Origin of the sequence: Arhodomonas aquaeolei DSM 8974 (genome assembly GCF_000374645.1) — a bacterium.
Classification (GTDB): Bacteria; Pseudomonadota; Gammaproteobacteria; order Nitrococcales; family Nitrococcaceae; genus Arhodomonas; species Arhodomonas aquaeolei.
On record NZ_KB894816.1, the window covers coordinates 1 to 55,576 of the forward strand.

Annotated in this window: 56 protein-coding genes and 1 tRNA gene (1 of these 57 cut by a window edge); 18 read left to right on the top strand and 39 right to left on the bottom strand. The window is 69.9% G+C overall.

Going from position 1 to position 55,576, the window contains the following annotated elements; translation table 11 throughout:
- Positions 1-276: transposase (locus C516_RS19700; protein ID WP_018719166.1), on the top strand; the 276-nt coding region annotated here is incomplete at its 5' end.
- Between the two features lie 516 nt (positions 277-792).
- On the opposite strand, the gene C516_RS0114670 is transcribed toward C516_RS19700, so the two are convergent.
- The 12 genes from C516_RS0114670 to C516_RS0114725 all read right to left on the bottom strand — a co-directional run bounded on the left by C516_RS0114670 (position 793) and on the right by C516_RS0114725 (position 13,914).
- On the bottom strand, positions 793-1,029 hold the full coding sequence (locus C516_RS0114670) for a hypothetical protein (protein WP_018719167.1): 237 nt from the start codon (positions 1,027-1,029) through the stop codon (positions 793-795).
- Positions 1,030-1,400: 371 nt separating this feature from the next.
- Positions 1,401-2,471, bottom strand: coding sequence for an EAL domain-containing protein (locus C516_RS0114675; protein ID WP_018719168.1), 1,071 nt, complete (start codon positions 2,469-2,471; stop codon positions 1,401-1,403).
- A 146-nt stretch (positions 2,472-2,617) separates the two neighbouring features.
- On the bottom strand, positions 2,618-3,562 hold the full coding sequence (locus C516_RS0114680; protein ID WP_018719169.1) for an electron transfer flavoprotein subunit alpha/FixB family protein: 945 nt from the start codon (positions 3,560-3,562) through the stop codon (positions 2,618-2,620).
- A gap of 2 nt (positions 3,563-3,564) precedes the next feature.
- Positions 3,565-4,314, bottom strand: a complete 750-nt coding sequence (locus tag C516_RS0114685; RefSeq protein WP_018719170.1) for an electron transfer flavoprotein subunit beta/FixA family protein — start codon at positions 4,312-4,314, stop codon at positions 3,565-3,567.
- A 214-nt stretch (positions 4,315-4,528) separates the two neighbouring features.
- Complete coding sequence (locus C516_RS0114690) at positions 4,529-5,770, bottom strand: phenylacetate--CoA ligase family protein (RefSeq protein WP_018719171.1); 1,242 nt, start codon at positions 5,768-5,770, stop codon at positions 4,529-4,531.
- Positions 5,771-5,783: 13 nt separating this feature from the next.
- Entirely contained in the window at positions 5,784-6,605 is an 822-nt protein-coding gene (locus C516_RS0114695) for an ABC transporter ATP-binding protein (RefSeq protein WP_018719172.1), read from the bottom strand.
- Between the two features lie 61 nt (positions 6,606-6,666).
- Positions 6,667-7,905, bottom strand: a complete 1,239-nt coding sequence (locus C516_RS0114700) for an ABC transporter substrate-binding protein (RefSeq protein ID WP_018719173.1) — start codon at positions 7,903-7,905, stop codon at positions 6,667-6,669.
- A gap of 89 nt (positions 7,906-7,994) precedes the next feature.
- Complete coding sequence (locus C516_RS0114705; RefSeq protein ID WP_018719174.1) at positions 7,995-9,059, bottom strand: branched-chain amino acid ABC transporter permease; 1,065 nt, start codon at positions 9,057-9,059, stop codon at positions 7,995-7,997.
- A 61-nt stretch (positions 9,060-9,120) separates the two neighbouring features.
- Positions 9,121-10,014, bottom strand: coding sequence for a branched-chain amino acid ABC transporter permease (locus tag C516_RS0114710; RefSeq protein ID WP_018719175.1), 894 nt, complete (start codon positions 10,012-10,014; stop codon positions 9,121-9,123).
- A gap of 21 nt (positions 10,015-10,035) precedes the next feature.
- A complete protein-coding gene (locus C516_RS0114715) occupies positions 10,036-12,000 on the bottom strand; it encodes a long-chain fatty acid--CoA ligase (RefSeq protein ID WP_018719176.1) in 1,965 nt (654 codons plus the stop codon).
- A complete protein-coding gene (locus C516_RS0114720) occupies positions 12,000-12,803 on the bottom strand; it encodes an ABC transporter ATP-binding protein (protein WP_018719177.1) in 804 nt (267 codons plus the stop codon). Before C516_RS0114720 ends, C516_RS0114715 begins: the two co-directional genes overlap by 1 nt.
- 340 nt (positions 12,804-13,143) lie before the next feature.
- The gene (locus tag C516_RS0114725) at positions 13,144-13,914 is read right to left on the bottom strand and encodes a 3-hydroxyacyl-CoA dehydrogenase (protein ID WP_018719178.1); all 771 of its coding nucleotides are present in this window, start codon (positions 13,912-13,914) and stop codon (positions 13,144-13,146) included.
- A gap of 254 nt (positions 13,915-14,168) precedes the next feature.
- Between C516_RS0114725 and C516_RS0114730 the strand changes: the two genes are divergently transcribed.
- The 6 genes from C516_RS0114730 to lhpI all read left to right on the top strand — a co-directional run bounded on the left by C516_RS0114730 (position 14,169) and on the right by lhpI (position 20,809).
- Entirely contained in the window at positions 14,169-15,671 is a 1,503-nt protein-coding gene (locus C516_RS0114730; RefSeq protein ID WP_018719179.1) for a CoA-acylating methylmalonate-semialdehyde dehydrogenase, read from the top strand.
- A gap of 13 nt (positions 15,672-15,684) precedes the next feature.
- On the top strand, positions 15,685-16,845 hold the full coding sequence (locus C516_RS0114735) for an acyl-CoA dehydrogenase family protein (RefSeq protein WP_018719180.1): 1,161 nt from the start codon (positions 15,685-15,687) through the stop codon (positions 16,843-16,845).
- A complete protein-coding gene (locus C516_RS0114740; protein ID WP_018719181.1) occupies positions 16,842-17,624 on the top strand; it encodes an enoyl-CoA hydratase in 783 nt (260 codons plus the stop codon). Before C516_RS0114735 ends, C516_RS0114740 begins: the two co-directional genes overlap by 4 nt.
- Before the next feature lie 190 nt (positions 17,625-17,814).
- A complete protein-coding gene (locus tag C516_RS0114745; RefSeq protein WP_018719182.1) occupies positions 17,815-18,942 on the top strand; it encodes an enoyl-CoA hydratase/isomerase family protein in 1,128 nt (375 codons plus the stop codon).
- A 139-nt stretch (positions 18,943-19,081) separates the two neighbouring features.
- The gene (pgeF, locus tag C516_RS0114750; RefSeq protein ID WP_018719183.1) at positions 19,082-19,822 is read left to right on the top strand and encodes a peptidoglycan editing factor PgeF; all 741 of its coding nucleotides are present in this window, start codon (positions 19,082-19,084) and stop codon (positions 19,820-19,822) included.
- A gap of 39 nt (positions 19,823-19,861) precedes the next feature.
- Positions 19,862-20,809, top strand: a complete 948-nt coding sequence (lhpI, locus tag C516_RS0114755; protein WP_018719184.1) for a bifunctional Delta(1)-pyrroline-2-carboxylate/Delta(1)-piperideine-2-carboxylate reductase — start codon at positions 19,862-19,864, stop codon at positions 20,807-20,809.
- Positions 20,810-20,815: 6 nt separating this feature from the next.
- Here lhpI and C516_RS0114760 read toward each other — a convergent pair whose 3' ends face one another.
- Genes C516_RS0114760 through C516_RS0114770 form a run of 3 tightly spaced genes read right to left on the bottom strand, consistent with a single transcriptional unit; the run spans position 20,816 to position 24,976 of the window.
- A complete protein-coding gene (locus C516_RS0114760; RefSeq protein ID WP_040409612.1) occupies positions 20,816-22,111 on the bottom strand; it encodes a glycosyltransferase in 1,296 nt (431 codons plus the stop codon).
- Entirely contained in the window at positions 22,108-24,363 is a 2,256-nt protein-coding gene (locus tag C516_RS0114765) for a glycoside hydrolase family 15 protein (protein WP_018719186.1), read from the bottom strand. Before C516_RS0114765 ends, C516_RS0114760 begins: the two co-directional genes overlap by 4 nt.
- A 13-nt stretch (positions 24,364-24,376) precedes the next feature.
- Positions 24,377-24,976, bottom strand: a complete 600-nt coding sequence (locus C516_RS0114770; RefSeq protein WP_018719187.1) for a nitroreductase family protein — start codon at positions 24,974-24,976, stop codon at positions 24,377-24,379.
- Positions 24,977-25,114: 138 nt separating this feature from the next.
- Between C516_RS0114770 and C516_RS0114775 the strand changes: the two genes are divergently transcribed.
- The 3 genes from C516_RS0114775 (at position 25,115) to folX (ending at position 26,614) form a co-directional block, all read left to right on the top strand.
- Positions 25,115-25,594: a hypothetical protein gene (locus tag C516_RS0114775; RefSeq protein WP_018719188.1), complete on the top strand. Its 480-nt coding sequence runs from the start codon at positions 25,115-25,117 to the stop codon at positions 25,592-25,594.
- Positions 25,595-25,672: 78 nt separating this feature from the next.
- Positions 25,673-26,230 (top strand): GTP cyclohydrolase I FolE, encoded by a 558-nt coding sequence (gene folE, locus C516_RS0114780; protein ID WP_018719189.1) that lies wholly within the window; start codon positions 25,673-25,675, stop codon positions 26,228-26,230.
- Positions 26,231-26,236: 6 nt separating this feature from the next.
- Positions 26,237-26,614 (top strand): dihydroneopterin triphosphate 2'-epimerase, encoded by a 378-nt coding sequence (gene folX / locus C516_RS0114785; RefSeq protein WP_018719190.1) that lies wholly within the window; start codon positions 26,237-26,239, stop codon positions 26,612-26,614.
- On the opposite strand, the gene C516_RS0114790 is transcribed toward folX, so the two are convergent.
- The 7 genes from C516_RS0114790 to C516_RS19710 form a co-directional block, all read right to left on the bottom strand.
- Positions 26,611-27,189, bottom strand: coding sequence for a peroxidase-related enzyme (locus C516_RS0114790; protein WP_018719191.1), 579 nt, complete (start codon positions 27,187-27,189; stop codon positions 26,611-26,613). The genes folX and C516_RS0114790 overlap by 4 nt on opposite strands.
- 44 nt (positions 27,190-27,233) lie before the next feature.
- Positions 27,234-28,136, bottom strand: a complete 903-nt coding sequence (locus tag C516_RS0114795; protein WP_018719192.1) for a DMT family transporter — start codon at positions 28,134-28,136, stop codon at positions 27,234-27,236.
- Complete coding sequence (locus C516_RS0114800; protein WP_018719193.1) at positions 28,133-28,756, bottom strand: LysE family translocator; 624 nt, start codon at positions 28,754-28,756, stop codon at positions 28,133-28,135. The genes C516_RS0114795 and C516_RS0114800 overlap by 4 nt, the downstream gene beginning before the upstream one ends.
- Positions 28,753-29,247: a DUF192 domain-containing protein gene (locus C516_RS20610; protein WP_018719194.1), complete on the bottom strand. Its 495-nt coding sequence runs from the start codon at positions 29,245-29,247 to the stop codon at positions 28,753-28,755. Before C516_RS20610 ends, C516_RS0114800 begins: the two co-directional genes overlap by 4 nt.
- A gap of 51 nt (positions 29,248-29,298) precedes the next feature.
- A complete protein-coding gene (locus C516_RS0114810; protein ID WP_018719195.1) occupies positions 29,299-30,882 on the bottom strand; it encodes a methyl-accepting chemotaxis protein in 1,584 nt (527 codons plus the stop codon).
- A 113-nt stretch (positions 30,883-30,995) separates the two neighbouring features.
- A complete protein-coding gene (aspS, locus tag C516_RS0114815) occupies positions 30,996-32,780 on the bottom strand; it encodes an aspartate--tRNA ligase (protein ID WP_018719196.1) in 1,785 nt (594 codons plus the stop codon).
- A gap of 123 nt (positions 32,781-32,903) precedes the next feature.
- Complete coding sequence (locus tag C516_RS19710) at positions 32,904-33,197, bottom strand: FmdB family zinc ribbon protein (RefSeq protein ID WP_018719197.1); 294 nt, start codon at positions 33,195-33,197, stop codon at positions 32,904-32,906.
- A 165-nt stretch (positions 33,198-33,362) separates the two neighbouring features.
- Between C516_RS19710 and C516_RS0114825 the strand changes: the two genes are divergently transcribed.
- The gene (locus C516_RS0114825; protein ID WP_018719198.1) at positions 33,363-34,019 is read left to right on the top strand and encodes a DUF1614 domain-containing protein; all 657 of its coding nucleotides are present in this window, start codon (positions 33,363-33,365) and stop codon (positions 34,017-34,019) included.
- Between the two features lie 23 nt (positions 34,020-34,042).
- Here C516_RS0114825 and rluD read toward each other — a convergent pair whose 3' ends face one another.
- A complete protein-coding gene (gene rluD / locus C516_RS0114830; RefSeq protein ID WP_018719199.1) occupies positions 34,043-35,011 on the bottom strand; it encodes a 23S rRNA pseudouridine(1911/1915/1917) synthase RluD in 969 nt (322 codons plus the stop codon).
- A 118-nt stretch (positions 35,012-35,129) separates the two neighbouring features.
- Here rluD and C516_RS0114835 point away from each other — a divergent pair, with 118 nt between their 5' ends.
- Positions 35,130-35,873, top strand: coding sequence for an outer membrane protein assembly factor BamD (locus C516_RS0114835; protein WP_018719200.1), 744 nt, complete (start codon positions 35,130-35,132; stop codon positions 35,871-35,873).
- Between the two features lie 22 nt (positions 35,874-35,895).
- Here C516_RS0114835 and glnB read toward each other — a convergent pair whose 3' ends face one another.
- Positions 35,896-36,234 (bottom strand): nitrogen regulatory protein P-II, encoded by a 339-nt coding sequence (gene glnB, locus C516_RS0114840; RefSeq protein WP_018719201.1) that lies wholly within the window; start codon positions 36,232-36,234, stop codon positions 35,896-35,898.
- A 171-nt stretch (positions 36,235-36,405) separates the two neighbouring features.
- On the opposite strand from glnB, the gene C516_RS0114845 reads away from it, so the two are divergent.
- The gene (locus C516_RS0114845) at positions 36,406-38,049 is read left to right on the top strand and encodes an NAD+ synthase (RefSeq protein ID WP_018719202.1); all 1,644 of its coding nucleotides are present in this window, start codon (positions 36,406-36,408) and stop codon (positions 38,047-38,049) included.
- A gap of 33 nt (positions 38,050-38,082) precedes the next feature.
- On the opposite strand, the gene ychF is transcribed toward C516_RS0114845, so the two are convergent.
- The 8 genes from ychF to C516_RS19715 form a co-directional block, all read right to left on the bottom strand.
- A complete protein-coding gene (ychF, locus tag C516_RS0114850) occupies positions 38,083-39,174 on the bottom strand; it encodes a redox-regulated ATPase YchF (protein ID WP_018719203.1) in 1,092 nt (363 codons plus the stop codon).
- Positions 39,175-39,220: 46 nt separating this feature from the next.
- Complete coding sequence (gene pth, locus C516_RS0114855) at positions 39,221-39,811, bottom strand: aminoacyl-tRNA hydrolase (protein WP_018719204.1); 591 nt, start codon at positions 39,809-39,811, stop codon at positions 39,221-39,223.
- Positions 39,812-39,850: 39 nt separating this feature from the next.
- Complete coding sequence (locus C516_RS0114860; protein WP_018719205.1) at positions 39,851-40,534, bottom strand: 50S ribosomal protein L25/general stress protein Ctc; 684 nt, start codon at positions 40,532-40,534, stop codon at positions 39,851-39,853.
- A 75-nt stretch (positions 40,535-40,609) separates the two neighbouring features.
- Entirely contained in the window at positions 40,610-41,548 is a 939-nt protein-coding gene (locus tag C516_RS0114865; protein ID WP_026321216.1) for a ribose-phosphate diphosphokinase, read from the bottom strand.
- Between the two features lie 57 nt (positions 41,549-41,605).
- Positions 41,606-41,680: transfer RNA gene (locus C516_RS0114870), tRNA-Gln, on the bottom strand.
- Entirely contained in the window at positions 41,660-42,562 is a 903-nt protein-coding gene (gene ispE / locus C516_RS20615; RefSeq protein ID WP_051088252.1) for a 4-(cytidine 5'-diphospho)-2-C-methyl-D-erythritol kinase, read from the bottom strand. Before ispE ends, C516_RS0114870 begins: the two co-directional genes overlap by 21 nt.
- Positions 42,559-43,176 carry a lipoprotein insertase outer membrane protein LolB gene (gene lolB / locus C516_RS0114880; protein ID WP_018719207.1) on the bottom strand — a complete coding sequence of 206 codons (618 nt, stop codon included), beginning with the start codon at positions 43,174-43,176 and terminating at the stop codon, positions 42,559-42,561. Before lolB ends, ispE begins: the two co-directional genes overlap by 4 nt.
- Positions 43,173-44,870, bottom strand: a complete 1,698-nt coding sequence (locus tag C516_RS19715) for a tetratricopeptide repeat protein (RefSeq protein WP_018719208.1) — start codon at positions 44,868-44,870, stop codon at positions 43,173-43,175. Before C516_RS19715 ends, lolB begins: the two co-directional genes overlap by 4 nt.
- Before the next feature lie 160 nt (positions 44,871-45,030).
- On the opposite strand from C516_RS19715, the gene hemA reads away from it, so the two are divergent.
- Together hemA and prfA are read left to right on the top strand one after the other, a co-directional pair.
- Complete coding sequence (gene hemA / locus C516_RS0114890) at positions 45,031-46,305, top strand: glutamyl-tRNA reductase (protein ID WP_040409614.1); 1,275 nt, start codon at positions 45,031-45,033, stop codon at positions 46,303-46,305.
- Complete coding sequence (gene prfA, locus C516_RS0114895) at positions 46,302-47,393, top strand: peptide chain release factor 1 (protein ID WP_018719210.1); 1,092 nt, start codon at positions 46,302-46,304, stop codon at positions 47,391-47,393. The genes hemA and prfA overlap by 4 nt, the downstream gene beginning before the upstream one ends.
- 298 nt (positions 47,394-47,691) lie before the next feature.
- Here the strand turns inward: prfA and dksA are convergent, their stop codons facing one another.
- The 3 genes from dksA to clpX form a co-directional block, all read right to left on the bottom strand.
- Complete coding sequence (gene dksA, locus C516_RS0114900) at positions 47,692-48,126, bottom strand: RNA polymerase-binding protein DksA (RefSeq protein WP_018719211.1); 435 nt, start codon at positions 48,124-48,126, stop codon at positions 47,692-47,694.
- Positions 48,127-48,300: 174 nt separating this feature from the next.
- Complete coding sequence (locus C516_RS0114905; RefSeq protein WP_018719212.1) at positions 48,301-49,371, bottom strand: 3-deoxy-7-phosphoheptulonate synthase; 1,071 nt, start codon at positions 49,369-49,371, stop codon at positions 48,301-48,303.
- Between the two features lie 128 nt (positions 49,372-49,499).
- Positions 49,500-50,732, bottom strand: a complete 1,233-nt coding sequence (clpX, locus tag C516_RS0114910) for an ATP-dependent Clp protease ATP-binding subunit ClpX (protein WP_018719213.1) — start codon at positions 50,730-50,732, stop codon at positions 49,500-49,502.
- A gap of 240 nt (positions 50,733-50,972) precedes the next feature.
- On the opposite strand from clpX, the gene C516_RS0114915 reads away from it, so the two are divergent.
- The 3 genes from C516_RS0114915 to C516_RS0114925 are packed head-to-tail and all read left to right on the top strand — an operon-like array spanning position 50,973 to position 52,873.
- Positions 50,973-51,242, top strand: a complete 270-nt coding sequence (locus C516_RS0114915) for a Trm112 family protein (protein WP_018719214.1) — start codon at positions 50,973-50,975, stop codon at positions 51,240-51,242.
- On the top strand, positions 51,235-52,098 hold the full coding sequence (gene prmC, locus C516_RS0114920) for a peptide chain release factor N(5)-glutamine methyltransferase (protein ID WP_018719215.1): 864 nt from the start codon (positions 51,235-51,237) through the stop codon (positions 52,096-52,098). Before C516_RS0114915 ends, prmC begins: the two co-directional genes overlap by 8 nt.
- Positions 52,099-52,120: 22 nt before the next feature.
- Positions 52,121-52,873: a HesA/MoeB/ThiF family protein gene (locus C516_RS0114925; RefSeq protein ID WP_018719216.1), complete on the top strand. Its 753-nt coding sequence runs from the start codon at positions 52,121-52,123 to the stop codon at positions 52,871-52,873.
- A gap of 17 nt (positions 52,874-52,890) precedes the next feature.
- Here C516_RS0114925 and lipB read toward each other — a convergent pair whose 3' ends face one another.
- From lipB to C516_RS0114945, 4 genes are all read right to left on the bottom strand, one after another.
- Positions 52,891-53,529 (bottom strand): lipoyl(octanoyl) transferase LipB, encoded by a 639-nt coding sequence (lipB, locus tag C516_RS0114930; protein ID WP_018719217.1) that lies wholly within the window; start codon positions 53,527-53,529, stop codon positions 52,891-52,893.
- Positions 53,526-53,795 carry a YbeD family protein gene (locus C516_RS0114935; RefSeq protein WP_018719218.1) on the bottom strand — a complete coding sequence of 90 codons (270 nt, stop codon included), beginning with the start codon at positions 53,793-53,795 and terminating at the stop codon, positions 53,526-53,528. The genes lipB and C516_RS0114935 overlap by 4 nt, the downstream gene beginning before the upstream one ends.
- A complete protein-coding gene (locus C516_RS0114940) occupies positions 53,792-54,595 on the bottom strand; it encodes an aminotransferase class IV (protein ID WP_084594238.1) in 804 nt (267 codons plus the stop codon). Before C516_RS0114940 ends, C516_RS0114935 begins: the two co-directional genes overlap by 4 nt.
- A gap of 68 nt (positions 54,596-54,663) precedes the next feature.
- Positions 54,664-55,576, bottom strand: the 3' portion of a protein-coding gene (locus C516_RS0114945; RefSeq protein WP_018719220.1) for a D-alanyl-D-alanine carboxypeptidase family protein. It continues 248 nt past the right edge of the window; the window shows 913 of its 1,161 coding nt (coding positions 249-1,161); its start codon lies off the right edge, out of view; the stop codon is at positions 54,664-54,666.

Here is a 55,576-nt window from a genome sequence, read left to right on the forward strand (position 1 = left end):
CCCAGGCCCTACGAGTCAGGCACCAGCGTGCGTGCCCCGCGCCGGATCTCCAAATGCGGCGACGCCGCCCTGCGCAAGGCGCTGTACTTCCCCACCCTGTGCGCGATGAAACACAACCCCGTGATCCGCGCCTATGTCGAGCGGCTCAAACAGCGTGGCGTAAGAGGCAAGTCCCTCGTGTGCGCCGCCGCCAGAAAGCTCCTCCACCTCATCCACGGCGTGCTCAAGTCCGGCAAATCCTTCGATCCCAACATCCCCTTGCAAGCACAGGGGTAAGACGGTATCTACGGGAACTCGCGTAGGTCGTGCGCCGCAGGCGTGCGACATTCCGGCGCGGTCATTGAAGATGTCGCACACGGCACGCGGCCGTGCACGACCTACCGGTCTGTCTGGAGCGGCCAACCCGCGCGGCCTGTCACCGCCCGGGATTCCTGCCGTAGATCGGTTGCTCGAAGGCAACCGACAATCACCGGAAGAGGGGCGAGCAGAGGGCGTGGCCCCCCGGCGGATACGCCGTGGCGTGTCGGGCCCCGCCATGTGGGTATCGCTGAACCGCGGTGAACCCGGGTGGTCCGTGCGCCTCAGGCGTGCGATGTTCCGCGCGAATGCCGGTGCAATCACTGCCATGAACAGGCCTATGGCCGTCGGGAGGCGGGACGGCGCCGGCTTGCCGGTCACCGTCGGCAACCCTTTCCCGGCAAAATGCGATAAACCAAAAAAAATGACCGGACCCGATTGGGTCCGGTCAAAGGGCCTCGCCGAAGGCGACGCCCGTCCCCGTGGTCGTTGCCGTTATGCGCGCCGCCTCATGGCCTCTTCGAGGGGCGGCGCCGCCCGGAACAGAAATGCAATGCTCGTGCCATGGTGTCGGAGTTCGTCGTCCGCGTGCTCATCGATCACACAGGAGTGCTCATCGAAGCCCAGCGGACGGCAGCGCCCCAGCGCCTCGTCACGGCTGTCCGCACGGACCTTGACCATCTGCGGGGCGTGCTCGTTGCGCGAGCTGCTGACGAGATACCAGTGGGCCATGATTCCGGCCTCCTTTCGTCCGTTTCGACACGGCCCTAACCATAACCCACTTTGTTGCGTCGCAGCATACAAGGTGCTGTGATTGCAAGTCACTGAATGTTCTAAACACGTGCAAGACCGCGGTGCAATCGCACCAAAAGACGACACGGCATGGGCCGCCCTGCCCCCGCTTTTTCGGCCAGGGAAGGAGGGAACACCGCAGCAGCGACACCGGCAGTCACGGGACGGGGCCAGCCTACGGCCGGTGTCCGTACCCGTGAATAACCTTCTCAGGGGGGATCGTGTTTCAGCGGCCGGAGAGATTCGGCGCAGGGCGTGTTCGTACTGGCTGGCCCACACCGAGGCAAGGCCCCGGGAACCAACGGGTATGGCTACCCGCTGCCCGGGAAGACAGGATCGGGGCCCGGGCGGGCGAAGAGGAAGCCCTGTAGATAGTCCACACCGTGCTCTACGAGCCAGTCCCGCTCGCCGGGCGTCTCGATGCCCTCGGCGATCACCTCGATGCCAAGCCCGGCGGCGATGTCGATAAGACCGCGGAGGATGGCCTGACGGCTCGGGTCCCCGTCGACCCCCTGGACCAGCTCCATGTCGAGCTTCACGAAGTCCGGGTGCAGTCGCTGGAGGAGGTTGAGTGAGCTGTAGCCCGCGCCAAGGTCGTCCAGGGCGACCCGGAAGCCCGCGTCACGGTAGACCTCGAGGATACTCAGCAGTCGCTGCGAGTCCTCGACGTGGTCGCTCTCCACCACTTCGAAAACGAACGTCTCCGGCGCACGCTCGATACGCCGGGTCGCCTCGATGGTGCTCCGCAGGCAGTAGGCCGGGTCATAGATGGCGGTCGGATTGAAGTTGATGAACAGCGGCGTATCCCGGGACAGCCGGGCGGAGGCCTCGACCGCCGCCAGCCGGGCCGCCCGGTCCAGCTGGAACATCAGCTGGGCGGTACGCGCCGTGCCGAACATCCGTCCCGGGGAGATGGTCTCACCGTCGGCGCCCCGCCCGCGCGCGAGCGCCTCGAAGGCGAATACCGACAGTCCGGCACCGTGGTTGCGCATGATGGGCTGGAAATGGCTCGCCAGCCGGCCGTCGTCGATGAGATCGAGCAGCCAGCTTCCAGCGGCAAGCGCGCACAGGACCTGCAGTGAACGTGCCCGGGCGAGTCCGGCGGCATCAAGGGTCTCGCCCCGGCCCTGGAACACCGCAAGGCAATCCCGCTGCTCCGCCGCGGACAGCGCCTGCTGGAAGCCATCGAGTAGCCCGGCGAGGCCGTCCGCGGGTACCTGGAAGGCGACCACGTCGCGCTCGCGGCGGGCCCCCTCGACACCGTGCTCCCGCGCCGCACCCTCCAGCTTGCCCCGGGTATGGGGCATGGGCACGGCGACGAAAAGCTCGCCGTCGCCCGCCGGCAGCGGCGCCGGGACGCCATCACAGAAACTGCAGCTCATGATGATCGATCAAATCCGCATCGGGCCGGCCACCCGGCCGCACAACCCGAAAAGACGATAACGGGCACGGCCCGTTACTCCCGGTGCCTTTATGCCGGCCACCGGCGGGTACGTCAACCGCATACCCGCCGGCGGCCGCGGCGGGGTCAGCCGGTCTTGTCCAGCTCCGACTCCAGCTCCGGCAGCGCCTCGAAGAGGTCGGCGACGAGGCCATAGTCGGCGATCTCGAAGATCGGCGCCTCCTCGTCCTTGTTGATCGCCACCACCACCTTCGAGTCCTTCATGCCGGCGAGGTGCTGGATCGCCCCGCTGATGCCCACCGCGATATAGAGCTTGGGCGCGACAATCTTGCCGGTCTGACCGACCTGGTAGTCGTTGGGCACGAAACCGGCGTCCACCGCCGCCCGCGAGGCACCGACGGCGGCGCCGAGGCGGTCCGCGATGCGTTCGATGAGCTGGAAGTTCTCGCCGGAACCCAGCCCCCGTCCGCCGGAGACAACGATCTCGGCGGCGGTGAGCTCGGGGCGGTCGGAGCTGGTAAGCGACTCGTCGACGAATTCCGCGATGTCGGCGTGGGGCATCGCCTCGAGGGACTCCACCGCGGCACTGCCGCCTTCGGTGGCCGCCGGGTCGAAGCCGGTGGCTCGCACGCTCACCACCTTGATCGCGTCCTGGCTCTGTACGGTGGCAATGGCGTTACCGGCGTAGATGGGACGGCGGAAGGTATCCGCCGACTCGACGCCGACGATGTCCGAGACCATGGCCACGTCCAGCCCGGCGGCCACCCGCGGCAGGAAATTCTTGCCGAAGGTGCTTGCGGGGGCGAGCACGTGGGAGTACCCCCGGGCCAGCTCGGTGACCAGCGCGGCCATGTCCTCCGCGGTGGGGTGCTCGTAGTGCGGCGCCTCGCTGTGCAGCACCCGCGCGACGCCGGGCAGCGCGGCGGCCGCGTCGGCGACGCTGCGGCAGTCGTGGCCGGCGACGAGCACGTCCACGTCGCCACCGATCTCGGCGGCGGCGGTGACGGTGGAGAGGGTGCCCTGCCCGAGGGCGGCGTTGTCGTGTTCGGCGATGATCAGCACGTTGGCCATGGTCAGATCACCTTCGCTTCATTGCGGAGTTTCTCCACCAGCTCGGCGACGCTGGCGACCTTGACGCCGCCCTGGCGCTTGGGCGGCTCGGCGACGTTGAGCGTGGTCAGCCGCGGGGCGAGATCCACGCCCAGCTCGCCGGCATCGATGACGTCGAGCTGCTTCTTTTTGGCCTTCATGATGTTGGGCAGCTTCACGTACCGCGGCTCGTTCAGGCGCAGGTCCGTGCTCACCACCGCCGGGAGCTTCAGGCGCACGGTCTGCGTGCCGCCGTCCACCTCGCGGCTCACGGTCACGGCGTCGTCGCCGAGCTCCACGCCGCAGGCGAAGGTGCCCTGCCCCCAGCCGAGCAGCGCGGCGAGCATCTGCGCGGTCTGGTTGGCATCGTCGTCGATGGCCTGCTTGCCCGCGATCACCAGGCCGGGCTGCTCGCGCTCGACCAGCGCCGCCAGCGCCTTGGCCACGGCCAGCGGCTGCAGCGCTTCATCGGTGGCGACCAGGATGGCGCGGTCGGCGCCCATCGCGAGCGCCGTGCGCAGGGTCTCCTGACTGCTCTGCTCGCCCAGAGAGACGGCGACGATCTCCTCGACCCTGCCGGCCTCCTTGAGCCGCACCGCCTCCTCGACGGCGATCTCGTCGAAGGGGTTCATGGAATGCTTGACATTGGCGGTCTCCACCCCGGAGCCGTCTGCCTTGACGCGGACCTTGACGTTGTAGTCCACCACCCGTTTGACCGGGACCAGTACCTTCATGATCGCTCCCGTCCCAATGGTTTTTCCGCTTGCTTCGCCGGCGTGGCATCCACCGGCCTCTCGTCCTCGGGGGTAAGAATAACCCCTTATGGCACCCGCCTACCGAGAGCGGATTCCTCTGGCTATAAGCAGTGCCGGTTCTACCCCCCTGCTTACACCCGCCGGGGGTGCGGACACCTGCCCGGGAACGACACCGCGTGTGGCGCGCACGCCATCAGGCGTAATCGCGCTGGTCGTCGATGACCTTGCCATCATTCGCCAACTCGCCCGGTGCGACCAGTGCCACCTCGCCACGCAGTTTACACAACTCGCGGATGCTCTCGCCCACGGCGCCGGCCAGCGCCGTGTCCTCGGGCTGAGCCGTCTCGCAGTAGAGGGTCATCACGTCGCGGTGGTCCTCGCGGGTGACGACCAGGCGGGTGCGCCCGAGCGCCGGGTGACGGCGGGCGACGGCATCCACCTGGGAGGGGTGCACGAACATCCCGCGCACCTTCGCGGTCTGGTCGGCGCGACCCATCCAGCCGCGGATCCGGCGGTTAGTACGTCCGGTGGGGCACGCCCCGGGCATCACCGCGGAGAGGTCGCCGGTGGCGAAGCGGATCAGCGGATAGTCGGGATTGAGGGTGGTCACCACCACCTCCCCGACCTCGCCCTCCTGCACCGGTTCGCCGGTGCCGGGACGCACGATCTCGACGATCACGTCCTCATCGACCACCAGCCCCTCCCGCGCGGCGGTCTCGTAGGCGATGAGCCCGAGGTCCGCAGTGCCGTAGCACTGGTGCACCTCGATGCCCCGCTCGCGGAAGCGCTCCACCAGCGACGGCGGCAGCGGCTCGGCGGTCACCAGGCCGTGGCTGAGCGAATCCACCCGTTCGCCGAGCTCGTCCGCCTTCTCCAGCAGGATGTTCAGGAACGACGGCGTGCCGGTGTAGTAACGCGGACGCAGCTGGGCCATGGCCCGGACCTGCAGCTCTGTCTGCCCCGTGCCCGCCGGGAAGACGGGGCAGCCGAGCGCGGCGGCGGCGCTGTCGAACATCGAGCCCGCGGGCGTGAAGTGATAGGCAAAGGTGTTGTGTACCAGCCCGCCACCGCGGCGGAAGCCGGCGGCCGTCATCGCCCGGCCGAAGCGCCAGAAGTCCTCGCGCCGGGTCTGGGGCTCGTAGATCGGGCCCGGCGACTGGAAGACCCGCAGTGTGGCCTCGTGGCCGACCGCCGTAAGGCCGCCGAACGGGGGCTCGGCCTGCTGGCGCTCGATGAGCTCGGACTTGCGCAGCACCGGCAGCCGGGCCAGCGCCGCCGCGTCGGTGATGTCGCCGGCGTCGATGCCGGCCAGGCTCTCGGTGTAGTGCGCGGCATTCGCCTGGGCATTGCGGATCTGGGCCGGCAGGGCCTCGGCGATGGCCGCCGCCCGCGCCCCGGCGGTACGCGTCTCGCGCTCGTCGTAGTGCTCGCTCATCGCGCCTCCCGGTTCACAGCCAGCGCTTGCGGCGCTTGTAGCTCTTGAGGTTCTTGAACGACCGCCGCTCCTCGCCGCCACCGAGGTAGGACTCCTTGACGTCCTCGTTGTTCATCAGCGCCTCGCGGCTACCATCGAGCACGATCTTGCCGTTCTCCATGATGTAGCCGTAGTCGCACATGCGCAGCGCGAAGTTGGCGTTCTGCTCGACCAGCAGCATGGTCAGGCCCTGTTCGCGGTTGATACGCCCGATGATGGCGAACACCTCCTTGACCAGCAGCGGCGACAGCCCCATTGAGGGCTCGTCGAGCAGCAGCATCTTCGGCCTCGCCATGAGGGCACGGCCGATGGCGAGCATCTGCTGCTCACCGCCGGAGAGATAGCCGGCCAGTCCGCCGGAGCGCTCGCGCAGGCGCGGGAAGTACTCGAAGACCATCTCCATGTCGGCGCGGATGCCCTCCTTGTCCCGGCGCGTGAACGCGCCCAGACGGAGATTCTCGACCACGGTCATGTCCTCGACGATGCGCCGGCCTTCCATCACCTGGAAGATGCCCCGGCGCACGATCTCCTCGGGCGGACGGTTGCTGATGGTCTCGCCCTCGAACTCCACGCTGCCGCGGGTGACCTCGCCGTCCTCGGTCCGCAGCAGCCCGGAGATGGCCTTGAGGGTGGTGGACTTGCCCGCCCCGTTCGCCCCGAGCAGCGCCACGATCTGCCCCTTGGGGACCTCCAGCGAGACCCCGCGCAGGACCAGGATGACGTCGTCGTAGACGACCTCGACGTTGTTCACCGCCAGCACCGGTGCCGCAGTGGCCGCCCCCGCCGGTTGTGACATGACGCTTCCCCCTCGCTGTTGATGGGTGCCGCCGGGGCGAACGCCCCGGCGGCGGTGCGGCTTACCAGCCGAGCCAGTCCTCGCGGCGCGGCAGATCGACGGTGGTGAGCTTCTCCAGCGAGAAGTCGCCGTCACCCTTCCAGTGGTTCTGGTAGACCATGACCTGGGTGGTGCCGCGATGGTTCTCCGGGGTCCAGGTGTGGGGCAGGCACACGCCCTCCATCCCCTCGGGAACGTGGTCGCTCATGCTCTCCAGCGCCGCCTTCACGTTCGGCCCGGTGATCTCGCCGTCCTCGGCGGCCATCTCCATGGCGTCGCGCATGAAGTACACCGAGCACACGCCGCGCATGTAGTGCAGGGCGCGCTCGCCGCCGCCGGACATCTCCGAGATCGCCTCGATCGTCTTCATGCCCGGGACATCGGCACCCCACTGGGCGGCGCCCACCGGGAAGACGATGCCGTCACCAGCCTTGCCCGCGGCGGGCGCGGCCAGCTCGTCGAAGCCCCAGACGTTGGAGACGAACTGCACGTCGGTACCCACGGTGTCGCAGGCCTTGAGCAGCGAGATGTTGGAGCCGGAGGTGTTGGCCAGGTAGGCGTAATCCGCCCCGGACTCCTTCAGCGACAGGCACTGCGCCTTGAAGTCACCGGGCGAGAGCGAGTAGACGATCGGATTGAGCACCTCGAAGCCCTGGTTCTTGGCATACTCGGTGCAGGCCGCCTTGGGGGCGTTCGGGTACGGGTGATTGTCCCCCATATGCACCCACTTGGGCTTGCCCTCGCCCCCCTTGCTCTCCCAGTCGTCCTTCGCCCAGGACACCATGGCGCGGCAGCCGTCGGTGTAGGACGGGCCGTAGAAGAAGTTGTACGGCGCCGCCGACTTGGTGTGCTCCGACTTGCCGGTGGGGTCGGTGAGGTGGCCGGAGTAGGAGGCGGACATGTACACGATCTTGTCCCGGGCGACGAAGCGCACCAGCGCCTCGGTGTCCGCGGTGCCCCAGCCCTGGATCACCGGCGGATCGTAGGAGCTGGTCCACTGCTTGTAGGCGGCGATAGCCCGTGGTGCCTCGTAGGAGTAGTCCACGGTGTGCCGCTCGAGGGTCCGCCCGTCGATACCCCCCTGCTCGTTGATGTAGGCCATGGCGTCCTCGATGCCCTGGCCGTAAACCTTGCCCACCGCCGAGGTCGGGCCGGTGTAGGCGGCGAGATGGCCGACGTGGATGGGCTCGGCGGCGGCGACGCCGCTCGCCAGCCCCACGGCCGCGGCCGCCGTGATCGCGAGGGTCATGCTGCGCATCATGCTTCTCTCTCCTCCAGTGCCTTGTTGGCGCTTTTATGGCGGGGCCGGGGCCCCTTGTGGCCCCGGCGAGCCGCCGGGACCGCTTCCTGCTAGTAGGAAAACGGGTAGAGCTTCCAGTACGCCTTGATCAGCTTCCAGCGGTGCGCGAGCCCGTCCGGCTCGAAGATCAGGAACAGCACGATCGCCAGGCCCACAGCCATCTCCTTGAGATAGGCCAGCCCCTGGCTGAAGCCCGGGAAGAACTGGCTGACCACGCCGGCGGTGCCGTCCATGACCTCCGGCAGCAGCACCATGAAGGCGGTGCCCATCAGGGTGCCCATCACCGAGCCCAGCCCGCCGATGATGATCATCCCGAGGAACTGGATGGACAGCAGGATGGTGAAGCCCTCCGCGGAGACGAAGCCCAGATAGTGGGCGAACAGCGCCCCGCCGATGCCGGCGTAGAACGAGGACACGCCGAAGGCGAGGATCCGGTACTTGGTCAGGTTGATCCCCATGATCTCGGCGGAGAGATAGTGATCGCGCACCGCCACGAAGGCGCGGCCGTCACGGCTGCGCAGCAGGTTCGCGCCCAGCAGGTACATCACCACCACGAACGCCAGCACCAGGTAGAAATAGCTCTGATCCGTGCTGAAGGTATAGCCGAACAGCGACATCGGGTCGGCCAGCGCCCCCGACGAGCCGCCGGTGAACCACGCCGCGCGGTTGAAAAAGTCCTCCAGGATGAACTGCGCGGCGAGCGTCGCGATGGCGAGGTACAGCCCCTTGATGCGCGCGGCGGGCACGCCGACGATCATCCCCACCGCGGTGGTCATCACCCCCGCCAGCGGGATGCACAGGATCACCGGCAGTCCGGTGGTATTGTTCAGCCACGCCGAGGCGAAGGCACCGAAGCCGAAGAACGCGGCATGCCCCAGCGAGATCTGGCCGGAGAAGCCCACCAGGATGTTCAGCCCCAGCGCGGCGATGCCGTAGTAGCCGATCTGGATGAGCAGGTTGAGGTAATAGGCGTTCAGGAACAGCGGCGCCAGCACCAGGACCAGCACCCCGGCGATGGCGAAGTTCCGCGACATCGGGGTTGGGAAGATGGTGGTATCCGCCCGGTAGCTGGTCCGGAACTCGCCGCAGCGCATGCTGTCCGCGCTCAAAGCCATGCCGACTCTCCTCCTCGGCCCCGGCGTCCATGGTGCCGGGGCGTTTTACTGTGGCGCGCGCCTACACGCGCTCGATGTCGCGGGTACCGAACAGCCCGTAGGGCTTGATCATCAGGATCGCCACGAGCACGTAGAAGGGCACGATCTCGTAGAGATTGCCCCACTCCAGCCACTGGCTGTCCACGAACTGCGCGACGTTCTCCAGGATGCCGATGATCAGCCCGCCGGCGATGCCGCCGACGATAGAGTCCAGCCCGCCGACGATGGCGGCGGGGAAGACCTTGATGCCGTAGAACGACAGCGCCGAGGACACGCCGTTGACCATGCCGATGACCACGCCCGCGAGCGAGGAGACCATCGCCGAGATCGCCCAGGACAGGGCGAAGACGTGCTTCACCGAGATCCCGAGGCTCTGCGCGACCTGCTGGTCGAAGGCGGTGGCCCGCATCGCCAGGCCCATGCGCGAGTATTTGAAGAACCAGAAGAAGCCCACCATGATCGCCAGCGAGATCACCAGGCTCATGATGTAGGCGGGCTGGACGTTGAGCCCGAGGATGGTCACCGAGTCGACGGAGAACACCTCCGGGAACGGCTTCACGAACTCGCCGAAGATCCACGACAGCAGTGCCTGGAAGAAGATCGACAGCCCGATGGTGAGCATGATCACCGAGATGATCGGCTCGCCGATCATCGGCCTGAGCACCACCACCTGGAGCAGCACGCCGAAGGCGAACATGAACGCCAGCGTCACCAGAAAGCCCAGCCAGAACGGCAGCCCGAACTTCACCAGCAGCGCCCAGCACACCCACGCGCCGATCAGCAGGAACTCGCCCTGGGCGAAGTTCACCACCTGCGTGGACTTGTAGATGAGCACGAAGCACATCGCGACCACGCCGTAGAGCGTGCCGACGATGACCCCGTTGACGAGCAGCTGACCGAGCAGTTCCCAGTTCATCCCTCTCTCCTCCTGTCGGGGTCAGGCCGCGCCGGCGGCGCGATTCTCGCCGGCGGCGGACGGCACGCCATCGTCCGGTGCCAGGTCGACGAGGCGCAGGTCCGTGCGGATCCGCGAGGTGGTACCGTCCTGGAAGGTAATGACGGTATCCACGTGCACCTGATCGTCACCGCCGTAGACCGCCTCGATGATGTCGCTGTACTTCTCCTGGATCACACCCCGGCGGACCTTGCGGGTGCGCGTGAGCTCGCCGTCATCCGGGTCCAGCTCCTTGTAGAGCAGCAGGAACTTGCGGATGCGCTGCCACTCCGGGAGCGTCGCGTTGACCTGCTCCACCTCCGAGCGGATGAGGTCGTAGACCTCCGGCTGCGCCGACAGATTGGTGTAGTTGGTGAACGCGACCCCGCGCTGCTCGGCCCACTTGGCCATGATCCCGTAGCGGATGCAGATCATCGCGGCGAGATAGGGCCGCTCGTGACCGAGGATCACCGCCTCGGCGATGAACGGCGAGAACTTGAGCTTGTTCTCGATGAACATCGGCGAGTAGCGATCGCCCCGGGAGGTGGTGGCCAGGTCCTTGACCCGGTCGATTACCACCAGGTGGCCGTTGCTCTTCTTGAAGTAGCCGGCGTCGCCGGTGTACATCCAGCCGTCCTCGATGTCCTCGGCGGTGGCCTTCTCGTTCTTGTAGTAGCCGAGGAACATGCCGCTGTTGCGGGCCACGATCTCCCCGACCCCGTTCTCGTCGGCGTTGTCGATACGCACGTCGGCGTTGTCGAAGGGCACGCCCACCGTGTCGTAATCGATGTCGTCTCCGCGGTGGATGGTGTAGGCACCGGCGAGCTCGGTCTGGCCGTAGAGCTGGCGCAGCGGCACGCCCATGGCCAGGAAGAACTTGAACGTGTCCGGACCCAGCGCCGCACCGCCGGTGGCCGCCGAGCGCAGGTAGGTGAAGCCGAGACGGTCCTTGAGCGCACGGAAGAGGATCCAGTGGGCGAGCCGCGAGTGCTCGCCGCGCTCCACCGCCTCCATGCCGAGTCGCATGCCGGCGTCGTACATCCGGCGTTTGAACGGCGAGGCCTCCATCATCCGCGCCTTCACGTCGGCGGCGATGGTCTCCCAGACCCGGGGCGCGAGGAGCACGAAGTTCGGGCCGATCTCGCGCAGGTCGGCCATCATGGTCTCGGTGGCCTCGACGAAGTTCACCGTGATCCGGCTGAGCAGCGACTGCGCCACGGCGTAGACCTGCTCCATGATCCACGGCAACGGCAGCACCGAGACGTAGTTGTCGTCGGGAAATTTCGGGTCGGCGCGGAGATAGGCCAGGCAGTGATCCAGGAAGGGCCCCGCCTGCATCATCGAGAGCTTGGGCTTGGAGGTCGTGCCCGATGTGGTGATCAGCATGGCCACGTCCTCGCCCCGGCCGGCGGCGAGCATCTCCTTGTACAGGCCAGGCCGCTCACGCTCCAGCGCCTCGGCGCGTTCGAAGAGCTCGTCCTGGCTGATCAGCCGCGGGTCGTCGTACTTACGCATGCCGCGGGGATCGTGGTAGACGATATGGCGCACGCAGGGGCATTGCTCGGTGATCTCCAGCGCCTTGTCCACCTGCTCCTCGTCCTCGCACATCACCAGCGGCGCCTCGGCGTAGTTGATGAGGTAGGCCACCTCGTCGTTGAGGCTGTCCTGGTACATGCCGAGACTCATCGCGCCGATGGCGTGGGCGCCGACCTCGCAGTGCACCCACTCCGGGCGATTGCCGCCGATGATGCACACGGTCTCGCCGCGCTCCACGCCCAGGGCGTGCATCCCAAGGGCAAAGCGACGCACGGCGGTGTCGTAATCCCGCCAGGTGTATTCGTTCCAGATGCCGAACTCCTTCTCGCGCATCGCCACCTCGTCGCCCCAGTTCGCCGCGTTGTAGGCGACCAGCTTGGGGAAGGTGTCGTGATGCCGGATGTCCGGCAGCTCCATCGCGCGCTCAGCCATCAGGCCACCTCCGCGTCGCTGTCCTCGCCCAGGTACGCCTCGCGCACCCGCGGGTTCGCCATGATCGTCTCCGGGGCGCCGTCGGCGATGACCTCGCCGAAGTCGAGCACCACCACGCGGTGGGAGAGGTCCATGACCACACCCATGTCGTGCTCGATCATGATCACCGTGATCCCCCACTCCTCGTTGAGGTCCACGATGTAGCGGGCCATGTCCTCCTTCTCCTCGTGGTTCATGCCGGCCATGGGCTCGTCGAGGAGGATGAGGCGCGGGCGCAGCGCCACGGCCCGGGCGAGCTCGACGCGCTTGCGCAGCCCGTAGGAGAGCGTGCCCGCCACCGACTTGCGGATGTGCGCGATCTCCAGGAAGTCGATGATGTCCTCGACCTGGGCACGGTGATCCAGCTCCTCGCGGCGGGCGCCGGTGAGCCAGTACAGCGAGCCGGTGAAGAAGTTGTTCCGGAGGTGGTGATGGCGCCCGACCATGATGTTGTCGAGCACGCTCATGTGATCGTAGAGCGCCAGGTTCTGGAAGGTGCGGCCGATGCCCATCTCGCAGCGCCGGTTCGGCCGCAGGCGCGTGACATCGGTGCCATCGAAGCGGATCCTGCCCTGCTGCGGGTGGTAGCGCCCCGAGATGCAGTTCAGCAGCGAGGTCTTGCCGGCGCCGTTCGGGCCGATGATGGAGAACATCTCGTTCTCGCGGACGTCGAGGCTGACGTTGCGCAGCGCCTTCACGCCGCCGAACGACAGCGTTATGTCGTCGACGTTCAGGATGACATCGCCGATCCCGGATTCAGCCATGCCGAACTCCCCTGTCTGTGGCGGCCTCGGCCGCCTGTCATGTCTCCGGGAGAGGCATGCCGGCGAGCCCGTCCCGCGGGCCGGGGCCCGCACACGGGGACGGTGGACCCCACCGGCGGCATGCCGGTCACCGCAACGCGGGTCGGGATCCCCGGCCGCGTTGCGGCCGGACCTCTCCTCCTCCTGTCGGCGGGGCGGGTTATGGTCTCGAAAGGATCCACCCTCTGCCGATGATTGGAGGTTACGTTTACGTAAACGTTAATTCAACCCCGAAAAACCGACCCGGGGACCGAGCCACACCACGGCCGGTCACGACCGCCCCCGGGGGGCCGTGGACGACTCACCGCGGCGCCATCCGGATGGCACCGTCGAGCCGAATCACCTCGCCGTTGAGCATCACGTTCTCGCAGATGTGGCGCACCAGGGACGCGTATTCCGCCGGCCGCCCGAGACGCGGCGGGAACGGCGTCTGCTCGCCGAGGCTGCCACGCACCTTTTCGGGCAGCCCCGCCATCATGGGCGTCTCGAATATCCCCGGCGCAATGGTCATCACCCGGATACCGCGATCGGCCAGGTCCCGCGCCAGGGGCAACGTCAGCCCCGCCACGCCGGACTTGGAGGCGGCATAGGCAGCCTGCCCCACCTGCCCGTCGAAGGCCGCCACCGAGGCGGTATTGATGACCACGCCGCGCTCGCCCTCGGCGTCGGGCTCGTTGCCCGCCATCGCCGCGGCGGCGACGCGCACGCAGTTGAAGCTGCCCACCAGGTTGATCTGCACGACACGGGCAAAGCTTTCCAGCCCGTGGGGATCGCCGTCGCGGTTCAGCACCCGCTCGCCGTGGACGACACCGGCGCAGTTGACCAACCCGTGGAGCGCACCGAAGGCCTCGCGGGCCTTCGACACCGCCGCGGTGACCGCCGCCTCGTCAGTGACGTCCGCCTCGCAGGCCACCGCCACATCGCCCAGCTCTTGCGCCAGGGCCGCCAGGGCCTCGCCGTTAAGGTCCGCGAGCACCACGCGGGCACCACAGCCCACCAGCTCCCGCGCGGTCGCGCCGCCCAGGCCGGAACCCGCCCCGGTCACCAGGAATACCTTTCCATCCAGCTGCATTTCTCGCTCCCTTCGCGCCCGCGGGCGCCTCGTTGCGACTTGCCTTTGATATGTCAATCCTCGGAGCCCGCCAGGATTGACGTTTACCGAGGCCCACTAAATTGACGTTAACGTAAACGTAACTAGAATGGTTCGGGCAGTCGAGAGTCCCGGCCGCGGGACCCGGGCCGGACGGATATGCCGCGGCTCACGCGACCGGAGGAGAGGCGGCACCGCCAACGCGCGGCGCCCGGCATAACCATACAGGTGTCCCCATGACTCGAACCGTCCCCCTTTTCCTCGAAGGCCGCTTCGTCGACAGCGAGGCGAGCGAATGGATCGACGTCACCAACCCCGCGACGGACGAGGTGATCGCCCGCGCCCCGGTGACCACCGATGACGAGATGGCCCGGGCCATCGCCTCGGCGAAGGCGGCCCAGAAGGCTTGGGCCGACGTCTCCGTGTCCGAACGCGCCCGCTACGTGATGCGCTACCAGGCACTGCTCAAGGAGCACCACGACCAGCTCGCCGGCATCCTCGCGGAGGAGACCGGCAAGACCTTCGCCGACGCCAAGGGCGACGTCTGGCGTGGCATCGAGGTGGTCGAGCACGCCATGGGTGTGCCCACGCACCTGATGGGCGAGGCCATGGCCCAGGTCGCCGGCGGCGTGGACACCACCAGCTGGACCGAGCCGCTCGGCGTGTGCGCCGGGATCACGCCGTTCAACTTCCCCGCCATGATCCCGCTGTGGATGTATCCGCTAGCCGTCGCCTGCGGCAACAGCTTCGTGCTCAAGCCCTCGGAGCAGGATCCGCTGACGCCCATGCGCCTGGCCGAGCTGTGGCAGGAGGCGGGTTTCCCCGACGGGCTGCTGCAGATCGTCCACGGCCGCAAGGAGCAGGTGGACACCCTGCTCACCCACCCGGACATCAAGGCGGTATCGTTCGTCGGCTCCGCCCACGTGGGCCAGCACATCTACCGCACGGCCAGCGACCACCTCAAGCGCGTGCAGTGCATGGTCGGGGCCAAGAACCATTCCGTCGTGATGCCGGACGCGAACCGCGAACAGACGGTCAACGCCCTCGTGGGCGCGGCCTGCGGCGCCGCCGGCCAACGCTGCATGGCGATCTCCGTGGTGGTGCTCGTCGGCGAGGAAACCCGCGACTGGGTCGACGACCTCAAGGCCGCCTTCGAGAAGACCCGCCCGGGCGTGACCGGCGACTCCGGGGCCGCCTACGGCCCGCTGATCAGCCGCGCCGCCAAGGAACGCGTGGAGCGCATCATCGGCACTGCGGAGTCGGAGGGCGCCTCGCTGCTGCTCGACGGCCGCGGCTACCAGGTCGACGGCTACCCGGACGGCTACTGGGTCGGGCCAACGCTGATCGACAACGTCACCGCCGCGATGAGCTGCTACCGCGAGGAGATCTTCGGACCGGTGCTCAACGTCGTCCACGTCGACACCCTCGACGAGGCGATCGAGTTCGTGAACGCCAACCCCTACGGCAACGGCACCTCGATCTTCTCCGACTCGGGGGCCGCGGTGCGCAAGTACCGCCGGGAGTGCGAGGTCGGCCAGATCGGCGTGAACATCCCGATCCCGGTGCCGCTGCCGTTCTTCTCGTTCACCGGCGGCAAGGGCTCGTTCTACGGCGACCTCCACGCCTACGGCAAGGACGCGGTGCGCTTCTACACCGAGACCAAGACGGTCATCGAGCGGTGGTTCGAGTCGGACATCCCCGACGGCCACGGCCCGAACATGACCATCAACCTGGGCTGAGGGAGGCACGCCCATGGACTTCTCCCTGAACGACGAGCAGACCGCCTTCCAGGAAGCAGCGCGCGAGTTCGCCGCCAACGAGCTCGCCCCCAACGCCGCGCGCTGGGACGCGGAGGGCCACTTCCCCAAGGACGTGCTCGCCCACGCCGGCGAGCTCGGCTTCTGCGGCATCTACGCCGACGAGACCGCCGGCGGTCTCGGTCTGCCACGGCTGGACGCGGCGATCATCTTCGAGGAGCTCGCCGGCGGCTGCACGTCGACGGCGGCGTTCCTGACCATCCACAACATGGTCACCTGGATGATCACCACCTGGGGCAGCGAGTCCGTCGTCGCCGAGTGGGGCGAGGCGCTCACCTCCGGGCAGCGCCTGGGCTCGTACTGCCTCACCGAGCCCGGCGCCGGCTCCGACGCCGCGAGCCTGCGCACCAGCGCCCGCCGCGACGGCGACCACTACGTGCTCAACGGCGGCAAGGTGTTCAGCTCCGGCGCCGGCGACACCGACGTGCTCGTGGTCTTCGCGCGCACCGGGGGCGAGGGTCCCGGCGGGATCTCTGCGTTCGCGGTGCCCGCGAACCTCGAGGGCATCTCCTACGGGCGCAAGGAGGAGAAGATGGGCTGGAACAGCCAGCCCACCCGCTCCATCACCTTCGACGATGTGCACGTGCCCGCGGACAACCTCCTCGCCGAGGAAGGCCACGGCTTCCGCCTCGCCATGAAGGCGCTGGACGGCGGCCGCATCAACATCGCCACCTGCTCGGTGGGCACCGCCCAGGCCGCGCTGGCGGCGGCAGGTCGGTACATGCACGAGCGCCGGCAGTTCGGCCGGCCGCTGGCCGACTTCCAGGCCCTGCAGTTCAAGCTCGCGGACATGGCCACGGAGCTGGTCGCCGCCCGGCAGATGGTCCGCCTGGCCGCGTGGCGGCTCGACCGCGGCGACCCGGAGCTGACCACCTACTGCGCGATGGCCAAGCGCTTCGCCACCGACGTGGGCTTCCGGGTGTGCAACGAGGCGCTGCAGATCCACGGCGGCTACGGCTACATCCGCGAGTACCCGCTGGAGCGGCACGTGCGCGATACCCGCGTGCACCAGATCCTGGAGGGCACCAACGAGATCATGCGGCTCATCATCGGCCGCCGCATGCTCGCCGACCACGCCGCGGAGGCAATCCGATGAGCGACTACACCAACCTCACCGTCGAGCGGCGCGGTCACACCGCGGTGGTGACGATGTCCAACCCGCCGGCCAACACCTGGACCCGGGAGGGCCTGATCGACTTCGCCCGCCTGATCGCCGAGCTCAACGCGGACCGCGACGTCTACGCGCTGGTGCTCACCGGCGAGGGCGAGAAATTCTTCTCCGCCGGCGCCGATCTCAAGCTCTTCGCCGACGGCGATGCCGCCGTCGCCGCCGACATGGCCCGGCGCTTCGGCGAGGCCTTCGAGGCCCTGGCAGCCTTCCGCGGCGTCGCGATCGCCGCCGTCAACGGCTTCGCCATGGGCGGCGGCCTGGAGGTGGCACTGGCCTGCGACATCCGCATCGCCGAGGAGCACGCGAAGCTCGCCCTGCCCGAGGCCAAGGTCGGCCTGCTGCCCTGCGCCGGCGGGACCCAGCGCCTGCCACGGCTGGTCGGCGAGGGCTGGGCCAAGCGCATCATCCTCTGCGGCGAGCAGCTCGACACCGCCACGGCGCTGCGGATCGGCCTGGTGGAGGAGTCCGTGGGCCGGGGCGAGGCCCTGGAGCGCGCGCTGGCGCTGGCCGAACAGGTCGGCAACCAGAGCCCGAGCGCGGTCGCCCACTGCAAGGCCCTGATCGACGGCGCCCAGCGGCGGCCCATGGCGGACAACCTCCCCGACGAGCGCGAGCGCTTCGTGCGCCTGTTCGACACCGCCGACCAGCGCGAGGGCGTCGCCGCGTTCCTGGAGAAGCGCCCACCACAGTGGCGTAACGGCTAAACCGGGACCCGGCCGCCCCGGCGATGGGGCGGCCGGGGGTGCGCCCTGGCGGGCCTTCCGGCACCCACCAGTCCCTTCGCGGCAGACGCCACGATACCGGGCGCATTGGCATCCGCCCGGCCGGCGGCCACAATGCCCGGCAACGGCGGCCGGGCACGGCCGCTCACCCGATTGCACCAAGGAGCATCGAATGTCCGAGCAGCCCGTCATCTTCGAGGAGGTCAGCGCCGTCAACGGCCGCCGCGTGGGATTCGCGCGCCTGAACGCCGAGAAGGCGCTCAACGCCCTCAACCCCGCCATGATCGCCGCCCTGCGCCCGCAGCTCGAGCGCTGGGCCGATGACCCGGGCATCGCCTGCGTGGTGCTCCACGGCGCCGGCGAAAAGGCCTTCTGCGCCGGTGGTGACGTTGTCGCCACCTACCGCGCCATCCAGGAGGCCGAGGGTGGGCGCAGCACCTTCTGCGAACAGTTCTTCGAGCAGGAGTACCGCCTCGACTACCGCATCCACACCTACCCCAAGCCCCTGCTGGTCTGGGGCCACGGCATCGTCATGGGCGGCGGCCTCGGCATGATGGTGGGCGGCAGCCACCGGGTGGTCACCGAGGCCTCGCGCATCGCCATGCCGGAGATCACCATCGGGCTGTACCCGGACGTCGCCGGCACCTGGTTCCTCAACCGCATGCCCGGTCGTGTCGGCCTCTTCCTCGGCCTCACCGGGGCGCGGATGAACGCCGCGGACGCCCTCTACACCAGCCTCGCGGACTACTTCATCACCGCCGAGCACCGCGACGCCATCTTCGCCGCGCTCGCGGACGTGGCCTGGGACGACGACCCCGAGCTCAACCGCGGCCACCTCTCGCTGCTGCTGCGCCGCTTCGCCGACGGCTGCCGCGGCGAGCGCCCGCGCTCGAACGTGCTCGAGCACATCGACTTCATCGACCACGTCACCGACCGGCACAGCGTCGCCGGCATCCTCGAGGCCATGCGCGAGAGCAGCCCGGAGGACAAATGGCTGGCCACCGCCACCCGCAACCTGGAACTCGGCTCGCCGACCTCCGCGCGGGTGATCTTCGAGCAGTTCCGCGGCGGCCGCCACCTCTCGCTCAAGCAGGTGTTCCGGCGCGAGCTGGCCATGTCCGTGCAATGCACCCGGCGCCACGACTTTCCTGAGGGCGTCCGCGCCCTGCTGGTGGACAAGGACCAGAACCCGCGATGGAACCCGGCGACCCTCGCCGAGGTGGACGACGCCTTGGTGGATGCCCATTTCGAGGCCCCCGAGGGGCTCGATCCGTCACCGCTCGACGACCTCCCCGAGTAACCGCCCGGGAGGTCCCCACGGTACCGGGCCCGGCGCGTCCGCGGCCTCCGTGCCCCGCCCGGCGGCGCCCTGCCGCCGGGCGGCGGCCCCCTGTCGGGCCACCACTTTCTCCCGCCACCCACGGTGTAGACTGCCCGATATGAACGCACCCTCGTGGATCACGCCCGACTGGCCGGCGCCCCGCCGCGTGCACGCCGCCGCCACCACCCGCATCGGCGGCAGCAGCCGCGCGCCCTTCGACAGCCTGAACCTCGGCGCCCGAACCGGCGACGACGCGCTCAGCGTCACCGGCAACCGCTCCCGCCTCGCCCAGGCCCTGGGCCTGCCGGAGGAGCCGCGCTGGCTGGCGCAGGTCCACGGCGTGCGGGTGGTCTCCGCCGGCACGGTGGACCGCGACGCCACCCGGGCGGACGCCAGCGTCACCGACCAGCCGGGTGTCGTCTGCGCGGTGCTCACCGCCGACTGCCTGCCGGTGCTGCTCTGCGACCGCGCCGGCACCCAGGTCGCCGCCGCCCATGCCGGCTGGCGGGGCCTCGTCGCGGGCGTCCTCGAAAACACCGTCGCCGCCATGACCGGCCCGCCCGACGAGCTGATCGCCTGGCTCGGGCCGGCGATCGGCCCAGAGGCCTACGAGATCGGCGACGACGTCCGCGAGGCCTGCCTGCTGGCCGACCCCGGCGCCCGGGAATGCTTCCGCCCGGTGCGCGAGGGCCACTGGCTAGCCGACCTCTACGCCCTGGCCCGTCGCCGGCTCTCGGGCGCCGGCGTGGGCTCGATTCACGGCGGTGGCCTGTGCACGTATGCTGACCCCGAGCGTTTCTTCTCCTACCGCCGGGACGGGCGCACCGGCCGTATGGCCAGCCTGATCTGGCGGGGGTGAGGTCCAGCCACCCAACCCGGCACAAGGAGACTGCGACCCATGCAGATCATCGGCGCTGACGCCGTCGCCGAGGCCCTCGCCTGGCCGGCGCTCATCGACGGCATCGAGACCCTGTTCCGCGAGGGCTGCGAGGCCCCGCCACGCCACCATCACGCGATCCCGCGCCCGGGCGGCGAGGCCACCATGCTGCTGATGCCAGCCTGGGAGCACGACGGCTACATCGGCGTGAAGATGGCCCACGTCTTCCCCCAGAACGCGGAGCGGGGCCTGCCGGCGATCTCCGGGGTCTACTTCCTCTGCAGCGGCGAGACCGGCCAGCCGCTGGCCTGCATCGAGGGCAGCGAGCTCACCCGCCGGCGCACCGCCGCCGCCTCCGCGCTCGCCGCGCGCTACCTCGCCCGGCCTGACGCGGGACGCCTGGTGGTCGCGGGCACCGGGGCGCTGGCGCCCATGCTGGTCGAGGCGCATGCCACGGTGCGGCCGATCCGTTCCGTGGGCATCTGGGGCCGCAACCCCGAGAAAGCGCAGGCCGTCGCGGCGGACTGCCGGGAGCGGGGCATCGACTGCGAGGCGGTTACGGACCTCGAGGCCGCGGTGGGCGAGGCGGACATCGTGAGCTGCGCGACGCTCTCCACCGAGCCGCTGGTCCGCGGCGGGTGGCTGCGGCCGGGCACCCACGTCGACCTGGTCGGGGCGTTCCGCGCGGACATGCGCGAGAGCGACGACGAGGCCGTGCGCCGCGCGTCCGTGTTCGTGGACACCGAGGCAGGGGCCCGCGGCGAGGCCGGGGACCTGCGCCAGGCCGCGGAGGCCGGTGCCTTCGACTACGACACCGGCATCCAGGCGGATCTCGCCGCACTCGCCCGCGGCACGCACCCCGGGCGGCGCGACGATGCCGAAATCACCCTGTTCAAGTCCGTCGGCGCCTCGCTGGAGGACCTGGCGGCGGCGATCACCGTCTGGCGCGCGGCCGGCGAGCCCGCCTGAGCCGGGTCAGCGGATCTCGCGCTGGTCCCGGCGGTTGCGGAACTCGTTGCCGAGCGACGTCCCCGCCGCCCGGGCCACCCCCTTGAGCAGATCCCACTCGGCACGGATGCGGCGCAGACTCATGTGCCAGAGATCATGGTCCTCGTCCGCCGGCTCCTCGGTGCCATCCAGGTCCCGGTACAACGCCAGCGCCCGGTCCGCGCAGGCCTCGAGGGAATAGCATCGCGCGGTCTCCGCGACCGCCGCCAGCCAGTCGTCCCAGCCCCCCTCGCGGCGGACCATGGCGTCCTCGATCGCGGCAGCGAACGCCGCCTCGTCCGGGTCCCGCAGCAGCCGTCCGTTCTCGCCGTCGCGCACGACCTCGCGGGCACCGGGCGCGTCGATGGCCACCACCGGCAGTCCGGCCGCCATGGCCTCGGCGAGTACCACGCCCTGGGTCTCGGTGAGCGAGGCGAAGGCGAACAGGTCCATGGCCGCGTAGGCGTCGGCGAGCTCCGGCTGCACCAGCTTGCCCGGCATGTGCAGCCGGGCGGCCACGCCGGCACGCCGGCACGCCTCGCGGATCTCGTCCTCGGCCGCCCCGGCACCGACGATCACGCAGTGCGCCCGCGGTGCGTTCGCGAGCACCCGCGCCACCGCCCGGGCGAGGAAGCCGAGGTTCTTCTCGTGGGCCAGCCGGCCGACGTGGCCGATCACGAATGCGTCGGGATCGATGCCGAGCCGCCGACGGAAGGCCGCCCCGTCACCGCCACGGAAGGCGGCGAGATCCACGCCCGTGGGCACGACGTCGATGGGCGTGTGCACGCCCCGGGCGGCCAGGATACCGGCGATGCTCTCGCTGGGGGCGAATACCCGGTCGCAGAGGTTGGCGTAGCTGGTCGAGAGCTGCACCACGAAACGCCGGAGCACCGCGGAGTCCCCCGGGACGTAGTGCGTGTAGCGTTCGTACATGGTGTGGTGGGTAAACACCAGCGGCAGGTCGAACAGCGAGGCCAGCCGCAGCGCGGTCGAACCGATGAGGAACGGGTGATGCGAGTGGACGATGTCCGGCTCGAAGCGCATCACCGCCCGCTCCAGGAAGCGCGGCACCGGCAGCACCACGGAGAAGTCGCTGCCGTTGAAGTTCTGCAGCGCCGGGATGCGCACCACGTCGGGCTCGTCCCGGGGCGCATCGTCGAATTCCGGGGCCACGACCATCACCCGGTGACCGCGGGCGCGATACATCTGCGCGAACGAGTCCACCGAGCGCGCGACGCCGCCCACGTGGGGGAGGTAGGTATTGGTCATCATGAGGATGTTCATGCCGGGGCCCTCCATTGCAGGGTCGCCGCGCCGTCCTCCGCCCGGGCGCGAACGGACGCAACCCCGGCCGGCGCGATATCCACCCCCTCGGGCCGGCGGCGCCACTCGGCCTGCCAGCACACCTCTACGGCCCCGTTATGACCCGTCGCGGGCCGGATGTCCACCGTTACCGGACCGAAGCGTGTGGGCGTCGGGCCGAAGGACATGGGCTCGCCGGCCGCGAACCACTGGGGCGGCACCCCCGAAGCGAGCACCAGGCGCTCGCCCTCCTCGCGCACGAACGCGTCGCGCAGGTAGACCAGCCACTCCGCCGCGGCCCAGACGTGCTGCCCGTCCCCCATGCAGCCACCCAAGGTGCGCGGGTGGATGGCCTCCGGCCACTGGCCGGTGGGCGTCGCCAGCCCGGCCACCACGCGCATGAGCTCGTGGCAGCGCGGGTCGCCGGCGCGCATGAGCACCTGCGCCAGGTGCAGGGTCAGGTAGGCGTTGATCCCGGAGTGGATCATGTCCTGGAAGAAGCCGCCGTGGACCCGGGCGTTGTCCATGAGCCAGTCCGCGGTGCCCAGCAGCCGCGCATCGCACGCCGGCAACAGCCGCAGGGGATAGCCCGCGACGAGCGCACCGACGGCGCCGGCGTCCATGCGCCGATAGGGCGATGCCGGGACCAGGGGGCGTCCCAGGCGCTCGGCATCGCGCTCGTGGCAGCGCTCCAGCGTGTCACGCAGGTCGCCGGCCTCGTCCCGGAACGCCCGGGCACGCTCGCCGTCGCCATGGCCCTCGAGCACGCCGGCGGCCGCCTCGAGGCCGGCCACCGACCAGTAGTCGTCCCAGTAGTAGTAATCGTTGGGGCCGAAGTGCTCGGCACTGAAGCCGGCAGGCAGCAGCCCCGCGTGAGCCGTCCCGCCGCCCGGCTCCGTGCGCTTGCGCGCGATCCAGCGCCCTCCGCGCCGCAGGGCCTGCAACCACGACTCGGGCAGCGCCTCGCCGGTGACCTCGTGGTAGCGCGCGAGGATCCACATGGCCTCGCCGTTGGCGTCCCACTCGCCGTCCTGGGAGTGGAAGTAACCGGTGGTGCGGTGCTGACGTTCCGGGAAGAGGCCGAGCATGCGCCGGGCGCGGGCGGTCAGGCCGGCGTGCAGCAGGGCATGCACGATGAAGGCCGCATCCCGGAACCAGAAGCGTTTGTATGTGTAGGGCCCCGGGTAGCAGTCCTCCACGGTGTGGAGCATGACGGTACGCAGGGCGTTGTCGTAGAGGAAGCGCACCCGCGCATCCGGCACGGTGAGCCGTGCCGTCCCGGCCAGCGACTCGCGCCAGTCCCCTTCCGCCGCCGTGGCATCCGCCTCTTTCAGCGGTACACGTACGGCGAGCCGCCGCACCCCGCCCGGCTCGATGCGGAACAGCGCCGCCGCGGTGGCGAGCCCGGTATCGCAATCGGCCACCGACGCGGCGTCCGGGTCGTCGAGGTGGATGGCGACGTCGCCGTGACGGTAGTCGGAGACGTAGTGCCGGTCCGCGGCGGTATCGAAGCGCACGTCCCACTCCCCGTCGACGCGCCAGCCGCGGGCGTCCTCGCCGAGCACCGCGTGGTGGACGAAACTGACCCCCTCGGGGTTGTACGGCCTCAGCGCGAGGGCGAGGTGGCCACCGGACTGGGCCCGCGCCTCGTAGTGGAGTTCCAGCACCGCCCGCCCGGACTCGCGGCGCACCACCGCCCGTGCCAGCAGGCGCAGACCGTTGCGCACCACCTCCGTGACCACGGCACCGTCGTCATCGAGGTCGACGTACTGCGAGGCGTGGGTCTCACGCGAGGGGTAGAGGCGCTCGCCGTCGTCACCGAGCACCCAGGCGTCCAGCGAGGGGCCGTCGTAGAAGGGTGTGACCAGCCCACGCGGGTCCACGATGGGCAACCCCGCGTGGTCCGGCTGGCCCACGGCGGTCCAGTTGCGGTGGGTGAGGTTGACGTGGGTGACGGAGAAGGCCCGCGGCAGGAAGGCGTCGCTCGCCGGGTCGAACTGGCGCTCGATCCAGTAGGGCCACACCCAGTCCAGGTTGTGCTGGATCACCCGGGTATTGATCAGGCCGCGGGCGTGGAAGACCACGCCCGCGCGCAGCAGCTCGATGGGCTCGGAGACCTCCGAGGGTTGGGCGAAACGCTGCAGCCGCGCGATCAGCGCCAGGGGATCGAGGAAGCCGTGGGCCCGGGCGGCCCGCCGGATGAGGAATCTCCAGGGCAGCCAGCTCCAGCGCAACGCGACCTCCGTCTCAGGGCAGCTCGACGAGGCTGCATTCCAGGGATTCCCGGTGGGTTACCGGGGACTCGTCCGGGTAGCCGTACCAGATCAGCGCGATCACCATCTCGATATCCGGGTCGATCCACAGCAGGTCGTAGAAGCGGGCATCGCGGATCACCGGCCCGGTTGACCACTTCATGCCGATGCCCTCGCTCCACAGCGACAGCGCGATATTGTGGATCGCGCAGGCACAGGCGGCGTAATCCTCCCACGCCTGGAGCTCGTCGCTGGAGTGATCGCAGCTCACCGCGAGCCAGCCGGGCTTGGCCTCCCAGTTGCGGCGCTTGCCCTCGGCGGCCTCCGCCCCCTTGGTGGCGGTGAGCATCTCGGTGTTCAAGTCGATGATGCCGCGCCGGGTCTCCTCGCCGATGAGATAGAAGTGCCAGGGTTCGGTTAGGTGGTGGTTGGGGGCCCAGCGCGCGAGGTCCAGTGCCCGGAGCACGGCCTCGCGCGGCGGTGGCTCCTGGCGGAAGCGGTTGATGGTGCGCCGCGTACGGAGGAGCTCCGCCGCCTGCTCCGGTGTTGCCGCATCGGCGGCACGCACCGCGCCTGCCTGCGTCTGCGCTGCCATGAACGCGTCCCCATGCCGATCAGTGATGGATCAGGATACCATGCCGTACGCGACCCAGGCCGGCGGTACGATGGTCGGACCAACGTTGAAAGCCATCCGCGGGCTGGGTACTTTTCCCGATTTGAGGATCTTCGCGGCATGGCGATAGACAGTTACCACCACTGGGCCGAGGCGGTGATTCCGCCGGAGGGGGCCGACCCGGCCTGGCTCGCGGCGCGGCTGGCGGACGCTCGCGCCACGCTGCTCCACCGTCTAGAGTTCACCAGCGCGCGACTGCGGCTGCGCGGGCTGCGCCTGCGGGTGCTGCCCCCGGCGGCGCCGGCACCCCCGGACCCGCCACCGCCGAGCCTCGGGATGACGCTGACCCTGGTCGGTGCCGCGCCGGAGCTGCGGGTGCGAGAGGGTGTCTACCGCGCCGAACGTGACGGCTGGATCCGCTGCTGGTCCGGCTACAGCCTGATCGGTGTAACCCGGGACGATACGCCGGAGACCCTTCCCGAGGATCTGGTGCGGGAGGCCACGGCATGGCTGCGCGTCTACCGCGGCCATATCGAGGACCTCGGCGCAGCGGACGCGGTGCCGCGTGGCCCGCGCGCCGGTCCCTCTTCCCTGCGCTGAACCGCGCGCACCATGGTTGTACAGGCACACCCAAAACATGCTACAAACTCTTTACACACGCAGGACAGCACACGAACGATGACCCACCCCCTTGCGAGCCACTTCGAGCAGATCATCACCGGCATCGGCGAGGACGTCGACCGGGAGGGCCTGGCGAAGACCCCGGAGCGCGCCGCTAAGGCGTTCGAGTACCTTACCGAGGGCTACCAGCAGGACCTCGGCACGCTGGTCAACGGCGCACTGTTCGAGTCGGATCTCGACGAGATGATCATCGTGCGCAACATCGAGCTGTACTCGCTGTGTGAACACCACCTGCTGCCGTTCTTCGGCCGCGCCCAGGTCGCCTACATCCCGGACGGCCGCGTACTCGGGCTCTCCAAGGTGGCGCGCATCGTGGACATGTATGCCCGCCGGCTGCAGATCCAGGAACAGCTCACCCGCGAGATCGCCGAGGCGGTGCAGAGCGTCACCGGTGCCCGGGGCGTCGGCGTGCAGATCGAGGCCCGACACATGTGCATGATGATGCGCGGGGTATCCAAGCAGAACTCGGAGATGAGCACGTCGGTGATGCTCGGCACCTTCCGGCACTCGCAGTCGACGCGCAACGAGTTCCTGCAGCTCATCAAGTCGGGGTGACACGGGATGCGCCACGAGCTCTCGCGCATTCGCATCAAGGACCTGCGCCTGCGCACGTTCATCGGCTTCAACACCGAGGAGCAGGAAAAGCGCCAGGACGTGGTGGTCAACGTCACCATCGACTACGACGCCCTGCCGGCGGCGCGCAGCGATGACGTCGACCACGCCCTGGACTACAAGGGCATCACCAAGCGCATCATCGCCCACGTCGAGGACAACCGCTTCCTGCTGCTCGAGAAGCTGGTGAGCGACATCCTCGACATCGCCATGGCACCGCCGGAGGTCCGGCGCGCGGAGGTGGAGGTCGACAAGCCCCATGCCCTGCGCTTCTCCGACTCCGTATCGCTGGCCATGGCCGCCCATCGGGACGACGACGCGCGCTAGCGGTCCATCGCGTGGTATTCCGGGTTGGGCATCATGTCCACCCCGGCGGCGAGGCGGTTGGTCATGTTGAAGAAGGCGGCCACCGCGGCGATGTCCCAGATCTCGCGGTCGCTGAACCCGGTATCGCGCAGCACGTCCCGGTCCGCCTCGCCCACGGACTCCGGATCCTCGGTGAGCGCCACGGCGAAATCCAGCATGGCCACGGAACGCGCCTCGAGCTCGGCGACGCGGTAGTTCATCACCAGCATCTCACCCAGCGTCGGGTCTCCGGAGAGCGCCCGTACCGCCTGCCCGTGGGCGACGAGGCAATAGTAGCAACGGTTCACCGAGGAGACGACCACCGCGATCATCTCCCGCTCCAGGCGGCTGAGACCGGAGTCGCCGAGCATGAGCTCGTTGTAGAAGGACACGAAGTTGCGCAGCTTGTTCTGATCGAAGCTGTAGGCACGCAGCACGTTGGGCACCATGCCCAGCTTCTCCTGGCAGACGGCCAGGTAGCGGCGCATGTCCTCGTCCATGGACGCCGGGTCCATTAAGGGCAGGTCCAGGGCAGTGACGTGATCAGGCTGGGTCATGACGGCTCCTCCTCGCGGGGATTCACGCCCGGGGCGCGGGCGGCTCAACGCCGCCCGCCCACCCCGTAGCGGGTGACCAGGGCCACGCCGGCGAGCGCCAGTGCGCCGCCGGCGAATATCAGTCCCGTGGGTGTTTCGCCCAGCCACAGCCAGGCGATCAGCACCGATATCGGGGGCTGGAGATAGATGAAGCTCGTGGCGATGCTTGCAGGCAGCCGCGAGAGCCCGAAGGTATAGCATCCGTAGCCGAGCGCCATCGGAAAGACACCGAGGTACACGCCGGCGAGGGTCGGCTCCAGCGGCGCCGCCGCCACCCGCTCGGGCAGCCCCGGCAGTACCGGCAGGCTCGCCACCAGCGAGATCCACACCGCCCAGGCGAGGAACACGGTGGGCCGCTCCGCGCGCAGCACCGGCTTCTGGTAGACGAAATACACCGCGGTGACCCCGGCGGCGAGGATGATCAGCCCCACACCGCGCACGCTGCCGAGATCGAGCCCCTCGTTGAGGGTAATGACCGTCACCCCGAGCGCCCCCAGGGCCAGCCCGGCCCAGGCCGGCGGACGCAACCGTTCGCCGGCAACCAGCGCCGCCAGCAGCGCCGTGCACACCGGCACCGCCGTGATCACCAGCCCCGCGGCACTCGCGGTTATCGTCGTCTGCCCCGCGGCCAGCAGGCTCTGGTAGCCGAACACCCCGATCAGCCCGAGCACGGCGATGCGCGGCAGGAGCCGCCAGTCCGCGGGCCGGGCACGCCCGCGGGGCACGAGCACCAGCGCGAAGCACAGCCCGGCCACGGACAGACGCAGGAACACCGTCTCCATCGGCGTGTAGTAGGCCAGGGTCGCCTTGGCCGCCGGGAAGGCGGACGCCCAGAACACCGCCGTGGCACACAGCGCCAGCAGCGCCACCGCCCGCGACCGGCCCGTCTCGTCAGCCGCGGCGCTCACGAGAGCACCCGTGTCAGCGTCACCGCCGCGAGCACCAGCAGCACCACTCCGGTCAACCGGTCCACCCAGAGCGCATGCCCGCGCAGCCACGCAAGCACGCGGCCGCGGGTCAGCGCCGTCGCCACCAGCGCGTACCAGCCGCCGTCCACCACCGTGGCCGTGGCCCAGAACACCCCGACCTCGGCCACGCCCATGTCCGCATGGACGAACTGGCTGAACAGCGCGAGGAAGAACACGGCGATCTTGGGATTGAGGAAGGCCATGAGGAAGCCGTCACGGGCGGCGCCGGCCACGCCGACGGGCACCGTCGCTCCGGCGGCCCCTTCCAGCGCCGCGCCCCCGCTGCGCAACGCACCGATCCCCAGCCAGGCGAGATAGGCCGCACCGGCGAGGGCGAGACCGTGGTAGACCAGCGGGTCCGCGGTCACCACCGCCGCCAGGCCCAGGGTGGTCAGCAGCGCGTATACGCCCACCCCCAGCGCGTGGGCCAGGGCCGCCGCGAGCCCGTGGGCCCGGGAGCGGCGCACGCTGTGACGCACCACCACCGCCAGGCTCGGCCCCGGAGAGACGGCACCGAGCACGCACACCCCGGCCAGCGCGAGCCACGCGGCCAGCGTCATCGCACCAGCCCGGGCGGGGTCAGCCGGTCGCCGACCTCCAGGCCGAGGCGACGCGCCGTACCGGCGGCGAGCTCCAGGGCGTGACGCACGCCCGGGGGCGAACGGTAGCCATCCCGGCCGGGCTCCATACGGGCGATCTCGAGAATGCGCCCGTCCGCATCCATCCAGACGATGTCCAGCGGCAGGGCCACGTTGTGCATGTGCCAGTGCGTTACCCGGCTGGCGGGATAGCTGAACCAGATGGGATTACGGCGGATCTCCGGGGCGGGCACGTACTGCATGCCCTGGGCCCGTTCGTCGCCCTCGTCGGCGACGCGCACCGTCAACGCGCCGGCATCGCCGGGCAGGATCACCCGGGCCTGCTCCATGCCCCGCCAGACCGCCAGACCGCGGGACTCCGGGTCGTCCCCCCCGGCCGGACCGGGCCGGCCGAAGACGAGCACGCCAACGGTGACGAAAGCGATCAGGAGTATACGGGGTGCGGCACGCATGACCGCGAGTATGCCAGCCGCCGCCCGGCTTGGGCAGCCCGCGGAACCGTATCAATCATCCCGCCGGGTCCCGAGCAGGTCGAACTGCCGGAGCAGCCCCTCGAGCTCGGTCACCAGCGACACCAGCCGTCGGCTGGTGTCGCGGGTATCCCCCGCGGCATTCTCCGTCTCCGCGAACCCGTCGTTCACCTGGATGACGCTGCGATTGATCTCCTCGGCCGTGGCGGACTGCTGCTCGACGGCGGCCGCGATGCGGTTGTTCGTGTCGCTGATCCCGCGCACCGCCTCCTCGATCTCGTGCATCGCCCCACGGGCACCTTCGGCACCCTCGGTCACCTCGCGGGCGGCCTCCCGGCTACGGCCCATACCCGCAACCGCCGTGCCCGCTCCCCCCTCGAGGCGCTCGATCATGCCGGTGATCTCACCGATGGACGCACTGACCCGGCCGGACAGGGCACGCACCTCCTCGGCGACCACGGCGAAACCGCGCCCGGCCTCGCCCGCCCTCGCCGCCTCGATGGCGGCGTTGAGCGCCAGCAGATTGGTCTGTTCGGAGATGCCCTGGATGACGTCGAGGACATGGCGGATTCCGTCGGTATCGCCCTTGAGCCGCTCCACCGCCTCGCCGGCCTCGTCGAGGTCCGTGGCAAGCCGCTCCATCGCCCGCGCGGCCACATCCACCCGGGTCCGCCCGTCACCGGTCTGGGTCAGCGCCTGCTCGGCGGTGGACGCCGCCTCGGCGGTACTGCGCGAGACCTCCTGGACGGTGGTGGACATCTCGTTCATGGCGGTGGCGACCTGCTCGATCTCACCGCGCTGGGTATTGATGGCCCCCCGACTGCGCTCCGCGGCCCCTTCCGTGGCCTTCCCGCTGTCCGCCAGGGCCTCACTCACGTTGTGGAGACGGGTATGCATCGCGACGTGCTGGGCACGGTACATGCCGAACGCCAGGTCGATGCGCGCGGCATCGTCGTGCCCGTCGCCGTAGACCCGCTCGCCAACGGGATTCGAAAACACCCCGCGCGCGCGGACGGCGACCGCGGCAAGGCGCCCGGTCAGCATGAGTACCGTCACCACACCAAGCAGCGTCAGTATGAGTGCCGCCCCCAGGGCCGGCCACAGTGGCAGCGACGCACCAGCGGCGACGCCGAGCCATGTCGATACGCCAACAGCTCCGGCAAGCAGCGGACGCGTGCCCACACGCGCGTGCCATGGCACGACCGCACGGCCTCGCCGCATCCGGGCATAGAGCGCCTCGGCACGTGCCTTCTCGGCCTCACTCGCCATGGTCCGCACGGACTGATAGCCAACCTTCCTGCCGTCCTCGTAGACCGGGGCGACGTAGGCGCTGACCCAGTAGTGATCGCCGTTCCGGCAGCGGTTCTTGATCACACCCATCCAGGGGCGGTCGGCCTTGAGGCTGGCCCACAGGCTCTCGAACACCGCCTCCGGCATGTCCGGATGGCGGATGACATTGTGCGGCTGACCGCGAAGCTCTTCTTCACTGAAACCGGCGATACGGCAGAAATCCTCGTTGGCGCTGAGGATCCGGCTGTCTTCGTCGGTGGTGCTGATCAGCCGTTCGTCCGGACGTACAGGCTGTTCGCGCTGGGTGACCGGCTGGTTGACCCGCATGGTCGTGCATCTCCTCCACACGCCCGGCGAAGTCCGCCGGGCCCCGTCCTGTTTACGGGGCCGTTATCGGCAGGTACGGCGATGCTTAAACAGGGGCGACCGCGCCGGACCGATCAGGTGTCGGTCCGGGCAGTGCGGCGGATGCGCAGGCCGAGCTCGCGCAGCTGCGCCTCGTCGACCTCGGCGGGTGCCTCGGTGAGCAGACAGGTCGCGGTCTGCGTCTTGGGGAACGCCATGACATCTCGGATGGAGTGCGCACCGGTCATGAGCATGACCAGACGGTCGAGGCCGAAGGCGATGCCGCCGTGGGGCGGCGCCCCGTACTCCAGGGCGTTGAGCAGGAAGCCGAACTTCTCGCGGGCCTCGTCCTCGCCGATGCCCAGAAGCTCGAAGACCCGCCACTGCATATCCGGGCGGTGGATACGGATGGAACCGCCGCCGATCTCGGTGCCGTTGAGGACCATGTCGTAGGCGCGGGAAAGCAGCGTTTCCGGGTCCCGGCCGTCAAGCTCCGCAGGCTCCGTGGTCTGGGGCGAGGTGAACGGGTGATGGAGCGCGTAGAGACGGCCGTCGTCCTCGTCATACTCGAACATCGGGAAGTCGACCACCCACAGCGGGCGCCAGCCCGGCTCGACCATGTCCAGGTCGTGGCCCACGCGTACGCGCAGCGCACCGAGGGCGTCGTTGACCACCCGGGCGCGGTCCGCGCCGAAGAAGACCAGGTCCCCCGCCGCGGCACCGGTACGCTCGAGGATGCCCTCGACCGCGGCATCCGGCAGGAACTTGAGGATCGGCGACTGCAGGCCCTCGCGCCCGGCAGCCGGGTCGTTGACCTTGATGTAGGCGAGACCCTTGGCGCCGTAGCGGCCCACGAAGTCGGTGTACTCGTCGATCACCTTGCGGGTCAGCGCCGCGCCGCCGGGCACCCGCAGGGCGGCGACCCGGCCCTTGGGATCGGCGGCGGGTGCGGCGAAGACCTTGAACTCCACGTCCGTGAGCAGGTCGGCGACCTCCACGAGCTCCAGCGGGATGCGCAGGTCCGGGCGGTCGATGCCGAAGCGGTCGACGGCCTCGGCATAGGTCATGCGCGGGAACGGCTCCGGCAGCGACTCGCCGAGGACCTCGTCGAACAGCCCGCGGATCATCGCCTCCATGTGGCCCATGATCCCCTCCTCGTCCATGAACGAGGTCTCGATATCGAGCTGGGTGAACTCGGGCTGACGGTCAGCGCGCAGGTCCTCGTCGCGGAAGCAGCGCGTGATCTGGTAGTAGCGGTCCATGCCGCTCATCATCAGCAGCTGCTTGAACAGCTGCGGCGACTGCGGCAGGGCGTAGAACTCGCCGGGATGCATGCGGCTCGGGACCAGGAAGTCCCGCGCGCCTTCCGGGGTGGCGCGGGTCAGCATCGGCGTCTCGATGTCGAGGAAGCCGTTGCTGTCGAGATAGCGGCGCAGCGCCCCGGTCACCCGGGCGCGGGTGCGCAGGCGCTCCTGCATCTCCGGCCGGCGCAGATCCACGTAGCGGTGGCGCAGGCGCACGTCCTCGCCGACGTCGGTGTCGTCGAGCTGGAACGGCGGTGTCTTGGCGCGGTTGAGCACCGTGAGCCCGGTAGCGTAGAGCTCCACCTGGCCGGTGGCGAGGTTCGGGTTCTCCGTGCCCTCCGGGCGGCGGCGGACCCGCCCGCGCACCTGCAGCACGTACTCGTTACGCGCGGTGTCGGCGAGCTCGAAGGCCTCGCGCTCGTCCGGGTCGAACACCACCTGGAGCAGACCCTCACGATCGCGCAGGTCGATGAAGATGATGCCGCCATGATCCCGCCGCCGGTGTGCCCAGCCACAGACCTCGACCGTCTCGTCGAGCAGGGCCTCGGTAACCCCGCCGCAGTAATGAGTGCGCATGAATCCGAACCGCCTGTCAGTCCTCGGAAAACGAAAAAGGCCCGCGGATGCGGGCATTATTACGAGGCGGGCAATGTTAAGAGCTTGCCGGGGGGCGCGCAACCGCGCCCGGCGGCGGCCGCGTCAGCTGGCCGCCGTCTTCTTGCCCTCGCCGGAGCCGCCCCCGGACCCACCACTGGAGCCGGAGTCACCCTTGCTGCCGCCCCCACCGTCGCCCGCGAGGTTGCGGCGGTTGTCCTTCTTGAAGTCGGTCTCGTACCAGCCGCCGCCCTTGAGCCGGAACGCGGCCGCGGAGATGCGCTTGCGCAGCTGCGGACGATGGCACTCGGGACATTCGGTGAGGGGCTCGTCGTTGATGGACTGCAGCGCCTCGAGCTCGTGACCACAGGCGTCACAGAGGTATTCATAGATCGGCATGTCCTGTTCCTCATGCAGAGTGGGTACCGGCGGGATTTCCCCCTCGAAGATAGGGGCATTCTCGCAGGGAACCAAGCGCGCCGCCGGAATGGTGTCAATGATACCGTAGAAAGGGTGGCCGTGTGGCCGGAATCCACCGGAGCCGGGCCGTTTACGGGAGGGCGCGTGAATCCGCTGACACTGCTGGTGGGGGCTTTCCTGCTCGCCTTCCTGTTCGCGCTGGTACAGGTGGGCGCGCTGACCATCGCGTTCGGCAAGCTCGGGCTCTCCGGGGGCTCGGCGATGCTGCTGCTGTTCACCTCGCTGATCGGCAGCGGGGTCAACCTGCCGCTGTTCACCCTGGACGCCGAGGGCGAGCGCGACCCGCGCTGGCGCAGGCCCCCGCCGTGGATGAAGGGCATGCTCCGAGAGATCCCGGAAGGCAAGGTGCTGGTGGCGATGAACGTCGGCGGCGGACTCGTGCCCCTCGCCTTCTCGGTCTACCTGCTCTCGCGCAGCGCCCTCGCGCCGCTGCCGGTGCTGGTCGCCGTGGCCATCCAGGCCCTGGTCTGTTACCTCTTCAGCCGCCCGGTGCGCGGCGTGGGCATCGGCATGCCGGTGTTCATCGCGCCGATCACCGCCGCCATCACCGCGGTCGCCCTGCAGCCGGAGGCCAGCGCACCGCTGGCCTACATCTGCGGGACCCTGGGGGTGCTGATCGGCGCCGACATCCTGCGCCTGCGCGACGTGGGACGGCTCGGCGCACCGGTGGCCTCGATCGGCGGCGCCGGCACCTTCGACGGGGTGTTCATCACCGGCATCGTCGCGGTGCTGCTCGCCTGATACCCCACCGATCGCGGGGCGGGTCAGCCGTCCGGCCCGCGATCGCGGTGCGCCCGCAGGGCCTCGCACAGGGCCAGGAAGTCTTCCGGCGGCGCCACCGTCCACTCCATGGCGTCGCCGGTCTCCGGGTGACTGAGCGTCAGCCGCTCGGCATGCAGCGCCTGGCGGCGGAATCCGCGCAGCGCCGCGGTCACCGCCTCGTCCGCCCCCGGCGGCAGACGCATGCGGCCCCCGTAGACCGGATCCCCCACGATGGGATGGCGGATGTGGGCCATGTGCACACGGATCTGGTGGGTCCGCCCGCTCTCGAGCCGGCAGCGCAGCAGCGTGTGCGCCGGGAAACGCTCGGCGATACGGTAGTGCGTGACCGCCGCGCGACCGCCCTCGCGCACGGCCATGCGCGTGCGTTCGCGGGGATGACGCCCGATGGGCGCATCCACGTGACCGCCGGCGGTGAACACGCCGGCCACCACGGCCAGGTATTCCCGGCCCATCCGCCGCTCCTGGAGCTGTTCGACCAACGAGCGGTGGGCGGCGAGGCTGCGGGCAACGACCATCACCCCGGAGGTGTCGCGGTCGAGCCGGTGGACGATCCCGGAACGGGGCAGCGCGGCCAGCTCCGGGAAGTGGTGGAGCAGCGCGTTCTGCAGGGTACCGTCGTGGTTGCCGGCGCCGGGGTGGACGACGAGGCCGGCGGGCTTGGCGATGACGATCAGCGAGTCGTCCTGGTAGCGCACGTCCAGCGGCAGGGCCTGTCCGGTGACCGCGTCCGCCGCCTCCAGGGCCGCGTCGACCACAACACGCTCGCCGCCGGCGACGCTGTCCCGGGGCCGTGGCACCCGGCCGTCGACGGTGATCGCCCCGGACTTGAGCCACTTCTGCAGCCGGCTGCGGGAATAGTCGGGGAAGAGCTCCGCGAGGGCGCGGTCCAGCCGCCACCCCGCCAGCCCGGCGGGTATCTCGGCCTGTTCGTGTACCGTCTGCGTGCTCATCGTGATCGATTACCTGTCACCGTTGCGTGCCACCGCGTGCGGCCCACCGCGGCGCGGTGGATCATAGCGCGGCGGCACCCTAGAATAGCGTCTTTAGTCATTGCCTTGAGAGCACGCCATGAAGCGAGCCCTGTCCCTGCTGCTCACCGCGCTGATCCTCACCGCCTGTGCGAGCGGACCGGAGAAGCAGCCCGATCAGGACCTGTCCGCCGCCACGCTCTACCAGAACGCGCGGGCCGCCTGGCAGCGCGGCGACTACGACCTCGCCGCCAACCGTCTGGAGACGCTGGAGGCGCGCTACCCGTTCGGCACCTATGCGGAGCAGGCACAGCTCGACATCATCTACGTCTACCACAAGAACGAGGAGCCGGCCTCGGCGGTGTCCGCCGCGGAGCGGTTCATCCGGCTCAACCCGCGCCACCCGCGCGTGGACTACGCCTGGTATATGAAGGGTGTGGCCCAGCAGGAGCAGGGCCAGGGCTTCCTGGACGACCTGCTCAATATCGACCGCGCCGCGCGTGACCCGGAACCGCTGCGCAAGGCGTTCGACGCCTTCCGCACGCTCATCGAGCGCTATCCGGACAGCGACTACGTCGCCAATGCCCGCGATCGCATGCGTGCGATCCGCGACCAGCTCGCCGAGCACGAGATGCAGATCGCCTCGTTCTACGCCGACCGCAAGGCCTGGGTGGCGGCGGCAAACCGCGCCACGCATATCATCCGCGAGTACGAGGGGGCCCCGGCGGTGGCACCGGCACTCAGTCTGCTGGAACGGGTCTACGGCCGGCTGGAGATGCCGTCGCTGCGGCGTGACGTACGCCGCGTGCTCGAGCGCAACGGAATGAGCGCGGCGGACGCCTGAACCGGGCCCGCCGCGGCGGCGGTCAGATCGCCTGCTCGTCCTCCTCGCCGGTGCGGATGCGGATCACCCGCTCCACCGGCGTGACGAAGATCTTGCCGTCGCCGATCTTGCCCGTCTGCGCCGCCTGGTTGATGGCCTCCAGGCAACGCTCCACCTGGCCGTCGGCGACCACGATCTCCACGCGCATCTTGGGCAGGAAGTCCACCACGTACTCCGCGCCGCGATAGAGTTCGGTGTGGCCCTTCTGACGCCCGAAGCCCTTGACTTCCGTGACCGTCATCCCCGTTATGCCGATCTCCGAGAGCGCCTCGCGCACGTCGTCGAGCTTGAACGGCTTGATGATCGCTTCAACCTTCTTCATTGGGTGGCTCCTGAGTCGTCTCCCCGGTAAGCCGCGAGTTTACCCCCTGGCGGGCGGCGACCGAAAGCGCCGCCGGCGCCGAACGGGCCGGCGGGCGTGGCGGGACGCGCGTCCGCGCCGCTTTTTCGGTAGCATTGCCGCACACACAACAGGCCTGCAGACAGCACCGTTATGAGCGACCGTATCCGCCTCGTCATGGCCCAGCTGAACCTCCTGGTGGGGGACGTGCCGGGCAACACCGAGATCGTGGTCCGCGCCGCCGCCCGTGCCCGGGACGAGCTGGCCGCCGACGCGGTGATCTTCCCGGAGCTCACGCTCACGGGCTACCCGCCGGACGACCTGCTGCTGCGCAATGACTTCATCCGCGCGGTAGAACGGGGCATCGGGCGGCTGTGCGCCGAGGTGAATGGTGTCACCCTCGTGGTCGGCGCCCCCCGCCAGGACGGCGACGCGCTGTACAACAGCGCCTACGTCATTCGCGACGGGCGCGTGACCGACGTCTATGACAAGTACCACCTGCCGACCTACGGCGTATTCGATGACCGGCGCTACTTCGACGCCGGCGGCGCACCCTGCGTCGTCGATATCGACGGCTGCCGCCTCGGCGTCACCATCTGCGAGGACGCCTGGCACCCGGGACCGGTAACCCTGTCCGCGGAGACCGGCGCCGACGTCGTCGCCAACCTCAACGCCTCGCCGTTCGACCACAAGAAGTGGGCGGCGCGGGAGTCAGTGCTGCGCGAGCGCATCGGCGAGGCCGGCGTGCCCATCGTCTACTGCAACATGGCCGGCGGCCAGGACGAGGTCGTCTACGACGGCGGCTCCTGCGCCTTCGACGCCGACGGCGGACTCGCCGTGCGCGCCCCGCGCTTCGAGACCGGACTCTACCCGGTGGATCTCGCCCGCGGCGGCAGCGGCTGGCGCCCGGTGGACGGCGATATCTGCGAGGATGTCTCTGAAGAGGCCTGCGTCTACGACGCCCTGGTCTGGGGCGTGCGGGACTACGTCGAGAAGAACGGCTTTCCCGGGGTGTTAATCGGCCTCTCCGGCGGGATGGACTCCGCCCTGGTGGCGGCCATCGCCGTGGACGCCCTCGGCCCGGAACGCGTCGAGTGCGTGATGATGCCGAGCCGCTACACCTCCGACACCAGCCACACCGATGCCGCCGAGCTCGCCCGAAACCTCGGCGTGCACTACCACAGCATCGCCATCGAAGGGATCTTCGGCGCCTTCCTGGAGGCCCTGGCGCCGGTATTCGGCGACGCCCCGCCCGACGTCACCGAGGAGAACCTACAGTCCCGCAGCCGCGGCACACTGCTGATGGCGCTGTCCAACAAGTTCGGCCGACTGGTGCTTGCCACCGGCAACAAGAGCGAACTGGCGGTGGGCTACGCCACCCTCTACGGGGACATGGTCGGCGGCTTCGCACCGCTGAAGGATGTGTTCAAGACCGAGGCCTACCGGCTCGCCGCCTACCGCAACGAGCGCTCGGCGGTGATCCCGCAGAATATCTTCGCCAAGGCACCGACCGCCGAGCTGCGCGCGGGCCAGCGCGACTCCGACAGCCTGCCGGAGTACCCGGAGCTCGACAGCATCCTCGCCGCCTACGTCGAGGAGGACGCCGGCATCGACGAGATCGTTGCCGCGGGCCACGACGAGACCACGGTCCGTCGGGTCGTACGCATGCTCCATGGCAACGAGTACAAGCGCCGCCAGGCGCCGCCGGGGGTGAAGATCACCACCAAGGCCTTCGGCCGGGACCGCCGTTACCCGATCACGTCGGGATTCTCGCGGATCGACGCACCCCGGCGCTGACCCGGGCGGCCGGTGTGGGCGCGCGGTGCGCGCTCACACGTTGAAGCGGAAGTGGCAGATGTCGCCTTCCTGGAGGACGTACTCCTTGCCCTCCAGGCGCAGGCGCCCCGCCTCCTTCGCCCCCTGCTCGCCGTTGCAGGCGATGAAATCGTCGTAGGCGATGACCTCGGCCCGGATGAAGCCGCGCTCGAAGTCGGTATGGATCCGCCCGGCCCCCTGGGGCGCGGTCGCACCGATCGCCACCGTCCAGGCACGCACCTCCTTGGGTCCGGCGGTGAAGAAGGTCTGCAGCCCGAGCAGCCCGTAGCCGGCCCGGATCACCCGGTTCAGGCCCGGCTCCTCGAGGCCGTACTCGGCGAGGAAGTCCGCCTTGTCATCGTCGTCGAGCACCGCGAGCTCCGCCTCGATGGCCGCGCAGACGGTCACCACGCCGGCACCCTCGGCCTCGGCATAGGCACGCAGCGCGTCCAGGTGCGGGTTGTCAGCGAAGCCGTCCTCGGCGACGTTGGCCACATAGAGCACCGGCTTGGCGGTGAGCAGGTGCAGCTCGCCGAGCAGCGGGCGGACATGCTCCGCGAAGCTCAGGGCGCGCACCGGCGTGCCCTCGTCCAGGGCGGCGTGGATGCGCTTGAGCTCGTCACGGTAGGCGATGGCCGTCTTGTCGTTGGACTTGGCCTGGCGCTCGTAGCGCTGCAGCGCCTTCGCCACCGTCTCCAGGTCCGCGAGCGCGAGCTCGGTGTTGATGGTCTCCACGTCCGACACCGGGTCCACCCGGCCCTCGACGTGGTGGACGTCGCCGCTGTCGAAGCAGCGCACCACGTGGGCGATGGCATCGGTCTCGCGGATGTTGGCCAGGAACTGGTTGCCCAGCCCCTCGCCCTTGGACGCCCCGGCGACGAGCCCGGCGATGTCGACGAACTCCATGGTCGTCGGGATCACCTTCTCCGGCTGCACGATCGCCGCGATGCGCTCCAGGCGCGGATCCGGCACGGGCACGATGCCCACGTTCGGATCGATGGTGCAGAAGGGGTAGTTCTCGGCGGGGATCTCGTTGCGCGTGAGCGCGTTGAACAGGGTCGACTTGCCGACGTTGGGCAGGCCGACGATGCCGCATTTGAAACCCATCTCGACTGTGCTCCCGGAATAGGCTGAATGGGACGGGCCGTCGCCCTCAGGCGGCGGTGTGCAGACGCTGGAAGGCGCGGTCCCAGTCGCCGGCGAGCAGCCACGGCAGCACCGAGGCCGCGTCGTCGATGGCCCCGTCGATGGCCGCCTGCTCGTCGCGCCCGGCGTTGGAGAGGACGTAGGGGATCACCTGGTCGGCGCTGCCCGGGTGACCGACACCCAGACGCAGGCGGGCGAAGTCGCGCGCCCCCAGGGCCTTGATGATGTCCCGCAGGCCGTTGTGGCCGCCGTGACCGCCATCGCGCTTGAGCCGGACAGTGCCCGGCGGCAGGTCGATCTCGTCGTGGGCGACGAGCATCGACGCGGCGTCGATGTCGTAGAACCGGGCCAGGGCCTGAACGGCACGGCCGCTGTGATTCATGTACGTGGTGGGCTTGAGCAGGTGCACGTCGACGCCATCGACGAACACGCGCGCGTGCTCGCCGTGGAACCGGCGCGCGGCACGGAGCTGCCCGCCGTGGCGGCGGGCCAGCTCGTCGACAAACCAGAAGCCGGCGTTATGGCGGGTACGCTCGTAGCGCGGGCCGGGATTGCCCAGCCCGACGATGCACCGGATTCGCGCGGCGCCACCCCCCATGAACCGACCTCCGCTGCCGCGGAAGGGCGCGAGGAACGATCAGTCCTCGCCGCCCTCCTCTTCGCCGCCCTCGGCCTCGGCGGACGGCTGCTCGCCGCCCTCCGCCTCCTCGGCGGCCTCCTCGTCCTCTTCCTTCGCCTTGCGCGGCGCATGGATGCTGACCACCGCCGGGTCGTGCTCGGCGTCCTCACCCAGTGCCGGCAGGGTCACGCCCTTGGGCACGCTGACCTCGGAGAGGTGCATGGCGCTGTCGAGCTCGAGGTCCTGGACGTCCACCTCGATGAACTCCGGCAGGTCGCGCGGGTAGCACTCCACCTCGACCTCGATCAGGTCGTGATGGATGACACCGCCGCCCTGCTTCACGCCCTTCGCCGTCTCCTCGTTGAGGAAGTGCAGCGGCACGTGGGTGCGCAGCTTCTCGTTGGCCTTCACACGCATGAAGTCCAGGTGGCTGACCAGCGGCTTGAAGGGGTGGCGCTGCAGGTCCTTGAGGATGACCTGCTCGGACTTGCCGTCCACCGCCAGATCGATGATCTGGGAGAAGAAGGCCTCCTCGCGCATCAGGCGACCGACCTGCTGCTCGCTGACCGTGATGGCCTGCGCGCCCTTGCCGGCGCCGTAGACAATAGCCGGCAGCCGCTTCTCACGGCGCAGGCGGCGGCTCGCACCTCTGCCCTGCTCCGTGCGAACGCTGGCATCCAGCTTCAGTTCGACACTGCTCATGGGTGTATTACTCCTGGGTTATGAATGAACCGCCCCTTCGGGCGGCCGCCTCCCCCGCGACCAGGTTCGGCGTGGTTACTCGACGAACAGCTCGCTCACCGACTCGTCGTTGTTCACCCGGCGCATCGTCTCGGCGAGCATCTCGGCGAGGGTCAGCGCACGGATCTTCCCGGAGGCCTCGCCGGCCTCGGACAGCGGGATGCTGTCGGTGACGACCAGCTCGTCGAGATGGGACTCGTTGATGCGGTCGATCGCGGGCCCGGAGAGCACCGCGTGGGTGATGTAGGCCACCACCTTGCCGGCGCCCTTGTCCTTGAGGGCCTTGGCGGCCTCGCACAGGGTGCCGGCGGTGTCGACGATGTCGTCGACGATAATGCAGGTCTTGTCGCTGACGTCGCCGATGATGTTCATCACCTTGGACTCGTTCGCCCGCGGCCGCCGCTTGTCGATGATCGCCAGCTCCGCGTCGTCCAGCCGCTTGGCGATGGCGCGGGCGCGGACCACGCCGCCGACGTCCGGCGAGACCACGATCTTGTTCGGGTGGACCTGGCGCCAGATGTCGCCGAGCAGAACCGGCGAGGCGTAGACGTTGTCCACCGGAACGTTGAAGAACCCCTGGATCTGATCGGCGTGGAGATCCACGGTGACCACGCGGTTGATGCCCGCCGCCGAGATCATGTCCGCGGCGAGCTTGGCGGTTATCGGCACGCGCTGGGAGCGCGGGCGCCGGTCCTGCCGCGCATAGCCGTAATAGGGGATCACCGCCGTGATCCGCGCCGCCGAGGAGCGCCGCAACGCGTCGGCGATGACCAGCAGCTCCATGAGGTTGTCATTGGTGGGGGCGCAGGTCGGCTGGACGATGAACACGTCGCGGCCGCGCACGTGCTCGTTGATCTCCACCTGCACCTCGCCATCGCTGAAGCGCGAGACCAGGGCATTGCCGAGTCGGGTCTTGAGATGGGCGGCAACGGCGTTGGCGAGTTGCGGGTTGGCGTTGCCCGCAAACACCATCATGCGTCCGTTTTCAATCACGACGGTCTACCTGTCGATTGCAGCGGCGAGGATGGAAAATGGCTGGGGCGGCAGGATTCGAACCTGCGAATGCGGGGATCAAAACCCCGTGCCTTACCGCTTGGCCACGCCCCAGTAGTCCGCAGGGTCACCGGCACGCACCGCGTCCCACCGCGCGACGAGCGGCGAACGGTTCAAGCCCCGGGCGACATAGCCGCGCCAGTGCGGCGGCACCCGCGCGCACACGCTCCGCGCCTCGTCCTCGCGGGCGAAAGGCGCGAAAACGCACCCGCCTGTCCCGCTGAGGCGGGCGCCGGCGAACCGGCCGAGCCAGTCGAGTGCCTCGCCGACCGCCGGGTAACGTTCGCGAACGACCGCTTCGCAGTCATTGCCGAGTGACCCAGTGTCAAGGCGCGGTATTCTGATACGAGGCGTATGGCGTGTCAATTTCGGCGCACCGAATACCTCCGCGGTGGAGACACTTACGGCCGGGTCGATGATCACGAACCAGGGCTCGTCCGGCGCCATCGGGGTGAGGGTCTCGCCCACCCCCTCCGCCCAGGCCGCATGGCCGTGGACGAACACCGGCACGTCCGCCCCCAGTGTTAGCCCGATCGCGGCCAGTGCCACCGTGTCGAGCCCGGTCCCCCAGAGCTCGTTGAGCGCGACCAGCGTCGTCGCCGCGTCCGAACTGCCACCGCCGAGCCCGCCGCCGGCGGGCAGATGCTTGTCCACGCGGATATGGCAGCCAAGGGGGCAGCCGGTCGCCTGCTGCAGCGCCCTTGCCGCCCGCACCACCAGGTCCGCCTCCGCGGCGAGCCCCGGCGGGCCGCCTTCGCGGGTGACCCCGCCGGCCGCGTTCACGGTGAATGCGAGCTCGTCGGCGAGATCGAGAAACTGAAACAGCGTCTCCAGCTCGTGGTAGCCGTCCGCGCGCCGGCCGACGATGTGCAGGAAGCGGTTGATCTTGGCCGGGGCCGGCCAGCCAGCAGATACTTCCGCCGCAGCGGCGGTCACGACGACGGTCCCGCGCGCCACTCCCGCACCGCCAGGCGCACGCTGACGTCGCCCCGCTCCACCGACAGCCGGTGGGGCAGCCAGTAGCCGTCCACGCGCCGGAACTCGTCATAGGTCACGTGCCAGCCGTCCTGCACAAGGCTCACCGGGCGGTCGTCATCGTCGAGGCGCACCCGGCCGCCGAGCTCCGGGACGGCCCGCGCCCGCACCCACCAGCGCAGGTAAGAGACCGGCAGGTCGTAGCCCGTCTCCGCGCGGAGCAGGGCCCGCGCGGAGCCCGCACGGCGCACGCGGCCGTCGCTGGTACGCAGGGTGATGCCGCCGGCATCCCCCTCCAGGCGCACCGCACCGGAGCCGATGGGGCCGTTGAGCGTGAGCCGGTAGCGATCCCCGCCGCTCTCCCAGAACACCGAGACGGTGCCACCGTCGTCACCGGCATGCAGAGCGGCCCGGCCGGTCAGCCGCCAGGCCTCCGGGGCGGGGGCGGGCTGCCAGTCCGCCACCGGCAGGGTCACTCGGCCGTCGCCCGGCGTCGGCGGGGCGACGCTGCAACCGGCGAGCACCGCCGTCAGCACCGCGGCGGCAAACGCACGCAGGAACCGCACCGCCGTCATGGCTGGAAGCGCTCCACGGTGCTGCGCAGCACCTCGTGGTCCGGATAGGCCTCGAGCGCCTCCCGCCAGACGCGCCGCGCCTCGTCCTTGCGGCCGAGCTGCCAGAGCACCTCGCCCAGGTGGGCGGCGATCTCCGGATCGCCGCCGGAGAGCGACTCGGCCCGGCGCAGGTAATCCAGGGCCTGTTCGAGGCGCCCCTGGCGGTAGGCCACCCAGCCCATGCTGTCCACCACCGCCGGATCGTCCGGGGAGAGCTGGTAGGCGCGGGAGACCAGCGAGGCGGCACGGTCGAGGTCGCGGTTGCCGTCGGCCAGGGTATAGCCCAGCGCGTTCAGCGCCGCGGCATTCTGCGGATCCGCATCGATGACCGCTTCCAGGTCCGTGATGGCCTGTTCGAGGCTGCCGGCCTGAATCCGCGCCATGGCACGGGCATAACGCAGATCGGCGTCACCGGGGTGTGCCTGCAGGGCCTCGTCGAGCACCGACAGCGCCTCGGCCTGGCGCCCCGAGCGCCGCAGCAGCTCGGCCTCGGTGGCATACGCCTGCACCGCGGCATCGGAGTTGTCGTCCCGCAGCGTGCGCAGCCGCTGGCGCGCGGCGTCGATCCGGCCGTCCGCGGCCAGAGCCGTCGCCTCGGCCAGGGCGGCATCCACGGCGTACTCGCCGCCGGCCCGGCGCAGGTACTCCACCGCCTGACCGGCATCCCCCTCGTCCAGCGCGAGCCGGCCGAGATAGTAGTTGGCCGCGTCGGTGCGGGTCTCGATCGCAAGCAGGCGCTTGAGCCAGCGCCGCGCCTGATCGTGATGGCCGGACTGAAGCGCCAGCAGCGCACCGGATAGCAGGATACGGTCGTCGTCGGGCTGGCGCTCCAGCAGCGCGTGGAACTGGCCGAGGGCGTCACCGGAACGGCCGGCGGCGGCCAGCGCCCGGGCGTACTCCAGCCGCAGCTCGTAATCACCGGGGGAATCGGCCACCATGCCATCCAGCCGCTTCAGCGCCTCGCCCGCACGGCCGCTGCGCCGCAGCGCCTCCACCTCGACAAGGGCTGCGGCCCGCCAGCCGGGCCGCAGCTGCAGCGCCGCGCGCGCAGACTGCAGGGCCAACCGGGCACGACCCGTGGACAGCGCCACGCGGGCGGCCATCAACTGCGCGGCCGCGCTCTCGGGGAAATGCCCGGCCAGCCCCCGGGCGACCGCCATGGCCGCGTTCGCGTCGCCTTCCTGGGCAAGGGCCGCCCCCAGGCGCGAGAGCGCCTGGTCCCGCGTGTCCCCGTCACCGGGGAGGTACGCGAGGAAGGACTCCGTCGCGGCCTCCGGATCCCCTTCCCGCAGGGCGACGACAGCGAGGATGCGGTGGGGCTCCCGGGCGGCTGGCGCCAGCGCGAGCCAGCGCCGCGCGGCAGTCCGGGCGAGATCGAAACGCTCGGCGTACAGCGCCACCCGGGCCGCCCGCTGGGCGACCGCCGGGTCGTCGGTAAGCGCCATCGCGTCACCGTAGGCCTGCGCCGCCTGGTCGAACGCACCCCGGTTGCCCGCGAACTCGCCCACCAGCAGCTGGTAGATGAGTTCCTGGTGGGGATCGCTCGCCGCGGCGTCCTCCGCCACCGGCGACGGCCCCGGCTCCGCGGCCTCACGGTTCGTCGCACAACCGGCGATGACGGCCGCCAGCGCGACCAGGAAGATGAATCGTGGCATGCGCTCCTCGCTGTTTCCCTGACGCCACCCGCGCCCCAGTGTACTGCCTTCCCGCCCGCAGGCACGAGCACATCCTTGCCGGGGAGCATACCGCGGCGGTGGTTTGTATCAGCGCAGGAGTGCTCTACAATTCGGCTTTCCGCACTCCGCCCGGTTGCACATGCCTGTTGTCACCCTCGGACTGAGCCACAAGACCGCGCCGATCGAGGTCCGCGAGCGCGTCGTATTCGAGCCGGAACGCCTGGGCGGAGCACTGCGCGAGCTCACCGGGCAGCCCGGCATCGAGGAAGCGGTGCTGCTGTCGACGTGCAACCGCACGGAGCTCTACACCGTCCTGGACGGCGACTGCGGGCCCGAGACGCTGCGCCGCTGGCTGGAACGCGCCCACGGCCTGGAGACGGACTGGCTCGCCGAGCACACCTACGTCCACCGCGGCGAGGCGGCGGTCACCCATCTCATGAACGTCGCCGCCGGTCTCGATTCGCTGGTCATCGGCGAGCCCCAGATCCTCGGCCAGACCAAGGTTGCCTGGCAGTCCGCGGCGGACGCCGGGGTGGTCGGACCGACCCTCGACCGGCTGTTCACGCACGCCTTCTCCGTGGCCAAGCAGGTGCGCACGGAGACCGAAATCGGGGCGCACCCGGTATCCGTGGCCTTCGCGGCGGTCAGCCTGGCGCGCCAGATCTTCGGCGACCTGGAACGTCAGACCGCGCTGCTCATCGGCGCCGGCGAGACCATCGAGCTCACCGCTCGCCACCTGCGCGAGCAGGGCATCGGCGGCCTCGTTATTGCCAATCGCAGCCCGGAACGCGCCGAGCAGCTCGCCGAGGAGCTCGGCGGCGAGGGCATCGGGCTCAGCGAGATCCCCCACCGGCTCCACAGCACCGATATCGTGGTGGCCTCCACCGCCGCGACCCTGCCCATCCTGGGCAAGGGCAGCGTGGAGAGCGCGCTCAAGCGCCGGCGCCACCGTCCGATCTTCATGGTCGACATCGCGGTGCCGCGGGACATCGAGGCCGAGGTGGGCGAGCTGCCGGACGTCTATCTCTACACCGTGGACGACCTGCGCGAGGTCATCGAGGACAACCTGCGCTCACGCCAGGCGGCGGCAGAGCAGGCGCAGACCATCGTCACCGTGCAGACCGAACGCTTCATGGAATGGCTGCGCGGACTCGACGCCGTTTCGGCGATACGGGCGCTGCGCCGGCGCGCCCACCAGGACCGGGAGGCGGTGCTCAACCGCGCCCGGCGGCGCCTGCAACGCGGCGACGATGCGGACGACGTGCTCGAATACCTCGCCCACACGCTGACCAACAAACTCCTCCACAGCCCGACCATCGGTCTGCGCCAGGCCGCCCGCCAGGGCGACGGCGCCACCCTGAGCGCGGCGCGGCGGGTGCTGGGACTGGACGACGACGAGGGCGACACGAAGTGAAGGACTCCCTGCAACGCAAGCTCGACCAGCTCGCCGAGCGTCACCAGGAGATAGAGGCCCTGCTCGCGGACCCGGAGGTCATCGGCGACCAGCGCCGCTTCACCGGCCTGTCCCGGGAGTACGCGCAGCTCGAACCCCTGGTCCGCACGCTCAACGCCTATCGCCGCACCCAGGCCGACCTCCGCGCCGCCGAAGAGATGCGCGAAGAGGACGACAGCGAGATGCGGGCCATGGCGGAGGACGAGATCGCCGGGCTCGGCGAGCGCCTGGCGTCGCTGGAGGGCGAGCTGGAGGTGCTCATGCTCCCCCGCGACCCCAATGACGACAAGGACATCTACCTGGAGATCCGCGCGGGCACGGGCGGCGACGAGGCCGCGCTGTTCGCCGGCGACCTCTTCCGGATGTACTCGCGTTACGCCGAGCACCAGGGCTGGCGGGTGGAAATCGTCTCCGACAGCCCCGGCGAGCACGGCGGCTACAAGGAGCTCATCGCCCGGGTCAGCGGGGAGAGCGTGTACTCGCGGCTGAAATTCGAGTCCGGCGCCCACCGCGTCCAGCGCGTACCCGAGACGGAGTCCCAGGGACGGATCCACACCTCGGCGTGTACGGTGGCGGTCCTGCCGGAGGCGGACGAGATCGAGGAGATCGAGATCAATCCCGCCGACCTCAAGGTGGACACCTTCCGTGCCTCCGGTGCCGGTGGTCAGCACGTGAACAAGACCGACTCCGCCGTGCGCATGACCCACCTGCCCACGGGAATCGTGGTGGAGTGCCAGGACGAGCGCTCCCAGCACAAGAACCGCGCCAAGGCGCTGAGCCTCATCCAGGCGAAGATCATGGCCCGGGAACGCGACGCACAGGTCTCCGAACAGACCCAGGCCCGGCGGCAGCTCGTGGGCAGCGGCGACCGCTCCGAGCGCATCCGCACCTACAACTTCCCCCAGGGCCGGGTGACCGACCACCGCATCAACCTCACGCTCTACAAGCTCGAGGAGATCATGGCCGGCAACCTGGACCCGGTGATAGGCCCGCTGATGCGCGAGCACCAGGCGGACCAGCTCGCGGCGATGGCCGACGAGGCGCTGTAACCCTTCCCACGTCCCGGCGCGCGACAGACCGTGGCCCCCTGAGCCACCCGGTCCGCACCCGTGGCCGCACCGTCTTCACGGCGGAGGGGCCGGGGAGCGGGAGCGCCCGGGCACGTGGATCGTGCGCCGAAAAGGCGTGCGACCTGCGCGGGGAACGTTTCGACCGTGGACCGGCTGCGCCAGACCACCGGCGATCGCCGGTCCGCAACCGCCCCCTCCCGCCACTTTGCGAAGCACCAACGAAAAGGGCCGGCGCAGTGACTGCGCCGGCCCCGGTGGCGACAAGCCGCGCGGGGGATCAGGCCACGCGCTGCTTCTCGCGGATCTCCTCGAGTGTCTTGCAGTCCACGCACAGCGTCGCGGTGGGGCGTGCCTCGAGACGGCGCAGGCCGATCTCCACACCACACTGCTCGCAGAACCCGTAGTCGTCCTTGCGGATCCGCTCCAGGGTCTGGTCGATCTTGCGGATGAGCTTGCGCTCACGGTCGCGGGTGCGCAGCTCCAGCGCGAACTCCTCCTCCTGGGTGGCCCGGTCAGCGGGGTCCGCGTAGTTGTTGGCGTCGTCGCGCATATGACTCATGGTGCGCTCGACCTCCTCCTGGAGCTGGCGCTTCCATGCCGTGAGCAGCCGCTCGAAGTGCTCGAGCTGGGCATCGCTCATGTATTCCTCGCCCTCCGCCGGCTGATACGGCTCGATCCCGCGAACCGGCAGGGTGTTGGACTTGTCGGCCATGATGACTCCTCCCTATCCGGCAGCCGCCACCCGACGGCGGCGCCGGCGTTCAGCCTCCGGCGCACCTCCGGTGCACCGTTCCGTGATCCGTCGCCGCGGGGGCGAACGAAAAGCCAACGCTCATTTACCCTCCCGACCCCCGGGGCGTCAACCCCGGAGACCGGGCACAGGGCATCACGCGGCGCGCTTGCGCAGCGCTCCGCCGAGGCGGCGGTGGGCGTCGCGGAGCACCGTCTCCGTGGTCTCCCAGTCGATGCAGGGGTCGGTGATGGAGACACCGTATTCCAGCGCCGAGGGATCGCCCTTGAGCTTCTGGTTGCCCCAGCCGATGTTGCTCTCGATCATCATGCCGGTGATCGAGCGGTTGCCCTCGAGGATCTGGTTGATCAGGTTCTCCACCACCAGCGGCTGCAGCCCCGGATCCTTGTTGGAGTTGGAGTGGCTGCAGTCGACGACCAGCTGCGTGCGCAGCCCCGCCTCACGCAGGTCCTTCTCGCACAGGGCGATGCTCACGGAGTCGTAGTTCGGTTGCTTGCCGCCGCGCAGTACCACATGGCCGTAGCTGTTGCCGCGGGTACGGATAACGGCGGACTGGCCCTCCTGGTTGATGCCCAGGAAGCTGTGCGGGCTCGCCGCCGAGCGCAGGGCGTTGATGGCTACGTCCAGGCTGCCGTCGGTACCGTTCTTGAAGCCAACCGGCGTGGACAGGCCGCTCGCCATCTCGCGGTGGGTCTGGGACTCGGTGGTCCGGGCGCCGATGGCGGTCCAGGTGATGAGATCGCCGATGTACTGCGGCGTCAGCGGATCGAGGGCCTCCGTGGCCGCCGGCAGGCCGATCTCGGCGAGGTGCAGCAGCAGCTCGCGGGCCCGGAACAGCCCCTCCTCGATGTGGAAGGAGTCATCCATGTAGGGGTCGTTGATCAGCCCCTTCCAGCCGACGGTGGTCCGCGGTTTCTCGAAGTACACGCGCATCACCACGAACAGATTGTCCGCCACCTCGTCGTGGAGGCGCTTGAGCCGCGCGGCATAGTCCTTCGCGGCCTCGATGTCGTGCACCGAGCATGGCCCCACGACCACCAGCAGGCGGTGATCCGTGCCGTCGATGATGTTCTCGACGGTGCGCCGGCCGTCCACGACGGTCTTGCGCGCGGCCTCGCTCAGCGGCAGCTTGCGCTTGGCCTCGAGCGGGGTCGGCAGGATCTCCTGCGCCAAGACGTTGATGTCGTCGATTTTCACTTCGCTCATTGGGCGTTCCCCGACGGGTCATATCGCTTGCGGGGCCGGCATTCGCACGGCTCCGCGTGAAGACGACTCCCATGATACGGGGCACCCGATGAAGTTTCCATGCATGCCGGCGGTACGCACCGGGGCGTTCAGCCCGCCCGGCGGCAAGCCCCGAGGCGGCTGTCGGCGACATGCGCGGCGTCGACATGCAGCGTCCCCGGACCGGCGACGAACATGGGCTCGAGGAGCACCCGTTCGAGCACACCGCGCAGGGCACGCGCGCCGGTACCCGAAGCCAGCGCCTCCTCGGCGATGGCCTCCAGGGCATCGTCGCCGAAGGTGAGCCGGCAGCCGTCCATGGCCATCAGGGACTGGTATTGCGCCACCAGGGCATTCCGCGGCTCGGTGAGGATGGCGCACAGCCCCGCGGCGTCCAGCGGGTCGAGCACCGCGGTGACCGGCAACCGCCCCACCAGCTCCGGGATCAGGCCGTAGGCCATGAGATCCTCCGGTGAAAGCGCCTCGGCCAACGGCGGCGTCTCCGCCATCTCCCCCGCCGGATCCGCGGCGAAGCCGACACCACCGGAGAGCTGACGACGACGAACGAGGGCGTCGATGCCGTCGAAGGCCCCGCCGCATATGAACAGGACCTCGCGGGTGTCGAGCTCCGGGATGGGGGCACGGGGGCTCCGCCGGGCCTGGGGCAGCGGCACGCGGGTCCCCTCCAGGAAGCGCAGCAGCGACTGCTGCACCCCTTCCGCGGAGACGTCACGGCCGTGCACCGGGCTGTCCGCACCGGCGGCGAGCTTGTCGATCTCGTCGATATAGACAATGCCGCAGCCGGCCAGGCCGATATCCCCGTCGGCGGCCTGGAGCAGCCGCTCGGCGATGACATCGACGTCCTCGCCCACGTAGCCCGCCTCGGTGAGGCCGGTGGCATCGATACTCACGAAGGGTACCGCCAGCGAGCGCGCCAGGGTCTCGGCGAGCAGGGTCTTGCCGGAACCACTGGGGCCGAGCAGGAGCACGTTGCTCTTGCCGATCTTCGGCTCGCCGGGCGAACGGGTCCGGCGCAGGCGTTTGTAGTGGTTGTACACCGCCACGGCGAGGCTGCGCTTACCCCGAGTCTGGCCGATCACGTACTCGTCGAGAAAGGCATGGATCTGGGACGGCGTGGGCAGCGGGGCCGGCGCCAGGGCCCGCTCCGTCGCCCCCTCCTCGGCCAGGATGCGCGCGCACTCGGTGGCACAGCGCGCGCAGATCGAGACCGCCCCGGTCGCCACCAGGGTATTGGCGGCGCTCTCGACGCTGCCGCAGAAGGCACACGCCGTGGCCCCGCGATGCCCGTCACCGATCGTCTTTCGCTCAGCGCTGCGGACCATGCCGGCCTCCCCCTATGCTTGCCTGCCGCCGGGGGGCGGTGTTCGTCTCCCCCATAGTGCATTTATAGAACGCCTGTCCACGCATGCCAGCGCCCCGGCCCCCCGCCACCGGGCCTTCGGCTTCTGAAACGGGACACCGGTCACGCGCACGTACGGCGCAACTGTCCCAACGCCTGGCACAGGCAGTACACTACGGGTTTGAGAACCAGATCGAACGCGGCTCACCGTCGGAGGCCCCGAATGCCCCTGGACCGGAAACTCCTGGACATCCTCTGCTGCCCCGTCACCAAGGTGCCGGTACGCCCGCTGCGCCGCGACGAGCTCAAGCGCGTCAACGAGCTGATCTCCGGCGGCACGCTCCACTACATGGACGACAGCCCGGTGAACGAGCCCCTCGCGGAAGGCCTGGTCACGCGCAACGGAGAACGTGTCTACCGCGTCGATGACGGCATCCCCGTCATGCTCGAGGAGCGTGGCATGCTCGTCCGTCAGCTCGGCATCGGTGGCTGACCACCCCCCCATCGCGGAGGACGCCACCGTCACGGGGCTGCTGGCCGAGGGCCGCCGGCGGCTGGCCGGCGGCGACAGCCCGGGCCTCGATGCCGCACTGCTGCTGGCCCACGCCCTGGGCCGCAGCCGCACGTGGCTGCACACCTGGCCGGAGCATTACCCGGGGGCCAGCGAGGTCGAGCATTTCCGGGCGCTGCTCGCGGCCCGTGCCCGGGGCGCACCTATCGCCCACCTCACCGGCGAGCGGGAATTCTGGAGCCTCGCGCTCACGGTCACCCCGGACACCCTGGTGCCACGCCCGGAGACGGAGACCCTGGTCGAGGCGGCGCTGGCGGTCTGCCCCGCCCCGCCGGAACGGCTTCTGGACCTCGGTACCGGCAGCGGCGCCGTGGCCCTGGCGCTGGCGAGCGAATGGCCGGGAACGGCGGTGGACGCCACCGAGCGCAGCCACGACGCCGCAACGCTCGCCCGGGAGAACGCCGCCCGCCTGGGCCTCGACGCCCGCGTCAGCGTCTTCGAGGGCGACTGGTTCGCCCCCCTGCCGGCACGGCGTTACCCGCTGGTGGTGAGCAACCCGCCCTACATCGGCGCCGAAGAGCCCGAACCCTGGCAGGGCGACGCCGCCCACGAGCCGCGTGGCGCGCTGATCGCCGCGGACGCCGGCCTGGCCGCCCTGTGCACGATCGTCGATGACGCGCCGGATTGGCTGGCCCCCGGGGGCTGGCTGATACTGGAACACGGCTGGCGCCAGGGCGAGGCGGTCCGCGGGCTGCTCGCCGACGCCGGCTACACGGCCGTGCAGACCTGGCGGGACCTCGCCGGACACGAGCGGGTCACCGGCGGGCGCCGGCCCTGATCCACCGCGACCGGATACCCTGATGGACGACGACCAGCTCCTGCGCTACAGCCGCCAGATCATGCTTCCCGGCCTCGACTATGAGGGCCAGCAGCGGCTGCTCGACGCCTCCGTGCTCATCGTCGGCCTCGGCGGGCTGGGCTCGCCGGCGGCGCTGTACCTCGCCGCCGCCGGCGTGGGGCGCCTGGTGCTGGCCGACTTCGACCGCGTGGCACTGACCAACCTCCAGCGCCAGATCCTCTACCGCAGTGAGGACGTGGGCGCGCTCAAGGCGGAGGTGGCCCGCGAGCGGCTGAACGCCCTCAACCCGGACGTGCGCGTGGAGACGGTCACCGACCCCCTGGACGACGCCAGCCTCCCCGACCTGGTCGCCGGGGTGGACGCGGTCGCCGACGGCTGCGACAACTTCGCCACACGCTTCGCGGTCAACCGCGCCTGCGTCGCCGGCGGCCGGCCGCTGGTCTCCGCCGCGGTGATCCGGATGGAGGCCCAGATCGCGGTCTACCGCAGCGACCGCCCCGGCGCACCCTGCTACCGCTGCGTGTTCCCGGAAACCGGCGAGGCGGCGGAGACCTGCAGCGAGACCGGCGTGCTCGGCCCGCTCACCGGCGTGGTGGGCAGCCTGCAGGCGGTGGAGACGGTGAAGCTGCTCGCCGGGCTCGGCGAAGGGCTGGAGTCGCGGCTGCTCACCCTGGACGCCATGCGGATGCGCTGGCGCACCCTCTCGCTCGTGCGGGATCCGGACTGCCCGGTCTGCGGCGGCGCGTCGGGCTGACCCGCGCGGCCGGCGCCCTACTCCGCCGCTGCCAGGCCAGCCTGGATGGCCGCCAGCAGGCGGTCCTCGGCCTCGGCCATGGGCAGCGTCACGCCCAGGCTGCGCAGGTCGATGACCTCCAGCCCGGCATAGCCGCAGGGATTGATCCGGGAGAAGGGCTCCAGGTCCATGTCCACGTTGAACGACAGGCCGTGGTAGCTGCAGCCCCGGCGCACCCGCAGGCCGACCTGGGCGATCTTGGCACCCGCCACGTATACCCCCGGGGCGTCCCGCCGGGCGTGCCCGGTGATGCCGTCGTCGGCGAGCACGCGGATAACCGCGTCCTCCAGCAGCGAGACCAGCCGCCGCACGCCGAGACGGCGGCGGCGGACATCCAGCAGCGGATACGCCACGAGCTGCCCCGGGCCGTGGTAGGTGACCTGGCCACCGCGGTCAACGGCGACGACCGGGATATCCCCCGGGGCGAGGAGGTGCTCGGGCCGGCCGGCCAGCCCCTGGGTGAATACCGGCGGGTGCTCCAGCAGCCAGAGCTCGTCGCCGGTCTCAGGACCGCGCTCGTCGGTGAACGCCTGCATCCGCCGCCAGGTGGGCTCGTAGGCCACGCGGCCGAGGCGGCGCACCCTGAGGGCGGGATCGTCGGCGACCACGGCGCTCACAGCGTCATCAGGACATCGTCGTGGGCGTGAAGGTCGCGGTAGATCGCGTCGAGCTGCTCTCGGCTGTGCGCACGCACGGTCACGGTCACCGACAGGAACCGGCCGTTGCGGCTCTCCGCCACGCGCACGTCCGCCTCCGCAAGCTCGCCGCGGACGTGGGCCGCGACCAGCCGGCGCACGGTGGCCTCGATATCGGCACCAGCCCGGCCCATGGCCTTGATCGGGAAGTCGCAGGGAAAGGTGAGCGGTGTGTCCTCGCTGTTCATGCCGGTACCTCCGTCGCTGCCGCGACCCGGAACGCGGCCTTGTGCCGGTCGAACGCCTCGCGCAGCCGGCGCCACACCGGGCCGGGGCTGCCGTCGCCCACGCTGGCGCCGTCGATCTGCGTCACCGGCACGATCTCCCTGGTGGAGCTGGTCAGCCAGACCTCCTCGGCGGCGGCGATCCCGTCGACCTCGATGGGCTGCTCCGCCACCGGGAGACCGATCCCGCGGGCGAGCTCCAGGATGAACGCGCGGGTCACCCCCGGCAGCAGCGACGGCCCCAGCGGCGGGGTGACGACGGTACCGCCGATCACCGCGAAGAGGTTGCTCGCCGAGGCCTCGGTAATCCGGCCCCCGCGCTGGAGCAGCGTCTCGAACGCGCCGGCCTCCTCCGCCGCCTGACGCAGGAGCACGTTGCCGAGCAGCGAGACGGCCTTGATGTCGCAGCGCGCCCAGCGGATGTCCTCGCGCAGGATCACGGCAACCCCGTCGGTACCCTCGACCACCGGCGGCGGCATCGGTGCGCGGTAGGCGAACACCCCGGGCTCGGGCTGTGCGGGAAAACGGTGATCACGATGCGGGGCCACGCCCCGCGTGATCTGCAGGTAGACCGAACAATCCACTTCGGCCCCTTCCAGCAGTCCGGAAACCACGGCCTCCGGGGCCAGGGTGCCGGCATCCAGCCCGATCGCCGCGAGGCTGTCGCGCAGCCGTGCGATGTGGCGCTCGAGCAGGAACGCCCGGCCGCTATAGGCGGGGATCACCTCGTAGACGCCGTCCCCGAAGAGATACCCCCGGTCCATCGGCGAGACCCGTGCCTCGGAGAGCACAAGCCATTCGCCGTTGAGGTAGCAGGGGGCGTCACCGGCGGTCACTGGAACCAAAGAAGGACCCCGTCCATGATCCGCCCGAAGAAGCCGCCCGCCTCGACACCGGAGAGCGCCACCAGCGGCACCTCCGCGACAGTGCGCTCCCCGAGGGTGACCTGCACCTTGCCGTAGGACTTGCCCTTCTCCACCGGGGCGATGATGCGCCCGTCCACGCTCATGCTCGCCTCGAGACGGTCGTACTGGCGCTTGGGGATGGTGACGTAAAGGTCATGGCGCACGCCCAGCGGGGCGGTATCCGTGGCGCCCTTCCAGACCGGCGCGTCGGTCAGGGACTTGCCCGCCTGGTAGAGGCGGTGGGTCTCGAAGAAGCGGAAGCCGTAGTTCAGCAGCGCCTGGCTCTGGTCGAGCCGCGCGTTGGCGCTGGAGGTGCCCATCACCACCGAGATCAGGCGCATGCCGTCACGCTCGGCGGAGCTCGTGAGGCAGTAGCCCGCCGCCTCCGTGTGGCCGGTCTTCAGCCCGTCCACGGTCTTGTCCCGCCACAGCAGCTTGTTGCGGTTGCTCTGCTCGATACCGTTCCACTTGAACGACTTCATCGAGTAGAACTTGTAGTACTGCGGGAACTCGCTGATCAGCGCCCGCGCCAGGATGGCCGTGTCGTGGGCGGAGGAGTAATGCTCCTCCGTCGGCAGGCCGGTGGCGTTCACGTAGTGGGTGTTGTCCATGCCCAGGGCGTCGGCGTACTGATTCATCACCTGGGCGAAGGTGTCCTCGGTGCCGGCGACGTACTCGGCCAGCGCGATGCTCGCGTCGTTGCCCGACTGGATGATCATCCCGCGCAGCAGGTTGGCGACGCTGACCTGGTCGCCCGCTTCGATAAACATCCGTGAGCCGGGGGCCCGCCACGCCCGCTCGGAGACGCGGACCATGTCGTCCATGGCGATGTTGCCCGCG

Coding starts and splice junctions, on each gene's coding strand:
- C516_RS0114790 (WP_018719191.1), bottom strand. CDS start 27,189: ATGACCCAGCCTGATCACGTCACTGCCCTGGACCTGCCCTTAATGGAC.
- C516_RS0114925 (WP_018719216.1), top strand. CDS start 52,121: ATGGACGACGACCAGCTCCTGCGCTACAGCCGCCAGATCATGCTTCCC.
- C516_RS20610 (WP_018719194.1), bottom strand. CDS start 29,247: ATGCGTGCCGCACCCCGTATACTCCTGATCGCTTTCGTCACCGTTGGC.
- dksA (WP_018719211.1), bottom strand. CDS start 48,126: ATGGCCGACAAGTCCAACACCCTGCCGGTTCGCGGGATCGAGCCGTAT.
- C516_RS0114695 (WP_018719172.1), bottom strand. CDS start 6,605: ATGTCACAACCGGCGGGGGCGGCCACTGCGGCACCGGTGCTGGCGGTG.
- C516_RS0114935 (WP_018719218.1), bottom strand. CDS start 53,795: ATGAACAGCGAGGACACACCGCTCACCTTTCCCTGCGACTTCCCGATC.
- C516_RS0114670 (WP_018719167.1), bottom strand. CDS start 1,029: ATGGCCCACTGGTATCTCGTCAGCAGCTCGCGCAACGAGCACGCCCCG.
- C516_RS0114745 (WP_018719182.1), top strand. CDS start 17,815: ATGTCCGAGCAGCCCGTCATCTTCGAGGAGGTCAGCGCCGTCAACGGC.
- ychF (WP_018719203.1), bottom strand. CDS start 39,174: ATGGGTTTCAAATGCGGCATCGTCGGCCTGCCCAACGTCGGCAAGTCG.
- pth (WP_018719204.1), bottom strand. CDS start 39,811: ATGGGGGGTGGCGCCGCGCGAATCCGGTGCATCGTCGGGCTGGGCAAT.
- folX (WP_018719190.1), top strand. CDS start 26,237: ATGCGCCACGAGCTCTCGCGCATTCGCATCAAGGACCTGCGCCTGCGC.
- C516_RS19715 (WP_018719208.1), bottom strand. CDS start 44,870: ATGCCACGATTCATCTTCCTGGTCGCGCTGGCGGCCGTCATCGCCGGT.
- C516_RS0114730 (WP_018719179.1), top strand. CDS start 14,169: ATGACTCGAACCGTCCCCCTTTTCCTCGAAGGCCGCTTCGTCGACAGC.
- folE (WP_018719189.1), top strand. CDS start 25,673: ATGACCCACCCCCTTGCGAGCCACTTCGAGCAGATCATCACCGGCATC.
- C516_RS0114845 (WP_018719202.1), top strand. CDS start 36,406: ATGAGCGACCGTATCCGCCTCGTCATGGCCCAGCTGAACCTCCTGGTG.
- C516_RS0114810 (WP_018719195.1), bottom strand. CDS start 30,882: ATGCGGGTCAACCAGCCGGTCACCCAGCGCGAACAGCCTGTACGTCCG.
- aspS (WP_018719196.1), bottom strand. CDS start 32,780: ATGCGCACTCATTACTGCGGCGGGGTTACCGAGGCCCTGCTCGACGAG.
- C516_RS0114940 (WP_084594238.1), bottom strand. CDS start 54,595: ATGGACCGGGGGTATCTCTTCGGGGACGGCGTCTACGAGGTGATCCCC.
- hemA (WP_040409614.1), top strand. CDS start 45,031: ATGCCTGTTGTCACCCTCGGACTGAGCCACAAGACCGCGCCGATCGAG.
- glnB (WP_018719201.1), bottom strand. CDS start 36,234: ATGAAGAAGGTTGAAGCGATCATCAAGCCGTTCAAGCTCGACGACGTG.
- C516_RS0114680 (WP_018719169.1), bottom strand. CDS start 3,562: ATGGCCAACGTGCTGATCATCGCCGAACACGACAACGCCGCCCTCGGG.
- C516_RS0114800 (WP_018719193.1), bottom strand. CDS start 28,756: ATGACGCTGGCCGCGTGGCTCGCGCTGGCCGGGGTGTGCGTGCTCGGT.
- C516_RS0114860 (WP_018719205.1), bottom strand. CDS start 40,534: ATGAGCAGTGTCGAACTGAAGCTGGATGCCAGCGTTCGCACGGAGCAG.
- rluD (WP_018719199.1), bottom strand. CDS start 35,011: ATGAGCACGCAGACGGTACACGAACAGGCCGAGATACCCGCCGGGCTG.
- C516_RS0114735 (WP_018719180.1), top strand. CDS start 15,685: ATGGACTTCTCCCTGAACGACGAGCAGACCGCCTTCCAGGAAGCAGCG.
- C516_RS0114700 (WP_018719173.1), bottom strand. CDS start 7,905: ATGATGCGCAGCATGACCCTCGCGATCACGGCGGCCGCGGCCGTGGGG.
- C516_RS0114690 (WP_018719171.1), bottom strand. CDS start 5,770: ATGAGCGAGCACTACGACGAGCGCGAGACGCGTACCGCCGGGGCGCGG.
- C516_RS0114835 (WP_018719200.1), top strand. CDS start 35,130: ATGAAGCGAGCCCTGTCCCTGCTGCTCACCGCGCTGATCCTCACCGCC.
- C516_RS19710 (WP_018719197.1), bottom strand. CDS start 33,197: ATGCCGATCTATGAATACCTCTGTGACGCCTGTGGTCACGAGCTCGAG.
- C516_RS0114725 (WP_018719178.1), bottom strand. CDS start 13,914: ATGCAGCTGGATGGAAAGGTATTCCTGGTGACCGGGGCGGGTTCCGGC.
- lhpI (WP_018719184.1), top strand. CDS start 19,862: ATGCAGATCATCGGCGCTGACGCCGTCGCCGAGGCCCTCGCCTGGCCG.
- C516_RS0114710 (WP_018719175.1), bottom strand. CDS start 10,014: ATGAACTGGGAACTGCTCGGTCAGCTGCTCGTCAACGGGGTCATCGTC.
- C516_RS0114715 (WP_018719176.1), bottom strand. CDS start 12,000: ATGGCTGAGCGCGCGATGGAGCTGCCGGACATCCGGCATCACGACACC.
- C516_RS0114915 (WP_018719214.1), top strand. CDS start 50,973: ATGCCCCTGGACCGGAAACTCCTGGACATCCTCTGCTGCCCCGTCACC.
- C516_RS0114865 (WP_026321216.1), bottom strand. CDS start 41,548: ATGATGGTGTTTGCGGGCAACGCCAACCCGCAACTCGCCAACGCCGTT.
- C516_RS0114705 (WP_018719174.1), bottom strand. CDS start 9,059: ATGGCTTTGAGCGCGGACAGCATGCGCTGCGGCGAGTTCCGGACCAGC.
- C516_RS0114760 (WP_040409612.1), bottom strand. CDS start 22,111: ATGAACATCCTCATGATGACCAATACCTACCTCCCCCACGTGGGCGGC.
- C516_RS0114905 (WP_018719212.1), bottom strand. CDS start 49,371: ATGAGCGAAGTGAAAATCGACGACATCAACGTCTTGGCGCAGGAGATC.
- C516_RS0114685 (WP_018719170.1), bottom strand. CDS start 4,314: ATGAAGGTACTGGTCCCGGTCAAACGGGTGGTGGACTACAACGTCAAG.
- lolB (WP_018719207.1), bottom strand. CDS start 43,176: ATGACGGCGGTGCGGTTCCTGCGTGCGTTTGCCGCCGCGGTGCTGACG.
- C516_RS0114740 (WP_018719181.1), top strand. CDS start 16,842: ATGAGCGACTACACCAACCTCACCGTCGAGCGGCGCGGTCACACCGCG.
- C516_RS0114720 (WP_018719177.1), bottom strand. CDS start 12,803: ATGGCTGAATCCGGGATCGGCGATGTCATCCTGAACGTCGACGACATA.
- C516_RS0114675 (WP_018719168.1), bottom strand. CDS start 2,471: ATGAGCTGCAGTTTCTGTGATGGCGTCCCGGCGCCGCTGCCGGCGGGC.
- C516_RS0114770 (WP_018719187.1), bottom strand. CDS start 24,976: ATGGCAGCGCAGACGCAGGCAGGCGCGGTGCGTGCCGCCGATGCGGCA.
- C516_RS0114775 (WP_018719188.1), top strand. CDS start 25,115: ATGGCGATAGACAGTTACCACCACTGGGCCGAGGCGGTGATTCCGCCG.
- clpX (WP_018719213.1), bottom strand. CDS start 50,732: ATGGTCCGCAGCGCTGAGCGAAAGACGATCGGTGACGGGCATCGCGGG.
- pgeF (WP_018719183.1), top strand. CDS start 19,082: ATGAACGCACCCTCGTGGATCACGCCCGACTGGCCGGCGCCCCGCCGC.